Here is a 57,671-nt window from a genome sequence, read left to right as displayed (position 1 = left end):
TAATTTTTCATAACTTCTTCTATTCTTTTTAGATTTTCTTTACTAGGAGCGCAAAGTGGCAAACGATATTCAAGACTAGGAAGTAATCCTGCTATAAACATTGCTGCTTTTATTGGAATTGGGTTGCTCTCACAAAATAAAATCTTATTTATATTATAAAGTTTATCGTTAATAGATTTTGCATTTTTATAGTTTTCTTTTAAAGCTTCGTGAGTTAAATTAGCAATTTCATTTGGTAAAAGATTTGAAGTAACGCTAATTACACCACTACCACCATTGCTTAAAATAGGATAATTTATACTATCTTCTCCACTTACAAGTCTTAGTTTTGGCTCGTTTGCTAATAAATCTACGCACTTATCTATATTTCCACTTGCTTCTTTTACTCCGTAAATATTAGGACAATTTCTAAAAAGTTCAATTATAGTTTGACTAGCTATTTCACAACCTGTTCTTCCTGGAACATTATAAAGCATAATAGGAATATCAATTGATTTAGCAATAGCTTCATAGTGTTTATATAATCCACTTTGCATAGGTTTATTATAATATGGAGTAATGCTTAAAATCCCATCAGCTCCACACTCTTGAGCAAATTTTGCTAAAGATATTGCTTCGTGAGTTGCATTTGAGCCTGCACCTGCTAAAACCTTAGTATTTGTTCCTTTACAAACACTTACTGCGATTTCTATACATCTTTTATGCTCTTCATGAGTTAAAGTTGGGCTTTCTCCCGTGGTTCCAACAGGAACTACTGCATCAATTCCATTTGCTATTTGTCTTTTAACTAGCTTTTCATAACTAAGTTCATCAATTTTATCATTTTTAAATGGTGTTATTAAAGCTGTCATTGCACCTATTATTTCTTTTTTCATACTTTCTCCTTTAAAATTATTTGAGTTAAATTGTCATCTTTTAGATATTTTTTAAAAACTTGGTTTAAAATTTTATAATCTAATTCTTTTGAAGTTAGAGAATTTAAAAATACATTTACATCTCCAAAACATTCAAATTTACCAATTCCACTCGCTAAAGCACTTGGGTTGGATTTTACTTGATTTATGCTTAATTCTAATTGATTATAAATTGTTCTTGTATCAAATTTATTAAATTTTGTTTGATTAATTAATTTTTTTAGTTGCTTTATTGCTGATTTTGTATTTACTAAATCATTACAAACTCCAAAAATTATAAATAAATTTTCATTCTTAGAGCTTTGTGCGTAAAAGTCCAAATCAGCACATAGATTATATTCATTTATCATTTTATTTTTTATAATTGAGTTTTTATCAAGATTTAAAAATATTGAAATAGCCTTTAAATACTCAAAATCTTCGTGATTAAATGCAGGTATTTTATAAGCACAAGCAAAAATATTAGAATTTAGATTAGGAAAACTAAGTTCTATTTCTTTTAGACCTGTTCTATCTGGTTCATATACTTTATTTTGCGTGATTTTTTTTGCTGATTTTTTACTAAAAATCTCTTCGCACATACTAAAAATATCAATATTAGCTAAATCTCCGCTAATTACTATACAAGCATTATTTGGTGCATAGAATTTAGTATAAAATTCTTTTACAATTTTAGGTGTAATATTTGCTATATCATCAGCAAATCCAATCGGCGTCCAATGATAACTAGTCTTTATAAAAGCGTAATTATAAATAGCATTATATAAATACCCAAAAGCATCATTTCCTACTCTTAATCTCTCTTCTTCAAGGACTACATCTCTTTCTTTATAAAATTCATCTTTATTAAACAATAACTCACTCATCATACTAAAATATAATTCTAAAACTCTTTTAATATGAATATTTGCGATATTTACATAGTATTGAGTGTAATCAAAACTAGTGCAAGCATTATTTACTCCACCTAATGCTTTTATTATCTCATCAAATTCTCCAGCTTTATGAGTTTTTGTGCTTTTAAAAGATAGGTGTTCTAGCAAATGTGCTATACCGCTTTTGCCTAATTCTTCATAACTTGAGCCTACTTTATAAAAGATATTTACACTAGCTACACCTGAATTATCATTTAGATTTACAGCATAAATTTTTAAGCCATTTTTTAATACTTTACTTTCTATATTCATTTTATCTCTTTTAACATTCTTCAAATTTTTCTTTTAATTTTTTATAAAATTCATTATTTTCTAAGCTTTTATCGTTTCCAAATCCCACCATTTTAGAATTATCTAAAATCAAAATATTATCAGCAATTGCAATAGAATTTAGTCTATGTGCTATTAGAATAATTATCTTATCTTGCTTAATATTTACTAAGCTTTTTGATATTAAATTCTGACTTTCATTATCTAAAGCACTTGTTGCTTCATCAAAAATTATTATTTCAGGATTTTTATAAAACGCTCTTGCAAGTGCTAGGCGTTGTCTTTGACCGCCACTAAAATTATTACCTTTTTCACTTAGTTTAGTATAAATTCCATCAGGCATAGCACTTATAAAATCATAAGCATTTGCAAGTTTTAAAGCATTAATAACTCTTTCTTCATCAAATTCATTTGCATAAGCAATATTATTTGCAATAGTATCGCTAAATAAATAAATATTTTGTGTAACTATTGCTATTTTTTCTCTTAAGCTATCTAGTGAATAGTTTTTATAATTGTTATTGTTTATTTTAATTTCTCCAGAATTTAGCTCATAAAATCTTAAAATAGTATTTACTAAAGAGCTTTTTCCGCTACCACTTCTTCCTATAATTGCGGTGATTTCGCCTTTTTTAAACTCTATACTAACATTATCTAAAGCTAATTTATTATCGTATTTTAAACTAGCATTTTGTAATTTTAGGCTTTTAATTTCTTGATTTAAATTCTCATCTCCACCTTTAATCTCTGGCTCAAGGTCAAGTAAATAAAAAGTCCTTGTGCTAGCCGCTAAGTTTGTTTGAAGACTTGCATAAAGACTTGTAATTCTTTTAACAGGAGTATATATTAAAAATAAAGCCGTTAAAAATGAGAAAAAATTGCCTATTTGCATAGAGCCATTTATAACTTCCATTCCACCTATTATTATAGTTGCCGATACGCCTAAAGCACCAAAAGTTTCCATAATAGGGCTTGTAAAGGCATTTATTTTAGTTCCACGATAGATTAATTTTGCTACATTTTCATTACTATTTTTGTATTTTTCTAGTTCTAATTTTTCAGCATTTGATGATTTAACTAGCTCAATATTGCCTAAAATCTCATTTAGTCTTGAAGTAAGCTCGGCATAATTTTGTTGTGTTGCTATTCCTATGCTTTTTAATTTTTTTATGAAATATCTAATAGGAAGCATAGCAGCAGGTAAGATAATAAATGCAAAAAAAGCTAATTTTGGGCTTTGAGAAATCACTACATAAAGTAAGCCTAAGGTTGTAATTATTTCTCTTGTAATATCAGGAATGAAATTAGTAAGCACATTTTGAAGACTTCCAATATCATTTAAAGAGCGTGATATTAGCTCTCCACTAGGGTGTTTTTGAAAGAATTTCATATCCATTACTATGATTTTTTTTAGGATTTTTTGTCTTAGTCTTTTTGTAATTTCTATACCTATAAAACCCATATTAATTGTTTGCATATAAAGACCTAAATTCTTTATAAAATATAAAGCAAACACACCTAAAGGTAAGATATATAATAATGTTACATCTTTTTCTACAAAGATTTTATTTAAAATCGGTTCAATAATCTTAGCACTACCAGCAGTTCCAGCTGAAGCTAAAATCATACCTATTATTGCTAGAAAAAATCTTATTTTATAATCTTTAAAATAGTGCTTAAACCTTTTTAATACATAAGATAATTTTAATTGGGATACATTTTGATTTTCTATTTCTTTTAAATTCATAAAATCTCCCAATCAACACCATTAGCGCTATCTTGAATGCTTACGCCTAAATTACTTAATTCGTTTCTAATACTATCGGCTTTTGCGTAATCTTTATTTTTTTTAGCTTCATTTCTTTCATCAATTAATTTTAGAATTTGAATACGGAATTTCTCATCACAATTTTGTAAATATTCATTAGGATTAATCACTCCAACTCCTAATAATTCAACAATAGCTAAAAACTCATTTTTAAGCTCATCATTAGCTTTTATAGTATTTGCATAATTTACCCATTCATCTACAATTGCAAGTGCTTTTGAAGTATTTAAATCATCGCTTAAAGCTTCAATTAGTTTTGATTTTAGCTCACTATTGGGTGCTATTGTTTTTAAATCTAGCTCATTTAAATTAAGCTTTTTTTTCACTCTAAATATTTTATCAAGGCGTTTTTTAGAAGCTTTTAAATCAGTAATTGTGTAATTAAAATCTTGTCTATAATGAGTGCTTAGTAAATAAAATCTAAGTGTTTCTCCGCTAAATTCTTTTAAAGCGTCTTTTACAAAAAAGCTATTATTTAGACTTTTACTCATTTTTTCGTTATTAATATTTACAAAGCCATTATGTAGCCAAAAAGTAGCTAGTTCGTTTTTAGTTGCTAAACGACATTGACAAGCTTCGTTTTCGTGGTGTGGAAATAACAAATCAGCCCCACCACAATGAATGTGTAATTTAGGAAAAATATCTAAAATCATACAAACACATTCAGTATGCCAACCAGGACGACCTGTGCCAAAACTTGCTTTATAATAATTCTCATCAAATTTCCATAATACAAAATCACTTTCATTCTTTTTATCTACTTCATTTTCAAGTCTTGAGATAGTATCATCTTGAGGTTTGTTTGAAATACTTAAATAAAGTTTATCTAAACTTGTATTTAAATATATTCCATCATCTAATCTATAAGCATATTTTAATTCAAGCAATTTTTCAATAAAACTAATCATTTGATTAATATATTCAGTTGCTCTTGGGCTAATATCAGGCTCTAAAACATTTAAAGCTTTCATATCAGCTTCATAACTTTTAATATAAGTTTCGCTAATTTCAGCTAGACTTTTGCCACTTTCATTCATTTTTTTGATTAATTTATCATCAATATCTGTGTAGTTTTTCGCTAATTTTACTTCAAAACCATTTGCTTTAATTACTCTTTTTAATAAATCAAAACTTATGCTTGACCTTGCATGGCCTAAATGTGCGTCATCATAAACGGTTGGACCGCAAACATATATATTTATACATTCATTTTTATATGTAAATTCTTCTTTTTTTCTAGTTTGTGAGTTAAAAAATTGCATTTAAAAATCCTTTTAAATATATTAAAACATAAGCAAATATTACACTAATAAAGATAATTCCTAAGCAAACGCTAGGTCTTAAAATACTAAAAAATCTAGCATAAGAAAACACAAAAAGATAAGCAAGTAATATAAACCAAGCAGAAATATTAGCACTTATACAAAACGCTAAAATACCAAAATCTTTTATCAAACATAAACTTGCAATTATACTTATAAAACAAGACATTATTGAAATCTTAGCAGCAATTGAGTGTAAATAATTTGCATTTATCCAAGCTAAAAATAATTTTGAAATTCCAAGTGGAACTATACATAATATATAAAGTCTTAAGACTTTAGCGCATTCAAGTGTGTTTTCATTTGTAAATGCTCCACGCTCAAATAAGAGTTTAATTATCTCTTCGCTTAAAATATAGCCTGTTAATGCAGCAAGTATTAATAAAAGTAGCATTAATTCAAATATTTTTTGAATACTTAAAATAGCATTTTGAATTTTTCCTTGTTTAATATAAGTAATTAAGCTTGGGAAAAATACTTGAGTAAAAGCAATAGCAATTAAGGCTAATGGGAGTTGATAAAGTCTAGTTGAATAATTAAGATATGAAATACTTGCGTGAGCCAATGAACTAGCTAGAGCAATTTCAACTAATGAGTTTAATTGTGAACTTGATGAGCCAATTAAAGATGAGCTAAAATTTTTAAAAAAGCCTTTAAGAGAAGTTTTTTTATTTTTATGATTTAAATTCTTTACATAAATTATCATAGAATGAAAGATTTTATTATCTTTTAAAGCAATCATTAAAATAATTACTTGAATAAAAGCACTTATTAAAATAAAATAAGTAATCATTTTAAGCAATTGTAATTTTTCTAAATCTTTAAATATTAAAAGAGCAGCTACACAGGCAAAATTAAAAATAGAAGCGCTTATGCTAGTTATAAAAAATCTACCTTTATAATTAAGTAAAGACGCAAAAAACGAAGCACAAAAAATAATCACTAAATACCAAATATTAAGCCCGATTAAAGGTGCTGATATTTTTTTTATCTCATCATCAAAACCATAGGCTATTAGATTAGTAAAGATATTAGAAAACATAAAAACAATTAAGGCTATTAAACTAAGTATAGCTATAAAAATTATAAGTATCTTTACACAAAATTCGCCTTTACGATTAGTCTTGGCTAGATTTGGTAAAAAGCTTTGATTAAATGTGCCTTCGGTAAATAAGGTTCTAAAAACACTCGGAAGCTTTATCATTATAAAAAATATATCAGAATAAATACTAGCCCCTAAAAATCTAGCTAGTAAAAAATCTCTACAAAAGCCACTTATTCTTGATATTAAAATACCAAAAATATTGAAAAAATATTTTTTTATTAGTTCTTGTTTCATTCATTTTACTTTTTTAATTTATTTTTAGGTATATTAACGAAAAAAAATAAAGGCTTTACAATTTGGAAAAATACATAATCAAAACAGATAAACCTTATGATGAATTAACAAATTATGCAAATAGATATAGAAAAGATATAAATAATTTAGATTTTAAGGTTCTTCATTATGAGACAATAATTACTAAAGATGGAATGTCTCAAACCCTTTTAGAACACGAATTAGAAGTATTTAACGATGATAAATTCTTTAATGACGATATGGAAATTAAACAAATATACGAAATAGAAATAATAGACAATATTGTTCCATTAATTGATTTTAAGATAGGAACAAATAAAAATCTTACTAAGGTAGTAGCAAATTTTAGTGCTATAAATTATGATGACAAAATAGAATTTGCTGAATATATAGAAAATATTAGAGATTTAATTAATAAAAAATTTATAAAAGCAGGTTTATTACTAGGCATTAGAGAATTTACTTTTCAAGAGCAGCTTGTAAAAATGCTAAAGGCATTTGAGAGTAAGCAAATTATGGAAGCTAGTATAGTTTTAGCTAAGGGGATTGAGCCAATTAATGCTATTAATTCAGAAACCAAGCTTTATTATAAAGATAAAAAAGTAGATGAAAATGCTAAAATTGATTATTCTCAGCGTGGTTTTATAAATGCTATTAGTAAAGATGAATTAATAATTGAATTTATTAAACCAATAAAAGCTGTTAATGGTAAGGATTTAAAAGGAAATATTATTAACGCTACTAATTCTAATATTATAAGTGAGCCTGATTTTAAGGTTAGTGAAAATATTAGAATGCTTGAAGATGATTTGAGTATAAAGTATTATGCAAATATAAATGGCTATGTAACTTTTGTTTATAGAGATAAGTTGTATGATATAAAAGATAGTGTTAGCGTTCAAGCTGTGGAATTTAAAACAACAGGTTCAATTGATGCAGGTATTAATAAAGATATTACTTTAAATGTTGATGAACAAGATTATTTAAAAGACGCAGTAGGGGCAAATCTTAGTATAGAAGTAAGCACACTTAATGTAAAAGGAAATATCGCTCAAAATTCAGTAGTAAAAGCAAAAATTGCAAATATAGGCGGACAAACTCATTCAAAAAGTAAGATTTATGCGAAAAAAATCAATATAGAAGTGCATAGGGGTTATTGCGAAGGCGAAGATATAGAAGTAAATAGGCTTGAAAATGGCGTTATTGTAGGAAAAAATGTAAGAGTAAAACACGCATTAGGCGGTAAAATCATAGCAAATAAAGTAATGATAGATACACTTACAACTAATACAACTATAGAAGTTAGTGATATTGCAGTTGTTAAAGAGTGTTTAGGAGAAAATAACAAATTCTTAGTAAGTGCTAGTAAATCTCCAATAATTGTTAAAAGTCTTGAAAAAACTTTAGGTCAATTAGCCGAAGTAAATAAAAATTTATTATCTTTACCAAAAATTATAGATAGTAAAAAATCAATCATAGACGCTAATAAAGATAGTATTATGCAAATTAAACAAAGATTAGCAGAGATGAAACAAAGTAATATTATTCCACCTACTGCATTTTTGCAAAAAATTAGAGATTATCAAAATGTTGTGCTTGAATATAATGATTTAATTACTAAATTAAAAGATTTTAAAGATAAGCATAAAGATTTAGAAGATGATTTAAAAAGATTGCAAAATAAAGTCTATGAAGCAAAGGTTATAAATACTAAAAGATGGGCGAATTTAAATGAAATTAAATTCAAATTACTTTATCCTGATATTGAGCTAACTTATAATACTAAAGAATATGAAGATTTATATTGTTTAAAATTAGAAAGAGTTATGATAGGTGATGAAGAAAGTGCAAAAATAGTAAAGCTAAAAAGAACAGAAGTTAAAAATTACGAAGATGAATTTATGGAAGAAAAGGAAGATTATTGATAGTTTATTTAGAAGGTGAAGTTATTAAAAAAACTCCTGCGTTTATAATCTTAAAAACTTATGGAGTAGGGTATGGAATAAATCTTAGCTTATTAAGTGCTGCTAGGATTAATAAAGGAGATAAAGTAGCTTTATTAATTACTCAAATTATTAAAGAAGATTCAAATAAATTATATGGCTTTTTAGATGAAAGTGAGCAAATATTATTTGAAGCCTTAATAAAAGTAAATGGTATAGGTGCTACAAGTGCTATGGCACTTCTATCATCAATGGATGTAGCGAGTTTGCAAAGTGCTATTATTAATGAAAACGCAAAAGCTTTATGCAAAGCTCCAGGAATTGGTGCTAAGAGTGCAAGTAGATTAATATTAGAATTAAAAGATAAAATAATCAAATTAGGAATAAGTGCGGAGAATAATTATTATTACGAAGCTAGTGAAGCTTTACTTGCTTTAGGCTTTAAACAAGAAGCTGTGATTAAAGCTTTAAAAGATATTAATGCAAATAGTGTTAGCGAAGTAATAAAACTAGCTCTTAAAAAATTAAGTTAAGGAAAATAAATGAAATACGCAATGGTTTTTGGTGGGAATTCTTACGAGCATGAAATAAGCATAGTAAGTGCTGTAACTGTGGCAAAATTATTAGATGATGTAATTTTTATTTATGTTAGTTTTGATAATGAGTTTTATTTAATAGATAAAAACAATATGAATGCAAATTATTTTGCAAAAGGTGGTTTTAAAAATCTTAAGCCTTTAGTATTAAAACAAGGTGGCTTTTATCTTAAAAAGCTTTTAGGCGAAGAAAAAGTAGAATTTGATATAGCTATTAATATAGTTCATGGAAAAGATGGCGAAGATGGGAAATTAGCCTCTATGTTTGATTTTTATAATATAAAATACATAGGCCCTAGAACTGCTGCTTGTGTGCTTAGTTTTGATAAACATTTAACTAAACTTTATGCAAATGAAGTAGGGGTTAAAACAATTGCTTATAAATTATTAGAAAGCAAAAATGATGAGGTTGAATTACCTGTTATTTTAAAACCAGCTAGGCTTGGAAGTAGTATAGGTATAAATATAGTAAAAAATAAAGAAGATTTTGCTTATGCGTATGATAGCTCGTATGAATTTGATGACAAGATTTTAGCAGAGCCTTTTATTGAAAATATTCAAGAAGTAAATCTAGCAGGATTTTTTGATGGCGAAAAAATTGTATTTTCAAAGATTGAAGAGCCTAAGAAAAATGGTCATTTAGATTTTGACCAAAAATATCTAAGCTTTAAACAAGAAAAAATAGAAGAAGTAAAACTTAATGATGAGTTAGTAAATAAATTAAAAGACGCTTTTACTAGACTTTATTTGCCGTTGTTTAAAGGTGCTTTAATTAGATGTGATTTTTTTATTAAAGATAATGAGATTTATCTAAATGAGATTAATCCAAATCCAGGTTCTTATGCTAATTATTTATTTGATGATTTTAAATCTTCTTTAGAAAAATTAGCAAAATCTATTGAAAGTGATTTTAAAATTAAAGAAAATTTCACATTTTTAAATAAAATTGTAAGAGCTAAATAATGAGATTTGTTTTGATATTCTTGCTAAGTATTAATCTATTTGCAGGAGAGTATTTTGTATCAAAAGTAATGGATGGAGATACTATTCAAGTAAGAAAAGGCAAGAAAAAAACAAAAGTTAGATTATATGGCATTGACGCACCTGAAACAAGTCAGAATTTTGGTGCATATTGTACTAGGGTTTTGTCTTCTAAAATAATTGGCAAAAAGGTTGATTTGAAAATCAAAGGCAAAGATAAATATAAAAGAACCATAGCAATTGTATATTTAGATGAGGTAGATATAAATCGCTATGTAGTTCAGCAAGGTTGTGCTTGGGCGTATTCTTATTATACAAATATGTATAAAAGCGATGAGTTAAAAGCAAGACAAGAATTAAAAGGCTTATGGATAGATAAAAACGCTCAAAATCCTTATGAATGGAGAAAAAAGCATAAAAATAGAAGAAGTGAAAGTGAAGAGCTTAAAAAGTTATTTCAATGGTTGATAGCATGAAAAAATTGATTGTTTTAATAGCTATTATTTTTAGCTCGTGTGCTAGTAAAGATGGAATTAGGCTTCATTATTATGAAGATTGTAATGAATATTATGACGCAGCTGGGGTTTATCATAAAGAATGTCCAAACAATATTATAGATTTTTAATACTGATTTTTTTTAGTATTAATTTATTTGCGGGTGTGCCTAATTTTGCTTATGAAAAAGAATATATTTTAAAAAAAGATGAATTAGAATGGTTTTTCATAAGTCCTAAGGGTGAAGAAAAATGGCAAAAATATGCCTTTAGATGGACGCATTTTGATAATACGAATTTGATTTTGCTAACTAATTTTAAAGATTATAAAAATTATAGAAAACAATATGTATTATCTCTTAGAAGGGGGCTTGATTTTGTTAAAGAACAAATTTTGCCTAATTACAAAAATCCTAGCATTGATAAAGTTACACTTTTTTTAGAATTTAAGGATTTTAAAGATAATAAAGCTAAAATAAGGGTTTTAGTTATTGATAACGATGGAAGAGTAGATATTGAGTTTAATAAGAATTTAAAAGGGAAGTAGTATGGAAAAGATAGATTTTTATATAAATGAATTTATAAAAGAGTTAAAGCATCCTAGTATTTATGAGTATTTAGCCAAGGTAAATCACGGCAAAAGATTACGCTCAAAACTGATTTTAAAAATAGCTGGAGTTAGTGATGAAGCTTATAAATTATGTGCAGTAATTGAGTGTATTCATCTAGCATCACTTATGCACGATGATGTAATAGATGAAGCACTAACTAGAAGAAATGCTCCAAGTATTAATGCAATTTATGGCGATAAAACTGCTATTATGCTAGGTGATATTTTATATTCAATTGCGTTTTATAATTTATGCTCTTTTAAAAGTGAAATAGCAGCCTGTGTTGGTCGTGCAGTTGCCTTGCTTAGTAGTGGCGAATTGCTTGATGTAGAGCTTGGAGAAAGCTTTAATGAAGATGAGAGCAAATATTATGAAATGATTTATAAAAAAACTGCTTCATTAATAGAAGCAAGTGCATATGCAGCAGCACTTTTAGCTAATTATCCTAACGCTAGTGATTATAAAGAATTTGGTAAAAATCTAGGAATTGCCTTTCAAATAGTTGATGATATTTTAGATATTACTCAAGATGAAGCTACTTTAGGAAAGCCAAATCTAAATGATTATAAAGAAGGCAAAGTTACTCTTCCATACATTATGCTAGATAAAAAATTGCAAGGCGATGATAAAGCAAGGCTAAGGTCTTATTTTTGTAAGACTTTAAGCAAAGATGAATTATCGTGGATAAAAGAGCAATTTTTAAAATACGATTTAATAAATGCAAGTATAAATGAAGCTAAAAATTACGGAGAACTTGCATTAAAATACGCAAGTAGCGATGAATTAAAAGAAATCGTTAAAAAAATGATTTTTAGGGAGTTTTGATGCATTATTTTAGCGTTAGTTTTACTCATAAAAATACAAGTATTGAAGTAAGAGAAAGACTAGCTTTAAGTGATGAATTTAAGAAAAAAGAAATTTATAAATTAATCTTAGCTAATGATTACATAGAAGAATGCGTGATTTTAAGCACCTGTAATAGAATAGAAATAATGTGTTATATTGAAAACCAAGTGGGTGTTTATGAATACATAATAAAGTGCTTATGTTTAATTTGTAAGATTGATGAGCAACTTATCAAAAATTCTCCTGATATTTACGAAGGCAGTGGGTTTATTCATCATCTTTTTAGTGTTTCAAGTTCACTTGATAGCCTTGTAATAGGGGAAACTCAAATCACAGGTCAATTAAAACAAGCCTTGCAAAGTGCTAATTATTCTCCTAATTTAGAAGTAGCGATTAATTATTCTTTTAAATGTGCTGCAATGGTTAGAAATAAAACCGCTATTTCAAAAAACTCTGTATCAGTAAGCTCTGTTGCAGTAGCAAAAGCAAGAGAGATTTGTGATATTAAAACTAAAAAAATCCTTTTAATAGGAAGTGGTTTGATGATAGAATTAGCTGCAAAACACTTGCTAAATCATACAAAAGGAAATATTGCGATAATTTCAAGAACCAAAGCAAATGCTTTAAAACTAGCAAATGAACTAGATTTAATATGCTTAGATTATGAAGATTTAATCTCTATTTTAAATTCTTATGAGCTTATATTTTGTGCTACTAGTTCAAATGAACCTATAATTACTAAAGATATTATAAGTCCGGTTGAGTTTAAAAGGTATTTTTTTGATATTGCTGTGCCAAGAGATATTGAGCTTGAAAATAGCGAATTGATAGAAGTTTTTAGCGTTGATAGTCTAAATGAAATAGTTAAGAAAAATATGCAATTTAAAGATGAAGAAGCAAAAATTGCTTTTAGTGTAGTTGCAAAAATGGTTAATGAGTTTTATAAGGATTTAAATGTAATTCAAGTAACTCCTATAATAAAAGCTATGAGAATTAGAGCAGATGAAATCATAAATCAAGAATTAGCAATAGCAATTAAGAAAGGTTATTTAAAAAATAGTGATAATGAAGAAGCATTGAAATTCGCAAAACAAGTTATGAAGTCTTATTTGCACGAACCTACAATAAGACTTAAAAATATTGATGATGAAGGTTTAGAAACGCAAAGTTTAAATTATTTATTTAATGTGAAGGAAAACGAATGAGATTTTCAAAATTATACGCACCAACGACAAAAGAAGCACCAAGAGATGCTATCTTAAAAAGTCATATTTTACTTAGTAGAGCAGCTTATATAGAGCAACTTGGCTCAGGACTTTATAGTTATTTACCATTAGGGCTTGAAGTATTAGAAAATATTAAAAATATTGTAATTAAGCATATGAAAAATGCAGGAGCAAACTATTTAAATCTTAGTTTTGTATGCCCGTTAAATTATTGGGATGAGAGTGGAAGAAGTGCTAAATTTGGTAAAGAATTGCTAAGGTTTAAGGATAGAAAAGAAAATGATTTTATCCTAAGTCCGACAGCAGAAGAAGCAATAGTTGCACTTGTGCGTGGAAAAATTACAAGCTATAAACAATTGCCTATTAATTTATTTCAAATTCAAACTAAATTCCGTGATGAAGCAAGACCTAGATTTGGACTTTTTAGAGCTCGTGAGTTTATTATGAAAGACGCTTATAGTTTTCATGATTCGCTTGAGTCTTTAGAAGCTGAGTTTTTAAATATGCAAGAAGCGTATTGTAAAATTTTTGATGAATTAGGGTTAAATTATGCGATTGTAGAAGCAGATAGCGGAGCAATTGGTGGAAGTGGTTCAAGAGAATTTATGGTAATTAGTCCTAGTGGAGAAGATGATTTGGCTATTTGTGAATGTGGATATTGTGCTAATATAGAAACAGCAAAAAGAGCTAAAAGAAAATTTATTAAAGAAATAGAAGCTGATTTTGCAAAATTTCACACTCCAAATGTAAAAACCATAGAAGATTTAGCTAAATTCTTTAAATGCAAAGAGCATAATTTCATAAAAGCAGTAGCAAAAAAAGCAATATATGTAGATAAAGAAGAAATCATAGTATATTTTATAAGAGGTTGCGATGAGCTAAATGAAACTAAGGCTTTAAATGCAGCTAATGCACTTGATTTAGTAGATGCAAGTGAAGAAGAATTAATAAAAGCTAATTTAGTTCCAGGATTTATTGGGCTTAAGGATTGTCCTGTTAGATTTTTCATAGATAGCGAGTTAGAAAATGAAAGCGATTTAATTTGTGGGGCAAACGAAAAAGACTATCATTATGTAGGATTTAAGGTAACTAGCTTTTTACAAGAGCGTTTTTATGATTTAAGCTTGGTTAAAGAAAATGATGAATGCCATAAGTGCAATAAAGCTTTAAAAATTACAAAAGGCATTGAAGTAGGGCATATATTTAAATTAGGCGATAAGTATTCAAGTGCTATGAATGCAACTTATCTTGATAATAATGGCAAGGCAAAACCTTTTATAATGGGTTGTTATGGTATAGGAATTAGTAGGCTTTTAGCAGTAATTGCTGAATGCAATAATGATGATTATGGGCTTATTTTTGATAAAAATATTTCAGCATTTACATTACAAATCATAATATCAGATATTAAAAATGAAGAGCAAGTTAAGTTTGCAAATGATATATATGAGTATTGTTTGGCTAATGGCATTAAGGTTTTATTAGATGATAGAAATGAGCGTTTTGGTGTAAAAATGAGTGATTATGAGTTAATAGGCACACCTTATGCTATTGTAGTGGGTAAAAAACTTGATGATAATTTGGTAGAATTTAGAGCTCGTAAAACACTTGAAAAACTAGAATTAAACTCAAACGAAGTTAAAGATAAATTATCAAATCTTTTAAAATAATTTTATTCATTTAAAACTATAAATAATATTTATAAATTATTTATAGTTTTTATAATCTAAATCTACCTTTAGAACTTATTGCTTTATATATATTTTCAATATAACCACAACTATCTATAAAAAACTCTTCACTAACTTCGTTAAAATCATTATTTTCATCAAAGTAATAATACTTCACAAACAATCTTTCAGATTCAAAAACAAATGAAGTTTCATCATAAAAATATTTATCATTTTTTATTACTAGCTCATTATTAAATTTATTTATTTTTGAAGTTTTTAATAAGTCTTTGCTAAATTCTTTTACTTCTTTTATTTCATCTATATTTTTATAATTTTGAACTTTTTCTAATTTTTCTACATTTGCATGACGATTAAAATAATCTTTTATAGCGAGTTTTTGTCGTTCTAGGTATTCAATTTTACACTTATAGCCAAATTTATTATAATCTATTTTATAAGTTTTATCAGTATTAAAATCATAATAGTTCAAATTATTCTCACTTAGGTCTGCTTCAATTCTATATAATTTTGTTTTAAGCTCATTAAATTCTTCTAATGGGTCGGTGTTATTACTTATAAAATTATAAGTTAATGCAAAATAACATAAAGCAAGTATTAAACATAATAAACTTATAACAAATATTAATTTAACTATTCTAAAAAACATTTAAAATCCTAACAATTATTAATTACTTTCATACTAACTCTTTTACTACATACGCTCAATATAACCACAATCATCTATTAAAAACTCATAATTTTCTTCAAGCAAATTATTATTAAAACTAAAGTAATAATATTTTACAAATAATTTTCCATCTTTAAAAATAAAAGAATTTTTATCATAAAAATGCTCAAAACCATCAATTGTTAGCTCGTAATTAAATTCATAGATTTGTGAAGTTTTTAATAAATCTTTGCTAAATTTTTTTATTTCTTTTATTTCATCTATACTTTTATAATTATTGATTTTTTCTAATTGCGTATGTGGATATCTTTCAAAAAAATTTTGAATAGCGTATTCTTGTTTTTGTAACTCATCAATAATGCAACCATATCCAAGTTCATTGTAATTTACCTTATATGTTCTTTTATCACCAAAATCATAATATGGTTTATATCCTTGCTTTAATAAAATTTCTTCAACTTTTTTTAATTCTTTTGTTACCTTAACAAAATCACTATAATCATAAGGTTTTGTAACATAATATTCTATTATTGTAAAAGCGCCGATGAATAAAATAGATAATATAAATAGTATGCAAAGCAATGCAAATATACAATACAATAATTTTCTTATAAACTCTATCAGCTTAGAATACATTTATCGCTCCAAATATAAAACAACTTTTATGGTTTAGTATATCAAATAAGTTTATTTAAATTCTTTTAAACAATAAGGTTAATTGATGGTGTAAAATATTTTGGAATTTAAATTAGGATTTTAATAAATTTAAAAATGTTTTATTGCAAAAATAGTTGGAATTAAAAGTTATCATTTTTTGCTTTTATATTTTATATAACGATAAAATAAAATAGTAGATATAAAAGCTATAGCAAGACTTAATATGCTATTTTTTATAGGAAGTGATGCGATATTGTCTATATTAAATTTCTTTAGTATTTTTAATTAAAACATATTTATCAATAATTAATATATGAAATACATGCATAAAATAACCATACAAAAATATTAAGATAAAAAAACATATAAGTTCGTTAGCTATAACACAATAAAACACATACATTAAAATAATACTAAAAATAAGAGCAAAAATATTGCAAATAAAAATCAAAATTCCTAAAATATCTCTTGTTTGATGTTTGTAAATAGCTTTACAATAATCGCATTTCATTATATACCCTAAATCTTCATCAAAAACATGTGTTTTAGGTAAAGGAATTTTATTTTTACAAACTTCACATTTTTTATAAAAAAACATTTAAATGCCTTAACTTGCTAATTAATTTTTTATAATATAAAGTTTTAGTAAAAAATCCATAAAATTTAAAAATAATTATTAATTTAATTTCAAATTCCTAATCCAAATTCTTAAAGAATTTGGATTTAGTTTATAAATATACTTGAATATTGTTGTTTTTATCATCTGTATATGTAATAAATCCAGATGAATTAGGCGAGTAAGCATTCGTATCTTGTATTAGTCTTTCTGTATTTTTTAAATAAGATGATAAATCAGGTTTAATCACTTTATTTACCAAATCCTCATAGCTTGGTAATTCTTTTGCGGCTGTATTTATAAACTCATCATAGCATAAAGTTTTATCACTAAAAACAAATTTTTCAATCTTATTAAATCCTATCCCAAAATTACCTAATATAGTAACACTATCTTTATTATTGTTATATTTGATGATTAGATTATCTACATCTTTTTTAAGCACAACTTCACTAAAGCTAATATCATTAAATTTAATAGTATCATATCCTAAGGCATCTTTTATATAATCATTTCCATCATTTCTATTAAAGATATATGTATCATTTCCAGCACCGCCGTCTAAATAATCATCTCCTTTACCACCAATTAAAGTATCATTACCAAATAAGCCATATATTTTATCGCTATATTCACTTCCAATTAAAGTATCATTACCCCAAGTAGGAGTTAATACCATTTGTCTTAAATCATTAGCACTTAAAGTCTTATCTTGTAATACTAAAGCAGATATATCATAATCTTTTTTGAAAAAATCTACAACTTTTATAGATGAACTTTCATCAACCACTTTTCTAAACCAACCAGCACTTTTTAGCTTGTTTATTATTAAATCATCATTATTTCTAGTAATTTTTACAAATGATGAGCTAACATCTAGGATTATTTCATCATAAGCATTATCATTTCTAAGATTAATTATTGTATCTTTCCCCCAAACTCCTTTATAAATATACTTATCATTCCCCATACCGCCTTGCAAGATATCATCTCCTGCTCCGCCTATAATGATATCATCACCATCTCCTGCATAAATATCATCATTACCATTGCCACCATTTATGATATCATCTCCTGCTCCACTTCTTATGATATCATCTCCATCTCCACCATCAATAATATCATCTCCATTATGTGTGATTATGGTATCGTTGCCATCTAGCATAGTTATTACATAATCTTTATTTGTAAAAAACATTGTAAAGTTATCATCACCATTTGTAGGTGTATAAACTCTATTAATTATCTCATCCTTATTTATGCTTGTATTATTAGCGAATTTGATTTCATCAATAGTATTTCTTAAATCTTCATATGCAAAAAAGTCTTTAACTCTAATGCTATTATTATCATCTTTAATCAGCATTAAATCATCATAATTTCTTACATATTTTAAATTATTGGCATTTATACTTGCATCGTTAAATTTAATACAATCTATATCATTTAGATTTGATTTGTAGTTTATGATAGTATCGTGCCCGAAATCTTTATCAAAAACATAAGTATCATTGCCATTACCACCCACTAAAGTATCATCGCCAATTCCACCGATTAAGGTATCATCGCCATCAAGTCCATATAAAGTATCTTTACCATTTAATAAATTTGTCCCTACTAATGTATCATTACCACTTGTTCCTGTTTGAGTTGATAGTGCATTGATAGTATCTTCATCTAAAAGTTTTAAATAATCACTTAAAGTATAATTATTCATTGTTTTTATAAAATCACCTAGCAATATTACACAATCATTTAAAGAATTTATATCTTTAAAGCTTGTTATAAACTCAGCTAAATCAACGAAAGCTTTTTTAGGATTTGTTTCATTAATAGCCTTAAATTTTTCTATACTTTTAGAAAAATCTAATTTAAGCTCATACGAGCCATTGTTTTCGTAGCTAGTAATGTTTATTTCATTATAGTATTCTTTTAATCTTGTTTGAAATAACAATCCCTTATAAACATAAGTTCTTAAACTATCATAAGTATTATTAAAGCTATTTCTAAGCTCGTTAAACTCATTTAAACTAGCTATATAAAAATCTTGATTATTAATACCTAAAAATGAATTAATAATTGATATTTTTTGCTTAAGCTCATTAAACTCATTTTTTAAACTTTCGCTAATAGTAAAATTAGCATATTCTCTAGCTTGTGATGGTGTAAGCCATAAATCCCTTATACTATCAGTATTGTTAGGATTATTGCTATCAAATTCTTTAGTTTTAGATAGGTTAAAGTCTTTGTTTAAAGCTTTATTAGTATTAGCCCAAGCATAAATTAGACTATCAAGCTTGTGCAATTGCTCTTCTTTGCTGTTTGTAGATGAATAATCTTTAAGCAATGCTTTTAATTTAGTATTTAAACAAGCAGCGTCCCTTAAATCTCTTAATACTCCATAGCCTTTAAGATTTGCTAGATTTAATTCTTCTTCTGAATATATTATCTTGTCTTTAAATACTCTTTCTATACTACTAACGCTAAAATTAATATCAGCTAATAAGCTTTCTTTATCATCCTTGATAAAGGTAGCTGTTTGAGTGATGGTGTTATCATTATCAAGCTTTTGATTTGTATCTTTATAGTTTAGATTTATACTAGTTATGTTTAAATCTTTTAAAGACTTTAGCTCGTTTATTTGCGTTATGCCATCTTCGGATAACCATACTTTAAGATTGTTAAACTCTTTATCGTTTATATCAATTACTCCGTCTTTATTACTATCTAAAAGCTTTAAGGCTTCAAAGCCGTTTAGAGCAAATGTGGTTTGAGTAGGATTTAAGGTTTGATTATTGTTAGCATCTAAAGCTTTAAAATCACTACTTGGAATTTCAGTAAAGTTTCCAAATAATTCATTGCCATTATCTATTAGATTATTATTGTTTTTATCTAATACTAATAATCCATCAACTTTATCAATCCAAGATGATTTATAAGCTATGTTGTCACTATTGTGGTCAAAAAATGCCTTAGAATTATTAAGAGTGATTGTATCTATTCTGCCGTTGTTGTTTAAATCAAGCACTAGTGGGTCTATGGTTTTAGTATTTGTTTGAGATTTTGTATAATCATGTGTGTTATTGTAAGCTTGATTTAATTTTTCAATAATTTTTTTATTTAACTCATCATTTTCAGTTATTAAACTATCAAGAAGTTCAGCAACTAGTGGTTTTAATATATTTTTAGAGGTAATACCTACTGCTGTTCCGACTAATTTAACTCCAGCATAATATGTTGCACCAGTAATTACAGCAATAAACAATGCTACAGGATTTTTTCCTCCAAAATTGAAAATATGCTTACCAATATTCATGCCAACTTTGATTGCACCGCTTTCAAATTTATCCACAACAATATTTTCAACTATCTGACCACTAACTTCTATAACAAATTCTTTAAATTCATCATTCTTTTTCACTTCTTCTACTAGCATTTCAAATTGTTGCTTTTCTTCATTGGCATTGCATATTGTTCCGATAATTTTTGTTCTCTTAGAAAAACTATCATAATAATCAAAAAATTTTTTTTGACTACAAACATAGGTTATAAAATCTTCTAATATCTTATAATCTTCATTTAGCATTTACAACTCCTTTTTTATTTTTATTAATTTCATCAATCTCTGCTTGTATTTTTTTTCTTAATTCTTTTTCATTAGGGCAGGAATTTTCTAAAACTCCTAATATTTCTAAACTTGTTCCAGATAAAGAACTAGAATAATTTTTTGTAGTTTTTACATAATCAATAATTTTTTGAAAATTATCGTATATTTCAAATATATCTTTTTTATAACATAAATCTTGTGGGATTATTGCTGGTTCAATCATTTTTCCATTTTCATCACCTTGTAAATTTAAATATATGTCTTTAGCATGAAGCATAATCACTGTATTTATATATATATAATAAAAATATTCCTTTGACTTTTGCGAATCAAAGTATCTTTTATAAGCCATGTCTAAATGCTTATATATTTCATCATGTTTATTTGATTCTTCTTTTAAATAATATATAAATCTATCAATATCTAAATCTGTATATATTGAAACAAGCCTTAACATGGTTGCAAAGCGATTTTGGTTTAGTTCAATATTATCAAAATAATTTTTTCCATATGGTAAGCGTTCGATCATTGAATAAATCTCATTAAAAAATTCATCTTTATAAGTATTTGTAACATACTTAGCATACGATAAATCATCACTTTTAAAAAACATATTTCTATTTAAAATCATCCACCATAAAATGTCTTCTATGCTATCTTTTGGTAAAAGCTCTTTACCTTCTTTAAATTTATCATTCATTTGATTTATAAGAAATATCATTATAAAATTATCATAATTCAAATATTTATGTAATGATTCAATAATAATTCTATATTCCATTGCATTTGCAAATTTAGCAGAAGCTTCTGGATTTTTGCTATATTGTATGTCAAAAGTTTCTTTTTGAACTTCGCTTATAATTGCATAAAAACTTCCGATAATAAGAAAAAATATAGTAAAGATAAAAGTTATTATTTTTTTAAAAATGATTTTTAAATATTTTGTTTGATTTACTTGCATATTTAGCCTTAATAAAAAATAAGATTAATTATATCAAATAAATAATAAAAATTCATAAAATTTAAAAATAATTATTAAAATTATGTTACTTTTCGTAATAAATAATATTAAAAAATATTTTTTGATTTAATTTTAAATTCATAATTCAAATTCTTTTAAAACTATAAATAATATTTATTAAATTATTTATAGTTTTAGTGTTTATAGATTTTGTTGTTTGTATAAATGTGCGTAGTATCCATTAAGTTCCATTAGTTTTGTATGATTTCCACACTCAACCAAATTACCCTTATCAAGGACTAATATCTCATCACAATCTTTAACCGTGCTTAATCTATGTGCTATTATTATAAAGGTTTTGTTTTGTTTGATTAGTGATAGATTTGATGTGATGATTTTCTCGCTTTCATAATCAAGTGCCGAAGTAGCCTCATCAAATATCAAAACCCTTGGATTATGTAGCAAGGCTCTTGCTATTGCTATTCTTTGTCTTTGACCGCCGCTTAACGCAGAGCCTCTTTCTCCTACTAAAGTATCATAACCTGCACTAAGTTCGCTTATGAAATCGTGTGCTCCTGCTATTTTGCATACATTTATTATTTCTTGCATTGATGCACTTGGCTTTGATAGGCTTATGTTTTCTTTGATACTACCGCTAAATAAATAATTTTCTTGTAAAACTACGCCTAAATTACTCCTTAAAACATAAGGATTTAAATGTCTTAAATCTATTCCATCTATATAAATAGAGCCTTCGTTTGGGATATAAAGTCTTTCTATGAGTTTTGTTATGGTGCTTTTACCACTGCCACTGCGTCCTACTATTCCTATGCTTTTATTTGCTTGTAGGTTAAAGCTTAGATTGTTTAAGACATAGTTAGAATTTGGGCTATATTTAAAGCTTACATTATCAAATTTTATATTACCTGATACTTGATTTAGCGATATAGGTTTATTTGTAGTTTGCTCTTGCGGTGTATTTAAAATATCTCCTAATCTATCTACGCTTAAAATAGCTTGTTGTAATTCATTCCACAAGCTTACGAGTCGCATAATAGGAGCGCTAAATTGATTGGCAAACATCTGAAAGGCTATTAATTGTCCTACACTTAAACTCCCATCAATTACTAATCCTACTCCAAAATACAAAATCGCTAATGTCATAAGCTTTTGTAAAGAATTAGCAAAAGTACTTGCGATATTGCTTAGATTACTTAAATTAAAAGATGATTTTAAATATTTTGCTAAATAATCTTCCCAGTATTTTTTCATACTACCTTCAATGGCTAGGGATTTTATGGTTTGCATTCCTGTTATGCTTTCTACTAGATATGAATTAGATGCTGCTCCCATTTGGAATTTATCTTCAAGCCTTGCTCTTAAAATAGGCGTTATAAAAAAATAAATCAAAGCAATACAAATCACAAAAGCTAATGAAACAAATGTTAGTTTCACGCTATATAAAAGCATCATCAAAATAAAAACTATACTAAATAACAAATCTAAAATCACGCTTACTGATTTGTTGGCTATAAAATCTCTTATATTATCAAGCTCTCTTATTCTAGCTGCTATGTTGCCTACTTTTCTATTCTCAAAATACACCATAGGTAACAATAATAAATGTGTAAATAACTCACTGCCTAATTTTGCGTCAATTTTTGTGGTAGTATGAGTAAAGATATAATTTCTACTAAGGCTTAATAAACTTTCAAAAACAATAACGCTAAAAAATGCAAAAGCAATTACATTAAGTGTGCTTATACTATGGTGCAACAAGACTTTATCAAGGACTACTTGGGTAAATAAAGGTGTAACTAAGCCAAATAATTGCATAACAAAACTTGCTAATAAAATTTGTAATACAATACCCTTATAACTTAGCATTCTTTTATAAAACCAAGAGAAGCCAAACTTTACACTATCGTTTAATAATTTGTGTGCTAGGATTAAGATTTTATCACTTGATAAATTATGTAATTCTTCATAGCTAATTTGCCTTGCTTCTTTTCCACCATCAAAAATAAGAGCTTGTTGATTATTAAAATCAAGTTTTAAAACTACAAAATATGTTAAATCTTTTTTCAAAAATATAAAAGGTGCTTTATATAAATGAAGGTTTTTTAAATTAAGCTTTTTGATTTTTACTTTAAAATCATTATCTTTAGCGATTTTTGCTAGTTCGTAAATACTTGGCTCGCTATCTTTTAAAGCGTATTTGTTACAAATCGCATTAATATCTATTGATATATTTGCAAATTGCGCACAAAGTGATAAGCAACCTAAGGCTGTATGCATATTAATATCCTTTTTTACAATTATTAAATTGATTATTTATTAAATTAATTTTAATAGCGTTTGCATTTGCATTTATTATATATTCATTTAAATCTTGGAGTTTTTTATAGTTTTCTATACTTGCATTTATGACTTCAAATTTTGATTTTTCACCAGTTTTGTGTAGTTTTTGTATATAAAGCTCATTTGTATTTGCTTCTTTGCTTATTATCTTTAAGGTTTTTATTATTTCATCTTTGTTTTGTATAAAAAATATAAGCTCGTTTATTTGTTTTTCATATTCTAGCTTTGCTTGTATTAGCTCTTGATTTAATTTGTTTATTTCTAATTGTTTTAACTCTTTAGATGAACTTGTTTTAAATCCATCAAATATAATATAGTTAATCCCAATTCCTACTAAGTACCCGTGTTTTTTAGAACTATCGGCAAGGTCTTGATAATTATTTTTGGTTTTATCATAAAAATCATATCTTGAATAAAGGCTTATTGTAGGGCGTTGATTTAGGGATTTTAGTTCATACATTGAGCTTTTTATTTTAGAATTTAATTCTAAAAATTTATTTGTTTTTTCAAATTCTAAAAAGTCTAAAGCAATTTCATCAATTTTACTAAAATCATCTATTTTATCAATATTAAGATTTGATAAATACGATATATATGATAAATAATTTCTTAATTCAAATTCTAGTTTTAAAATCTGTGTTTTTGCATCGCTAAAGTCCAAAAAATAAGAATTTACATTGATTAAATCTAATTCTCCAACTTTATTTAATCTCTTTGATAATTTATATAAACTTTCATAAGCAAGGCTTAAATTTTTATATGTTTTTAATTTATTTTCACTTAATAGTGCGAGTTTGTAGTATTCTAATAAATCTAGTGATAATTGCAATTCCTTATAGCACTTATTGTAATTACTTGTAGCGATATTCTCTTTGGCTGATTTGATTTTATAATAATCATTTCCAAATTTGAATAAATCATATTTTAATATAAGTGATATTGTGCTTTGATGATTGTTATAATCGCTAAAAAGCTCTCTTTTATAATCATTACTTTTTGTATTTGAATACTTAAAATCTGCATTAAATGATAATTCTGGATACAAATATGATTTATAAAAATCATAATTATAATTAGCACTTTTAATATCTATTTTTGCGATATTTATGATAGGAGAATTTTTAAGTGCATAGTCTAGTATGGTGTAAAAATCTTTAGCTATTGATGTGCTAAGCATTATAAGAAAAACAAAAATAATTCTCATCTAATACTAAGCCCTTCATCAAGATATCTAATAATAGGATATATGAAAAACTCTATTACTCTTCTTTTGCCAACCTTTACTTCAGCTATTACTTGCATTCCTGGTTCTATTTCTTTTGTTTCACCATCTACTATCAAATGATTTTTTAAAGGTTTTACTTTAATTTCAAAAATATCTCCTAATTTTTCATCTTTTATAGCATCGTTTCCAATATGTTCTAAAATTCCATCTAGTTTGCCGTATTTTTGAAAATTAAATGTGGTTATTTTGATAGCTACATTTTGCCCTTTTTTAAGATATCCTATATCTTGATTTAATACATTTGCTTTTATTATAAGTGGCTTATCAATTGGGATTATTGATATTAATTGCTCATTGCTTGATACAGAACTTCCTTCAGTATTTACAAATAATTTTCCTACATATCCATCAACTGGTGATGAAATAACTTGCCTTAGGCTTTGAAATTCTATCGCGTTTATATCTGCCTTTAATAATGCTATTTCATTTTTAATTTTTAAGAGTTCATCATAATTTTTAGCAATAAAATTTGCTTTAAAACTCTCAAGTTCTTTTGTGAGTTCGTTTAATTTATTTTCTAATTCTAAAGATTTGTTTTTATTTACAAGTATTTGTAATTGTAAATCTTGCTTTGTTTTTAATAAATTTTCATAATCTTTATAAGCGATTATATCTTTTACCTTGCTAAGTCTATTTAATTTTGAGCTTGTGTATTTATGCTCTATTTCTAATCTTTTTAATTCTTCTTTATTGGCTTGTAATGAATTAATAGTTTGTTTGATTTTAAATTCATAAGTGTTTATGCTATTTTTAAAGCTATTTAATTGGTTTTGATATAGGCTTAATTCTGCATTACTAACATCTTTTAATTCGCTCTCGTTACTTAGTGCATTTAATCTTTTTAAACTATCTTCTAAAGCTTTTAAATTCTCTTTTTTACTTTCTAAATTGACTTTAGATACACTTGGGTCAACTAGTATTAAAGGCTCATTTGCTTTTATTTTATCACCTTCTTTTACAAGAATTTTATAAATTACTCCGTTTTCTAAAGGTTTGATTATTTTAATTTCTCCATCAGGCACTACTTTACCACTAGCACTTACTACTATATCAACCTTAGCTAGTATTAGCCAAGCAATACTAAAAACTATTACAAATAAAACTATATATAAAATACTTTTACCTAATGGATTTTGCGGTCTATCTTCTAACTCTACTAAAAGTGGTTTAAATTCGTGTGTATCATCATCAAATTTTTTAAAAATTTTAAACATATTTTACCTAATTAATATATTTTTTAAATACTTAAATAATAATTACCCTAAATTAATTTAGGGTAATTTGCTTAATTCCAAGCACTCATATAGATTTGATTTAATCTATCATCGTTTATATGATTAATATTATGAATATCTATGCCGTTATTTTTAGCAAATGCACTAGTTTGCTCTATTAGTTTATCTATTGTTTTTGTATTGATGAATTTATTATCATCAAGTTCTATTGTGTTTATTTGATTGTGATAGCCAAATTTCCAAGCAAAGTGATGTGCTACTCTTATGCTATTTGTATCATCATCTTTAAATTTTATTAGCAGGTCTTTACCATCTTTTATCAAAAATATTTCATCAGCTTTTAAATTTTGTAATTTTAAAGCATCTTGCCCACCATCATCATAGATTAAATCATTTCCATCACCTTTTCTATAAACATATATATCATTACCAAATCCACCATATAACTTATCATCTCCTTTACCACCGATTAAAGTATCATTGCCTAATTTGGTTGATATAACATCGTTTTTATTACTACCTATTATTACATCATCTTTATAAGATGTGCTTATATTACTTGCATTATCTTGATAGGCTACTGCAAATGTTGATGTAGCAAAATTAGAAAAGCTAAAATCTTTTTCTTTTAAGAATATTATCGCTTCTTTGTTTGCTTGCATACTTACGCTTCTTTTGACAGCTAGTTCATCTAATGTAACATCACTAAAGCTTATGCTACTAATTTTACTTTCATTATTGGTATTATAAAAATCTTTTATTGTTACGCTATTATCTTTATTAAGTGTAATTTTTAAATCATTTAAATCTTTTTTAAATCTTACATCTTTATAGCTTACATCTTTAAAAATAATTGTATTTTTATCAATATTATTTAAATTACTTTCTATTATGGTATCGTTACCAAAATTAAGCCCAGTAAAAGTATAAGTATCGCTTCCAGCTTTACCTACTAGCGTATCATCTCCATCAAATCCATTAAGGCTATTATCCTTATCATTGCCTTCTATTGTATCATTGCTTGAGGTTCCGTAATTCATAGCATCAAATATTTTATCAGCAACCAAGCTATCATCATCTAATTTAAAATAATCTCCATTTGTAGCTAAGGCTAACTCTTTAAATTCATTAAAGGCTTCTTCATCGTTTCCAGTATATATAGCATATACCTTTATACCTTCCTTTTTAAGAATATCAATCGCTCTTTCTTTTTGTTGATTTGGTTTTAATAACCCAAAAGCATCATCTTTTAAATGGCTATCCTTTGCTATAGCATCACCAAATAAGAATAATCTCTTATCAGCACCATAGCTCCAATTAGCAGAAGCTGCTCTTATAATTCCAGAAAAGGTAAGCTCTGGATAATCCCCACCACCACTTGCATATAAAGAATTTATAGCACTTATAATACTTGCTTTATCATTAGTTAAATTTGTAAAAGTTTCAGTATATGGGTCATTGTATCCAAATACACCAATTCTAGTATTTAAATCATTTTTAAATGCTAGATTAACTAGCTCTTTTATTTGACTTTTAACCGAATTAATAGCACCACCCATAGAGCCAGTTGTATCGCTTAAAAATGCCATTTCTACTTTTGATTTATCTCCTAAAGTTATACCAAGTGATTGTTTGTCTTTAGAATAGTTTTTGATAGTAAAGCTCTCATTAGTTTTTATATTAGTAATTATTAAATCACTACCTTTTAATTCATATTGAATGTTTTCATCATCTTTAGAAATATATACATTTGGATTTTTGCTAGATTGTTTACTCTCTCCTAAAAGTAGGTTATTAAAAAATACTCTTCCATTATCATCGCTATCTATTATCTCATCTTTATCTCCTACATAGTAGGTATCAAAACCATTGCCACCATAGATTATATCTTTACCTTTACTACCATAGATTGTGTCATTACCACCGCTATTATCATCATTAACATAATCTGCATAAATTGTATTTATTTTACTTCTATTTATTTGCCTTAAATCAATAGTATCACTGCCATCTCCACCATATACAAAATAATTACCATTATTTCTTTCTTGTTTGGCTATTATATTATCATTTCCATTACTTCCAAAGATACTATTTATACCAATTACTTCATCTCTTATATTATTAAAACCAATTTTATGCCAATTATCCACATTGTTGTATAGTTGATTATATAAAATATTATCTACATAATTAGAATTATCACCAGGTATTAATGCACCATTGAATGCATTAGAATTCAGACCAATTACCTCTAATGCTTTCCAAGTAAAGTCTATACAAGCATTTTTAAAGAGATCATATTTCTCATTATTAAATCCATATTTCTTAGGTGAATTACCATAATCAATTAAAGTATTATATTGTTCTTTGTTGATATTGATTGTAGCCGTATAATATGTGCTTTGATATGCAATATCATCATTATCAAGTAGTTCTCCAGTTTTATTTAATATATTACTACTACCACCCTCATTGCTATCTAATCTTCCAAATCCAAAAGATCTACTATAACTACCATTAGAGATAGAATACCACATATGCCCTGCTATTGATATTGTTTTTTTACCATTTTTATCTATATAGTAAGTCCCTGGTTTCGCTATCTTGACTGTTAAAGTGTATTTACTCATAATTTCTCCTTATTAAACTTTTCTTCTATAAGCTGTGATTGCGATTTTTGCAAAATCACCCTTTATATTATCATCATCTATTAGATTTGTAATGACTGCTTTATATGTTTTATTTTCAGGTATAAAGTAAAATCCAAGATATCTTACCGCCATAAAAACTTTTTCATTTTTTATACTCATAGTTCTACGACTGCCTACATTTGTATTTGCATTTGGTGTAGCGACTTTATCAAATACTAATATTTCATCACCATCCTTAGTAAGTTCATATATTTTAATATCAAGTGCAAGCGGATAATAAGGATTATTTCGTATATTATATTCTATTTTTTTATCATATAAATCAACTGCATAGTAATCCTTGCCAACTGTGCCGTATTCAAAACGCAAAGGATAAAAAGCATAAAATCCTAAATACTCTCCTATATCTTTTCTTTGTGGCTTAAAGATTATTTCAAATTTAGTGCCTTTTTTGCTTAAGTCAAATAAAGTATATATAGGAGTTTTTGGTATTTTATCTTTATGAAATATATCAAATAATCCAGCAATTAATAACGAAACTAGCATAAATGATAATCCAAGTTTTTTAAACATTTAAACTCCTTTATTTTTTCATATCATAGCATTATTTAAGAATATTTTTTGGTTTGTAAATGTGTTTAAAGGTTGAAATATAATTTTTAAATTCTTAGAATTTAAAAATTTTTATTGCTTTATTTTGCTATATATTTTTAATTTAGAAAAATTACTCATCTTTTATCTCCTTATTATTAATAAAATTGTCTATAAATATATCATTGCATTCTTCACTACCACGCACACTTATATGTTTATTGCATAATTCTACACCAGCTGCTCTCTGAAATGGAGAAGTTTTGTCAAAGATTATAGCATATAAAGAAAAAGGTGTGCCGGTTTTATAAGCAAGAATACTCTGAGCTATTTTTTTATTATTAATCCTATCTTTTATATAAGCAAAGTATTCAAATTTAGTCCAAAGTTTATCTTTTATATTAGGATAATCACATATATAGTTATGATCAGAATTTGTGCATTTTACATATTCATATCTTGATAATTCATTTTTATCTATCTCTACTCTTGCTATGCATTTACCTTTGTAGAATTCTTCAATTTTGACACTCTTTTTTCTATAAGCTTCCATCATATCTATAATTAGATATCTTATTCTATCTTCTGGCATATTATGTTTTTGTATTAAATATTTTATTAAATCTTTTATTTCAGTAGGAATTTTTTCATGAAACATATTTTTTCTTAAATAATCTTCCCAAAAAACATTACTATTACCTGCTAAATATTTTTTATAATATTTATTATATAGTTCTAAAAATTCTTCATACTCTATAAAACCTTTAGTTCCATCGCTTCTATCATATTCCAATGTAAACAATAGCTTATACTCTAAATCTTTTGAAACCACACAATTTTTATCATCTTCATTGCTTGAATAAAATCTAAAATATTTTCCATTGTTTATAGGATGGTCGCTTATTTCCTTATAGTCAATATATTTTATTTTATTATCTAAAAGTGATAGCATATAAAAATCTGGTAATATAGAGCCAATCCATCCTCCTATATAATATTCGCTTATTTTATATCTCTCTTTATCCATAAGATTAACCTTATATTCACCAATATATAGCGAATTTCCTTTAAAAGTCTCAAGGTATGTATTTGTAGCATATTTATTAGCATTGTAATAAAAAACAATATTTGTTATAAATATATCACCAAAAAATGCAAAAAACCAAATAACAAACCACATTAGTTTTCTTTTAAAACCTTTTGGTTTAATTAAAACAATAAAAAATGTAATAAGCACAATAATATGCAATAAAATAAATTCCATTTTCAACACCTAATTATTTTTCATATCATAGCATTTACTTAAATAAAAATATCAAAAAACTTTATTAATTTTTATTAATTGTTACTTTTTGTAATATTTTTAAATTCTTATTTCAAATTCTCATAATTTTTACAAGAATTTAAAATAAGAATTATAAGTTTTATAATTTGTAATTTTATTTTTATTAAGAGTTTTTTGTCCCCATAAGTATAATGATAATATTTGTAAAATCACCATTTAAATCTAATCTAAAATTTGCCATTCTTTCTCCTTTTTATATAAATGAAATTAAAAATTACCGCAATTGTCAAACACTATTCCGTAAGTAAAATCATCTTTATAGTTTTTAAACTTTTTTATCAATTTATCTAAATTTTTTTCTTGTTCTTGTAGTGTATATAAATGTATTTTTTTATAAAATATTGTGTTTTCTTTAAAATAAAAACTATCATCTAAATATACATAATATTGTTTTATTGAATTATTTGCCAAAATAACAGGTTTAATAAACCCTGCTTTGTTGTTTTTAGCGTCTATCGTTAGATATTTAGAATAATCAACTTCTTGAAGTTCATCTAAAGAAAAATATTCTTTTTCTAAGGCTCGTTGCTTTAAAAACTCTTTATAATTATCTAAATTAAAATCTTTATGAATGTAATAATTTATTTTATCTTCATTATCTTCATTAAGAGAAAAAGATAAGTGTTTATATGTTTCATCCCATCTTTTTGTTTTTAAGAAATTTATCACTACTCTTTTATAAAGCTCATCTTTAGGTAATATCCTATCTTCTTTTAAGCAATAGCCTTGCTGGTATTTTTTATAATCACTTAGAGTTACTATTCTTTCATGAGTTTTACTTGAATAATCAGGTATGGTTCTAAAAAAATAATTATATAAAGCAAATATTATTATCATAGGTATTATACTATATTTAAAAGCTATTTTATTGTTAAATCTTTTTCTTAATTTAAAGAAAAATATTATAAAAAATATAATTATAAAAACTTTAAGATATATTAGTGGATAAAGTATAAGTCCTTTATAAAATAAAATTATTATTTGACCTGTAAAACCAAAAAACAAACTATTAATCGCTAAAAAGCAAAAAAGAATTGAATAAATTACATTTACATCTGAGCCAATGCTAAAAATTACACCTGCTAAAACTGAGCCAATAGCAATCATTATTTCAATTATTATAAAAATCTTAAAAAGTATTTTTAAGAATTCTAATGTTTTTTTCATACTAAAACCTTAAATATTTTTCATAGGAAGATTACAAAACTATTTTTCCATACTTATCTTTTAAATACTTATCTCCAACATCATACATTGCAGTCCAGATATTTTTAAAATTATCCATACAATTCAAATATTCTTCTTTTGTCATCATCAACTCCTTAACTATCAATTTTTTCATAAATATAACCATATTTATCAAAATAAATTTTAAGCTCTTTTATATTGATATTATGATTATCTTTAAAATACTTTTCAAGCTCGTGATATTTTTCAATGCTTAATATATTTATAATCTTTTCATCTTGCAATAAAATTACCGAATCCATTACCTTATAGTATTTTAGTTTAAGCGTAAATATGTAATAAAATAATTTAAGAATAAAATTTATAAAGTATTGTAAGATAGTAGCAGGTAGTAAAAAAATCCATAAAATTTGAATTACTTCATGGGGTTTTTGTGATTTGTGATGAACTACCGAAAAGCTTTTATATATCTTAAAAGGCTTATTTAAATCAATACTTTCTAACACTTCGCCATTATTTAGATAATTAATGGTATTTTTAGTAATTATGATTTCTCTTTTACACTTTATAAAAGGTCTTATGTAAGGTAGTGCTAAAAATGGCATAATTATAAAAACATTTCTATGAAGTGAAGAGCTAGGATTATCTGTTAGAAAATACGCAATATAACTTATTATCATACAAACAAAAGCAGGTAAAAAATCAAAAAATGTATTAATATCCTTGATAATTACCGGCTCTTTATCGTAATCTCTTTGCATATCATCTAACCTTTTTTTAATAAATTTATATGGTGCTATATAGCACAATCAATGCCTTAAATTAAAACCACAACTAAAAATAGTAACATTCCAAATTTTAAGCATTCAAATTCCTTTATTTTTCATATCATAGCATTTACTTAAATAAAAATATCAAAAAACTTTATTAATTTACAATTTAATCACTATTTAGATAGTTAATTTACGATAAAAAAGATAGAAAGTATAAAAATTACATAATATAAATATTAAGCAAAGTGCTAAAAGTGATTAAAATCTATTTTAAATTCTTAGAATTTAAAATAGAATAGGGTAGGTTATTTAACAGCGTTTTCCAAGCTTAATGCTGCATTTAATAAGTTTTGCTCATCAAATCTTTTTGCTACTAATTGAACGCTCACATTTAAATTATCTTCAGTTTTAGCAACAGGCACGCTAATACCTGCAAGTTTTGCAAGATTAACTGAAATAGTGAAAATATCTTCTAAATAGCTTTCAACAGAACTAGTCTTCGCATCAAATGATTTTGGAAGACTTGGTGCAACAGGCATTAGTATTAAATCATTATCGCTTAAAATTTCATTGTATTTTCTAGTGATAACTTCTCTTACTAATTGAGCTTTTTTATAATATGCGTCAATATAACCACTTGAAAGCACGAATGTTCCTAATAAAATTCTTTTTTGAACTTCAAGCCCAAAACCTTCGCTTCTAGTATTTACATATAACTCGTTTAAATCTTTAAATTCCTTAGCTCTATTGCCATATCTAATCCCGTCGTAACGGCTTAAATTAGCACTTGCTTCAGCACAAGCTATTATATAATAAGCAGCTACATCGTATTTACTATCAGCAAGGCTAACTTCACTTATGGTATGACCACAAGCTTTTAATTTATCTATAGCTTTATAAGTTTGTGTTTTTATTTCATCAGAGCATGAATCTATATAATTTTTAATAATTGCAATTTTGTATTTTTTATTAGCGTCTAATTTATCAAATGTAGGCACAAATTGAATATCAGCACTAGTGCTATCAAACTCACAATGACCTGCAATCGCATCGTATAAAATACTAGCGTCTTTTACATTTTGAGTTAATACTCCTATTTGGTCTAAACTACTTGAATAACTAGCAAGTCCATATCTGCTAACTCTTCCATAACTTGGCTTAAAACCTACACAACCACAAAATGCAGCAGGCTGGCGAACACTTCCACCTGTATCGCTTCCTAATGCAGCAAGAGCTATTTTTGCACCTACCGCAGCAGCACTACCACCACTACTTCCACCTGGGACTAAAGCATTATTTAAAGGATTTAGGGTTTTTCCATAAAAGCTTGTTTTTGTAGTATTACCCATAGCAAACTCATCCATATTACATCTTCCAAATGGTGCGAATTTGTGTTTTTTCATATTGCTAATCACACTTGCATCATAAGGTGCATAATATCCTTGCATTATTTTTGAACCATTTGTAATGCTCCAGCCCTTAACTTGAATATTATCTTTAATAGCTACAGGCACTCCTAGATAATCAACATCATCTAAAGGAGTATTGATTAATTGCTCTACATAAGCTCCTAAATGTTTGTTTTCTAATGCTAATTTATTTAGTTCTTTTTTTAATTCTATTAATTCATTATCACTTAATTTTAATGCTTGTTCTAAAGTTATCATTTCTTTCCTTTATTTACTAAAATTACTCCAATAGCACTAATTATAGCTAATACTATAATAGTGCCGACTATTAGCTCTAAGCTAACAGGTTCGCTCATTTTAACACCCTTTCGCATCTAGGACATAAGCTTTCTTCGTTTAGACTTAAGTATTTCCAACATCTAGGGCATTTGCATAGATTTGATTTTATGATTTTGTATGTTTTATTATCAATTTCAAAACTTGCCAAAGCTTCGTTATTATTTAAAGCTTCAATTTTACTTAATGAATAAAAATCAGCTGCTTCTTCATAATTTAATATCACTTCATCATTAGTAGCTAGATTCAGCTCTAATGTGCTTTTGATTATTTTATCTTTTTTTAATATATCAATTTGCTCGTAGAATTTAACACGAGTTTTTAATAAATATTCATAATCGTTTTTGCTCGGTTTGATTTTACTAGCAAAATCAAAATCTTCTAAATCAAAAATACTCTTAATATCGCCTAATATAAATTTGTTTGCGTGTTCGCAAGCTTCATTTGTAGTATGAGTTAATACAGGTGCTAGTAAAACTAATAATTTTTTAAGTATTAAAGCCATTGCAGTAATTGACGCTGTTCTTTTGCTATCTTCTTTAGCATCACAATACAAGCTATCCTTACAAATATCAAGATAAACACCGCTTAAATCAGCACTTAAAAATGTGCAAAGTGCATTCATACCTTTAGCGAAATCATATTCTAAGAATGATTTTTTGTAAAGTTCAAACACATTATTAGCTTTATTTAAAATCATTTTGTCTAAATCACTGAAATTATAATTATAAGCTTTTAAATCGCTAGTATTTGCTAATAAAAATCTTATTGTATTTCTTATTTTTCTATATTGTTCGCTAGTTTGTTTTAATATGCTTTCGCCTAATTTAACATCAGTTGAATAATCACATAATGTTATATAAAGTCTAAAGATTTCTAAGCCATAATTTTTTGCAATTTGTTCTGGTGCTATTACATTGCCTAGACTTTTACTCATTTTTCTACCTTTTTCATCAACGGTAAATCCGTGAGTTAAAACTGCTTTATAAGGTGCTTGTTTGTTTAAAATAACGCTTAATAATAATGAGCTTTGAAACCACCCACGATGTTGGTCGCTTCCTTCTAAATACATATCAGCTTGAGTTGTTTTGATATCGTAATTTCCACTAGCTAAAACAGCGTTAAATGTAGAGCCGCTATCAAACCAAACATCTAAAATATCAGTAACTTTTTCTAATTCATCTGCTTTATATTTTGAATTAGCCGGTAATAAATCTTTAATATCTTTTTGCCACCATACTCTTACGCCTTCTTTTTCAAATATGCTTGCAAGGTGTTCGTAAAGTTCAAAATCCATAATCAAATTCCCTGATTTATCATTAAAGAATGCTAAAGGCACACCCCAAGAGCGTTGTCTTGAAATACACCAATCAGGTCTATTACTAATCATAGTTCCTATTCTATTTCTTCCTGCTTTTGGATAAAAACTTACTTCATCAAGTGATTTTTGAGCTAATTCTCTTAAAGTCATACCATTGTAAAATTCTTTATCCATAGCTATGAAAAATTGTTTAGTAGCTCTATAAATTATTGGTTTATGAGTTCTCCAGCAAAATGGATATGAGTGTATAAATTTAGAGCATTTTAAAAGACTTTTGCCCAATAATTCAATAATTACTTCATTTGCTTTAAATACATGCATTCCTAATAATTCAGGTTTATTTGGCACTAATCTTTTGATATTTTCATCATAACAACCATCATCTCCTACAGGCATTTCTACTTCAATGTTATATCTTAAACAAGCATAATAATCATCTTCTCCGTGTCCTGGTGCAGTATGAACTAAACCACTACCGCCATCCATTAAAACATGCTCTCCTGTTATGAATTGAGATAGATTATTGTTTAAAGGATTTAATGCGTTTGTATTTTCTAAAAAATCTCCTTTAAATTCAAGCACAGGTTTAATATTAAATTCTGCTAAATCTTCTAATCTTTTTTTAGCTACGATAAGACCATTTTCTCCTAAAACATATAGCTCATCTTTATTTAATGCGATTGCTTTATTTGCTGGTAAAGTCCAAGGAGTAGTAGTCCAAATAACAGCTCTTGCGTTGTTTAAAACACTATCATTTGCTCCTAAAGATTTAAGTTTTGCTTTTGCATCATCGTTTAGTTTGAATGCTACGAAAATTGAATAATCTTCTTTATCTTCATATTCAACTTCTGCTTCAGCTAAAGCACTTTTAGCAGCCCAACTCCAATAAACTGGCTTACTTCTTTGAATTAATAAACCATTTTTAGCTACTTCTAAAAGAGTTTTGTAAATATTTGCTTCAAATTTAAAATCCATAGTCAAATAAGGCTTGTCAAAATCTCCAATTATTCCTAAGTCTTTAAATTCTTTCATTTGAATACCTATGAATTCTTTTGCGTGTTCGGTGCAAGCGTCGTGAATTTCTTTTATACTTGGATTTTTATCTTTTAATTTGATTTCAACTTGTTGTTCAATAGGCAAACCATGGCAATCCCAACCAGGAGTATATGAAATTGAATTATTAGCTAGAAAATATCTAGTTTTATTAATCATATCTTTTAAGATTTTATTTAAAGCATGACCTATGTGTAAATGCCCGTTAGCGTAAGGTGGGCCATCGTGTAGGATAAATTTAGGTGCTTTTTTATCTCTTAATTGTGCGTATGCAAATGATGAAAATTTTTCAAAACTTTTTTTCTCGTTTTCATAAAGATTTGCTCTCATCTCAAAAGTAGTATTGGGTAATAATAATGTATCTTTATAATCCATAAATGTGCCTTTAATATTTTTTGATTGTTAAAATGCACTTATTTTGCTATACTTTTTTAAATAAAAGGATAAGAAATGAAACATTTATTAATATATTTTACAAAAGATTTGAGTTTTAATAGTAGTTTTTGTGAATTTGTAGATAGAAGTTTGGCTAAGAAGAATTTGTTTGCTAATACTATCATTAAGCTTAATGATGATGATTCTAAATTAAATACTCTTTTAGAAATAGATGTTAAAAAATATGAATTAGTAACGATAATTGCTGATGAGCATTCTTTTTCTATGATTAATAAAATCCTAGCTACACTAAAAGAATGTGAATTGAGCTTAATTGATGATGAGTTTATAGTAGAAAATCCTAAAGATTATAAGAAAAATTCAGTTTTAATAGATTTAAATGGGGTTATGATTAATATATTAAAAGCTAGTATGTTTTATCTACCTGAAATTTTGCATAATACAAAACTTAGTTATGATTTTTTAATAAGTGATTTGGATTTAGAAAGTGCTGAAATATTATTAAATACTAGCGTAAAGCCTTATGGAGTAAGTCTTAATATTTATTCACTACTTGATAATTTATTATATGTCAAAGTAAATACTAATGAATATTCAGATGAAATAGGGCTTTTAAATTCCGTTAAATCATTATTCCCTAAAAAAGTGATTTTTGCTGATAATTTATACGAGCATATAATTAAAAAATTAAAAGAAAATAACAAAAAATTAAGCTTTGCAGAAAGCTGCACTGGTGGATTATTAGCTAGTAATTTTACTAAAATTAATGGCTCAAGTAGTGTTTATGAAGGTAGTGTTATAACATATTCAAACAAAAGCAAAAAAGCTTGGCTAAATGTAGAGGATATTCATTTAGAAAATCAAGCAGTTTATTCTCAAAATTGCGCTTTAGCAATGGCTACGGGGGTATTAAAATTAACTAAGGCAAATTACGCTATAACTTGCACGGGGGTTTTAGGAGATAGCGATGATTTAGGTGTTAAAAGCGGTGTAGCTTTTATATGTGCTATTAGTGATACAGGCTTGATTTTGCACGAGAGATTAGAATTACTTGGAGATAGGATTTATAAGCAAAATCAATGTGCTTTAGCCTGTGCTTTATTGCTTTGCAAACTTGAAAGAGAAGTGTTTTTTGAATGATTTATGTAGTTGGTTTAAAAAACGAAACAAATATAAAGAGTATTTTTGTAAATGAAATAATTTTTAATGATTTTAGCATTAATGATGATTTTGATGCTTGTATTTTTACTAGCAAAAATGCCGTTAAATCTTGTGTATTAAATAATATTAATCTAAAAAATAAAAAGATTTTTAGTATAGGTTTAGCAACTACGAAATACCTAAATAGTTTAGGCTTAGATGTGTTTTATACAGGCAAATCAGCTCATGCAAGTGAATTTAAAAACGAGATATTGCCACTGCTAAATAATTTAAAATGTGTTTATTTTAGGGCTTTAAATATTATAAGTGATTTAGATGAGTTTTTAGATTCAAATAATATTAGCCTAAGGTCTGTAATAGCATATAGTAACGCTAGATTAAATACGCCTTTAGATAATGATTTAAACCCTTTTATAAAGTCAATAAATAATGAAGATATATTGATATTTTTAGCACCATCAGGAGTGCGTGATTATAAGTATTTTTTCAAAACTTTTCCAAAAAATATAATAGCAATAGGAAAAAGCACTGAAAATGAATTAAAAAAATATAATGTAAAAAATATTTTTGTTTCAGACTATCCTACTTTGCAAGATTGCTTAAACCTAGCTAATACTTTAAATAAAGTTTAGGAATTTCAATTTGAAATTCCTTTTTTAATCAATCTTTAAAATACTTAAAAATGCTTCTTGTGGTAAAGATACTTTACCTATTGCTTTCATACGCTTTTTACCTTCTTTTTGCTTTTCAAGTAGCTTTCTTTTTCTAGTAATATCCCCGCCGTAGCATTTAGCAGTAACATTTTTACCCATTGATTTTACATTTTCACGAGCTATGATTTTATTGCCTATACTTGCTTGAATTGCTACTTCAAATAATTGTCTAGGCACAATATCTTTCATAGCTTTTACTAAATCTCTACCTTTGCTTAAAGCCTTTTGATTTGGCACGATAATGCTTAACGCATCAACCGCTTCTCCAGCCACTTTTATATCAAGCTTTACTAAATCTCCCACTCTATAATCACAAAATTCATAATCAAAACTAGCATATCCACGAGTAAGTGATTTTAATTTATCATAAAAGTCCATAATAATCTCATTCATAGGTATATCGTATTCAAGCAATACTCTATTTTCTGTTATATAATCCATTTTTGTTTGTATTGCACGGCGATTATTTAAAAGAGTAATTAAATTCCCTAAAAACTCGCTAGGAGTTATTATGGTAGCTTTTACATAAGGCTCTTTTATGTGGTCTATTTTATTTACAGGTGGTAAGTCGCTTGGGTTTTGGATATTTAATACGCTTCCATCAGTTAAATTAACTTCGTAAGTAACGCTAGGAGCGGTTGCTATTAGGTCTAGATTAAACTCACGCTCTAAGCGTTCTTTTATAACTTCCATATGTAATAAACCTAAAAAGCCAACCCTAAAGCCAAAACCTAAAGCAAGTGAAGTTTCTGGCTCGTATGAGATTGAGCTATCGTTTAGTTTTAATTTATCTAAAGCATCTCTTAAATCTTCAAATTTATCAGTTTCAATCGGATAAATCCCTGCAAATACAAAGGCTTTTGCTTTAGCAAAACCTTCAATTGGCTCTGTTGCTTTATCTTTTGCTAGGGTTATTGTATCTCCTACGCTAATTTGTGCTATGTCTTTTAGTCCTAATACAACGATACCAACTTCTCCTGCTTTAATTGTATTTGTTGGCATTGGATTTAGTGGGTGTGGATAGCGTAAATCTAATACATTATGCTTTACGCCTTCGTGCATTAAATATATTTCATCGTTTTTATTAATCTCTCCGTCCCTTACTCTAACTAAAGCTAAAGCCCCTAAATAGCTATCAAACCAGCTATCATAAATTAGTGCTTTTAGCTTATTTTGATTACTTTTTGGTGCAGGAATTCTCTCACAAATTGCTTGTAATAATTCAGCAATTCCTATCCCAGCTTTTGCACTAACTTCTATTGCATTAGAACAATCAATTCCTATTATATGCTCAATTTCAGCCTTTACTTTTGCAGGATTTGCTGCGGGTAGGTCAATTTTATTAATTACAGGAATTATTTCTAAATCATGCTCAATTGCCATATAAACATTTGCAATTGTTTGTGCTTGAACGCCTTGTGAAGCATCAACTACTAATAATGCCCCTTCGCAACTTGCTAAACTTCTACTAACTTCATACGAAAAATCCACATGACCTGGGGTGTCAATAAGATTTAAAATATAATTTTCTTTATTATAAGTATAATTTAATCTAACTGATTGAGCTTTTATAGTAATTCCACGCTCTTTTTCTATATCCATAGTATCCATTACTTGCTTACTCATTTTGCGTTGCTCTATAGCATTGCAAGTTGTGATTAAACAATCTGCTAAAGTGCTTTTACCATGGTCTATATGTGCTATTATTGAAAAATTTCTTATATTTTGCATTAAAGTTCCATTATTTTGATGTGATTTTTAATATTAACAAAAAATAATAAATTACAGATTGTAAAAAGGGCATAAAGCCCTTTTTTAGCAAAATTTCTTGTAATTTGTAGCTAGACCTGCAAGGCTAGTTTCTTTATATCTTGTATCCATATCCTTGCCTGTTTCATACATAGTTTTAATAACCTCATCAAGCCCAACGCTAGGAGCACTCTCTCTATCCATAGCCATTTTAGCTGCACTTACAGCCTTTATCGCTCCGAATACATTACGCTCAATGCAAGGAATTTGAACAAGTCCTGCAACAGGATCGCAAGTTAGCCCTAAATGATGCTCCATTGCAATTTCAGCAGCAGAGCAACAATCAATCGGACTTGCCCCCATACTAAAGGCAAATGAAGCAGCTGCCATTGAAGAAGCTGAGCCAATTTCTGCTTGACAACCTGCTTCAGCTCCACTAATACTTGCGTTTTTCTTAAACAATGAACCTATCGCCATTGATACTAATAAAAAGTCTCTAATGTCCTTTTCGCTCATACTTTTTACATGTTCTTTTAAGTATAAAAGCACAGCAGGAACTACCGCACAAGCTCCATTGGTTGGAGCAGTTACTACACGATTACCCGCTGCGTTTTCTTCTGAAACACTCATAGCATAAAGGCTAAAATAATCTATAAAATCCAAATCACCCTTACGATTTAAATTCTTATCATCTAAAAGCATTAATTTTTTGGCTAATGCAGGAGCTCTTCTTTTAAGCTTGATTGGTCCTGGTAGAATTAGTTCATTTGAATTAGCACCTGCTTTAAAACTATCTTGCATTGCTTCATAAATCTCTTTGCAATAATTATTTATATATTCTTCGCTATTAAAATTAAGCTCATAAAGCATTGCAATTTCGGCTATGTTTTTATTATATTTATTACATAACCACAAAAGCTCCGTCGCACTATCAAAAGAATAATCATAATTTTTTTCTTGATTAGTTTGATTAGTTTTACTAATCTCATCTTCACTTTTAATAAAGCCACCACCAACTGAATAATAAGTCTTAGATTTAACACAAGTATTATTTGAAAATGCTTCAATCGTTAAAGCATTTTCGTGATAGCTTTTAAATTCTTTAGAAAAAATAATATCGCTATTTTCATCAAAATCTATTTCAAATTCATTTCCTAATAAAAGCTTTCTTTCGTTTAATCTTAATAATACAACTTGTTTTTGTTCTGGGCTTATTGTTTTTACATTTAAGCCACTAAGACCTAAAACCACAGCAATATCGCTTAAATGTCCTTTACCTGTAAGTGATAAAGAGCCAAATAAAGTAACTTTTATCCTAGTAATTTCTTTTAAATTTAAACCTTTTAAAAACTCATTTCCCGCAACAAAAGGTCCAACTGTGTGCGAACTTGATGGACCAATGCCGATTTTAAAAATACTTAAGTTACTCATAAGTTCATCTTATAAATTACACTTGTAATTGTGATAATTCCCATAATAGCTACGAAATAACAAGCCGCACCATTTTTATAAACTCTTAGCTCTGGGATTTTATATATAGCATATACAGGCATTAAAAATAATATTACAGCAATAATAGGACCGCCTAAATCTTCTATAAATCCTAAAATACTAGGGTTATAGTAAGCTACTATTATCATAGTTACATACATAAATATAGTTGTAAAGGCATTATTTTTACTAACAGCTTTTCCGCTTACTTTTTTAATAAGTCCATTTAAGCCTTCTCTAGCACCAAAATAGTGTCCAAAAAAGCTAGTTAAAATTGCCAAAAATGCAACAGCAGGAGCACCATAGCTTATGATATTTCCATCAAATTTATTAGCAAAATAGCTAAGGATTGGAATATTTGCATCTCTTGCAATAGCAAACTCATTTTTATCAAGACATAAAATACAAGAAAATACAAAAAACATAACAAATACTAATAAAAGCGTAGCGTTATTAAATAATATTTGCTTTCTTTTTGCGTCCGAGTTTTCTTTATACTCATTATATGTATTTAGGCTAAAAGTTGAAATCGCAGGAGAGTGATTAAAGCTAAATACTAATACAGGTAAAGTAAGCCATATTGTGCTAATAAATTCCTTTGCACTTGGAACTTCACCTAAAACTTCTAATTTCCAATGTGGAATTAAATAAAGTGAAAATAAAAATAGTATTAAGCATAATGGATAAACAAGCCATTCACAAACTTTAGTAACTAAAGTTTCATTAGTAAACATTACAGCCATCATAATTGTAATTAAAACAATAGCCAAGATTAAGCGATTTGGCTCGGCTAAGCCTAATTGATTTACCATAAATGAGCTTATAGTATTTGTAATACCAACCCCATAAGCAAGACAAATAGGATAAATTGCAAAAAAGTATAAAAATGTAATCACAATTCCTACTTCTTTACCAAAATATTTATTCACAGCATCAGTAATATCTCCACCTTTAGTAGAGCCTACAAAATATGATAAGAATAAATGTGATAAATAAGTCATTGGGAAAATTAATACACACATTAAAACAATAGGCCAAAAGCCACCAGTTCCTGCACGAATAGGTAAGAATAAAATTCCAGCACCAACAGCAGTGCCAAACAATGAAAACATCCAACGATTGTCAAATTCGCTCCATTTTTTCATTATTACTCCTTAAAATAATTTAAAGCCGCTATTTTAATTATATTTATATAACTTATTATAAATTTAAATCAAACTTTTAAAATAAATGTTACAAAATGTAACAAAATATTAAAATTTATAAAAAATAATATGATTTTGATATTTATTATCTTTTATTTATTATAATTACTTCGTTTTTTTAAATTTAAAGGAGATATTATGAATTTATTACATCCAAAGAGCTTAAAAGACATTATTAAAAAGCCAGATAATCAAAAAAATCCTTTTGAAAGATTAATTATTGCTTGCGAAGATAAAAGCAGCAAACATAAGTAATTAACCAAAAACGCTTGAATTTATATATAATGATTTTTTGAAATTTTTTATTAAGGAGAGCGTTTGCAAAGTTTATTAGAAGAAATACATTTATTTTTAGATTTAATAAATGGTTATTTATATACTTATTTTTTAGTTTTTGCACTAATTATTGTAGGTATAATTTATTCTATCAATACTCGTTTTGCTCAGTTTAGATTGATGGGTAATGTTTTAGCATTATTAAAAGAAAAGCAAGACAACAAAGACCATGTTAGTAGTTTTGAAGCTTTAATGATTTCAACTGCTTCAAGGGTTGGTATTGGAAATATCGCTGGAATTAGCACTGCAGTTGTAGTTGGTGGTGCAGGTGCATTGTTTTGGATGTGGGTAATGGCATTTATAGGCGGTGCAAGTGCATTTGCTGAAAGCACATTGGCTCAAATATATAAAAGCAAAGATGAAAATGGTTTTCGTGGAGGACCTGCATATTTTATTGAAAAAGGATTGGGAAATAAATTTTTTGGTAAATTATTTTCAGTTATTTTAATTATTACTTATGCTTATGGATTTAATGGACTTCAAAGCCATACTATGACTTCAGCATTTGAGATATATTTTCCTGATAACTTTAGTAGTGCAAGTATAGTTATAGGTATTATTTTAAGTGTTGTTGCTTTTGCATTATTCTTTTCAAATTCAAAATCGCTTGGAAAAGTAAGCTCAATTATTGTTCCTATAATGGCTTTTGTTTATATTTTATTAAGCATTATTGCTATGGCTATGCACTATGATTTAATACCATCTGTGTTTAAAATGATTTTTAATAGTGCTTTTGATTTTCAAGCTATTTTTGGTGGATTTGCAGGTAGTGTTATAGTAATAGGAATTAAGCGTGGATTATTTTCAAACGAAGCTGGTATGGGTTCTGCTCCAAACGCAGCTGCAGCAGCAAATACAAGCCATCCTGTAAAACAAGGAATTATTCAAAGTTTTTCAGTGTTTATTGATTTAATTATATGTTCATGCTCTGGATTTTTAGTATTGTTCTCACAAAGTTACATTAATCAATTATCAACTGGCGAAACTAAATTAAATGCTTTACCTATGGTGCAACAATCAATGATGGAATATTATGGTACTTGGGGACTTCATTTTATAACTTTTGCAGTTATTTTATTTGCTGTAACTTCTTTAATTGGTAATTTTTACTATGCAGATGCAAATGTTAAAAACCTTACAAAAAATAATTTAAATGAATTAGTTTTTAAAATAAGTGCTGTTGCTATGGTATTTATTGGTTCTCAATTAGATTTAAAAGTAGCTTGGGATTTAGCAGATATTACAATGGCTGCAATGGCTTCTATAAATATCATTGCTATTTTATTATTAAGTCCTATTTTAATAAGATGCTTAAAAGATTATGATGAGCAAAAGAAAAGAGGTTTAGATCCTGTATTTAGTGCTAAAAAATTAGGTATTAAAAACGCTGAATGTTGGGATTAAGCAAGATTTGAATTAGGTTAAATCCTAATTCAAATTCTTTACCATTTATATCCAAATCCTATTCTTAAATCAAAATAATTAGGCACTTTACTTGAAACCTTGCAAATATCTTTATCACAATTACTAGACTTTAATCCACTTGCTAAGGCTATATCAAATATATTAAAGAAATTAGCTCCCGTTGTAAGTATAGTCCCATAATCTTTTTTAATATCGTAAGCTAAGCCACCCCTTAGATTAAAATAATCATTAAATTCGTATTTAACACCACCACCTAACATTTGAGATTTATTGTATTTATTTGATAAAGTTGTGTTTGTAACTAAATCAGTATCAAAAGCAAAAGTAAAATCACTATATTTATATGCCAATCCAAATCTTACTTGCGGATTTAATCTCATACTGCTTGAATGGAATTTGATTTTAGGATTATTTAAATTTTTAATAACCAATCCAGTAGAAAAATCATCAATACTATATAATGCTCCTATATCTATTCCAAAAGTATTTGTTGATTTTGCATTATGCAAATCATTTTTAATATTTATATCTTTAGAATTAACCCCATTCATATCTATTTTAATGCCTTTTTCTACTTGATATGCTTGAATATTCATATATTTTAAACTAGCACCTAAACTAAGCTCTCCATAAGGCATTATAAAACCATTTGCGTAGCTAATCGGCACTTCTGTTATCATTAGCATTGTTGTATTTAAAGGATTTTTTACACTATCTTGCATTGCTGAATGATTTAAATATTCTTCTTCGCTTACATTGGTTACGAATAATTGTGAATTGCTTTTAAATAATTTTAAATAAATATATCTATCATCATCTTTTATTTTTATTATTAAACTACTTTTTTCTTTATTTAATGAAGCATAAGTATTAAGTGAAATCGTATTAAATAAGCTTACAGAAAAAGCACTTAAATCCCCTAAATTATTGTTATATTCTAAACCACTTAATATATTTAAATTAACTTCATTATCATAAACTGCATTATAAATTAATTCAATATCATTTAAGGTATTTTCATCAAGAAAGGTATCTAATTTAGTATCTCCAATATCTAACAATAAATCATCTAAATTAACATTACCATCTTTTGAATTCTTTATTACATCTAAGACATTTTTTGTATCAGTATCACTTATTATATTTGTTAATAATTTTGTATCAACGCCATTGTTATTTAATTCTTCATTTGTATTATTTGTTGAAGTTATTAGCTCGGTTTTTATTGTTGTAGATAATTCATCATTATCTTGCATTTTATTTTTTAAATCACTAATTATATTGTCTAGTTCATCTTTAGTTAAATTATCATCTAATTCATCTTTAAAAGTTTTTGCTAATAAGGCTAAATCTTCATTATCGCTATTTGTGTTTCTTGATATAAAATCATCTATAACACTACCAAAATTACCAAATTTTAAATTATTGGCTCTTGAATTGTTGTTTGGATTAAAAATATGCTTTATTTTGCTTATATTTGCTTCAATTTTTTTATTTATAGATTTATCAAGATTAGATAATTCTAAAAGATTTTTTTGATTATAATTTGCTCCAAAACTAAAATTAACCCCATTTTTAGAATAAATCAAACTAGCAGGATTATAATAAGCTGCAAAATCATTATCTTTAAGTGCAACTCCAGCATATCCCATACTCAAAGGTATATTGCCTAAACTACCAAATTCTAACGCCAAAGCACTAAAGCTAAAAGCACTAGTTAATATTATCTTTTTCATAATTTTCCTTTTTAAAATATTTAAAAATTATATAGTTACTTTATTATTGTTACTTAATGTATCAAAAAAAATAATTTTTAGATTATTTTATTTAATTAATTGGCTTAAAAAATATAATTTTTTATAAAATCTTTCAAAAGGAGATTGGTAAAATGACAAGCAAATTATTTGTAGAATTACTTTATAGCGTCGGCTTTATAAGTTTGTTTTTATTATTAGGTGTTTTTCTTAGAGCTAAGATTAAGTTTTTTGGTCAAACTTTTATACCTGCTTCAGTAATTGGTGGTTTTATTGTTTTAATACTTGGAAACAATGGATTTAATATATTAAAACTGCCTGATGAGTGGATGAATATTTATAAATTATTACCTGGAATATTAATTGTTCCAGTTGTAGCTTCTGTTCCACTTGGTTTAAGATTTGAAGGAAGTTTAAAATCAAGTAAAAATATTTTGCCTTTAGCATTTATTATAATAGCTATATCTATGTTTCAGTTTGCAGCTGGACTTAGCACTCAATATGTATTTACTGATAATTTTTATTCTACTTTTGGATTAGAACTTGGTATTGGCTATGTTGGTGGGCATGGAACGGCTGCAGTATTGGGAAATTTACTTCATAATTTAAATCTTGAATATTGGGAACAAGCTCAAGGTGTTGCTATTACTATGGCTACTTTTGGGCTTGTTGGCGGAATTTTATTTGGAATGGTGCTAATAAATTATGCAAGCAGAAAAAATGAAACAAAAATATTAAAAACTCCACAAGATATTCCTGTAAGTTTTAAAGTTGGTTATCATAATGATATAAACAAACAAAATAGCTTAGGTAGAGAAACCACTATGAGTTCATCAATAGATGCTTTGGCTTTTCATTTGGCTATTATTTTAGGGGTATGTGCTATTTCTTATTTTGTATTAAATACTATTAAAGAATACAAAATACCTGTATTAAGCGAAATATCAATTTGGGCTTATGCTATTATAATAATGTTTATTGTTTGGGGATTGATAATTAAACTAAAATTAAGTTTTTTAATAGATGAAAAAGTTAAATCAAAAATATCAGGCTCACTTACTGAATTTGCGGTAGTTTGTGCTATTGCTAGTTTGCCTATTAAAGCTGTATTTGAATACCTTATGCCAATACTATATATGGTTATTGTAGGTTTTGTTTTAACTACTATATTTTTATATTTTATGTGTAAGTGGCTTTTAGATGGATATTGGTTTGAGATGATGATTGCCACTTATGGCTCTTGTTGTGGTGTATTTTTAACAGGTATTTTATTGCTTAGAATATGTGATCCAGAATTTAAAAGCCCAGCAATAAGCAATTATTCTTTATCTTATACCATTTCAAGCGTTACTTATTTTGCATTGTTAAATTTCATAGTTACTACAATAGTTTTTAGCGGCCTTTTTAGTGGAATGCTGCTTTCTATGGGAATTGGCTTATTAGCTACAATATTGGCAATACTATTTGCAAAAATTAAAATTAAAGGAGTGTAAAAATGAAAAATTATATAAAAAGTATTAAAAACGATGTTATAAATTACAGAAGAACAATTCATCAAAACCCAGAATTATCTTATGAAGAAAAAGAAACTTCAAATTATATAGCAAATGAATTGGATAAATTAGGAATAACTTATAAAAGACAAAGCGATAATTACGGAATTATTGCGTATTTTAATGTAGATAATGCAAGTAAAACTATTGCTTTTAGAGCTGATATGGATGCTTTACCTTTAAATGAAGAAACTAATGTTAATTATTCTTCTAAAAAATCAAAATGTATGCACGCTTGTGGGCATGATGCACACACGGCTATTTTATTAGGTTTTGCAAAAGTATTACAAGAATTTAAATCAGAATTAAAAAATAACATTATTTTAGTATTTCAACCAGCAGAAGAAGCTTCTCCTAATGGTGGAGCAAAAGCTATTATTAATAGTGGTGTTTTAGATGGTATAGATGAGATATATGGTCTTCATGTTTGGCCTGAAGCAAATGTTGGAGAAGTTATGGTAAAAAAAGGTGCTATGATGGCAAATTCTGATCATTTTTATGTAAGCATAAATGGAAAATCATCTCACGCAGCAGAACCACATAAAGGAATAGATGCTTTAAGTACAGCTTGTAATTGGGTGAGCAATATACAAACATTTATATCAAGGGGACTTGACCCATTTGACAATGCTGTATTAACTATAGGGACTTTTAATTCTGGAGTTAGATACAATGTGGTATCTGAATTAACTAAAATAGAAGGGACTTGTAGAACTTTTAGCTCTAAAACTAGAGATTATTTAGAAAATAGTTTAAAAAATAGTCTTGAAGCCTTAGATAAAGCTTACGGCACTAATAGTGTTTTAGATTATCAAAGGGGCTATCCAGCATTAATTAACAATGATGAAGCAGTTGATAAAGTAGTAAAAGCAATTATTAAAAGTGATTTAAAGGTGGTATATAAAGATAATGCTTCTACAGGAGCAGAAGATTTTGCTTTTTATTTGCAAAAATATAAAGGTGCATTTTTCTTTTTAGGGACTAAGTATTCAGGTTGTTTTCCTTTGCATCATCCAAAATTTAATATAGATGAAGATATATTATTAAATGGAATTTTGGTTTTTACTAATTTAGCTTTTAATAATGCAAATGATGATTAAAAATTAACCTTAAAATATTTTAAGTTTAAATTATTTTTAAATCAAAGCTTAAGAATAAATATTAATTTTTTAAAGCTAGATGATTATTTAAAAAATTAAGATTTTCTTTAGCTTTTTTGGAATATATTAATTTCAACTTAATTTTAGGAGTTAATATGAAAGGTAAGGTTCCGTTGTGGAAATTTATCGCACCAGTTGTTGCTGGTTTGCTTGTGTTTTTGCTTTCGTATTTATTTGCTGATTATTCTCAGCTTAGTATGAATGCTTGGATTTATGTTAGCATTTTTGCTGCTTTAGTTGTGGGGCTTATCTTAGAGCCTATGCCACCTGCTTTTTTAGGTATTATTGCTATAGCTTTAGCAGTATTATTTAAAGTTGGTCCTGCAAAATCAGGAGAAGTTGGTGCAAAAATTACTTCAGAAGCTGCGATTAATTGGGGTTTAACTGGATTTTCAAATTCTGTTGTGTGGCTTATTTTTGCTTCATTTATGATAGGAATTGGCTATCAAAATAGTGGTCTTGGTAAAAGAATTGCTTTAATTTTAGTAAATAAATTAGGCAAATCTACTTTAGGTTTAGGCTATGCAATTGCTATTGCTGATTTAATTTTAGCTCCATTTATTCCGAGTAATGCTGCAAGAAGTGGTGGAACTATTTATCCAATAGCTACAAGTATTCCTGCTATGTATGATAGCTCTCCTGATAAAGAACCAAGAAAAATAGGTGCTTACATAGCGTGGGTAAGTCTTGCTACTACTTGTATTTCAAGTTCAATATTTTTAACAGGTCAAGCACCAAACCCACTAGCTTTAGAGATATTATCAAAATCAGGCATTGCTGTAGTTGATTGGATGGGTTGGTTTTTATGCTTTTTACCTATTGGTATTATTTTGTTTTTAATCACTCCTTTATTAACTTATTATATCTATCCACCAGAAGTTAAAGGCTCTAGTAAAATTAGTGCTTGGGCTAAAGAAGAATTGGTAAAACTTGGTTCAATTAAATTAAAAGAATTATTAATGTTAAGCATTTCAATTCTTGCTCTAATTTTATGGATAGGTTCAAAGACTTTTGGAGTTAGTGCTACTACAACTGCTTTAATTGTAATTATTCTAATGATAGTTACTAATATTATTACTTGGAATGATTTTTTAGCTAATAAACCAGCGTGGAATGTTCTTACTTGGTTTGCTACTTTAGTAACAATGGCAGGTGGATTAAAAAATGTTAGATTTTTAGAATTCTTATCAAAATATACTGATAGTTTATTAAGTGGTATTAGTCCTACTTTAGCAGTATTTATATTATTACTTGTATTTTGTTTATTAAGATATTTCTTTGCTTCTGGGACTGCATATGTTACTGCAGTTGTTGGAGTGTTTGCAATTATTGCAAGTAAAATTGCTGGTTATGATGCGTCTTTTATTATGATGTTTTTACTAGCTCCAATGGGTATGATAAGTGTTTTAACGCCTTATGGGACAGGACATAGCCCAATTTGGTTTGCGAGTGGTTATATTAAAGGTGCAGAATTTTGGAAATTAGGTGCTATTTTTGGAGCTATTTATTTACTAATTTACACACTTATTGCGTATCCGTGGTTTAAATTCATTATTCCACATATTTTTTCGTAGGTCGTTTGTTAAACATTAGTAAAATGAGAAAAATTTAAGAAAAGGAGTTAAAGTGTCTAGTAAAATTGAAAATTTTTTAGGCAAAAGAGTTGATGGCACTAAATCACGCTTACCTGCTAAGCTTGATTTTTATCAAAGTGCTACTGGTTTAATTCTAGGGCTTTTTATGTGGGGACATATGCTTTTTGTTTCTACCGTTTTAATCAGTCCTGAATTTTTTGAAGCTACGGCTAAGTTTTTTGAGGGTTCGGCTATTTTTGATACACCAAAACCTGCTTTAGTATCTTGTATGGTGCTTATTATTTTTATTATTTTCTTTATTCACGCTGCTCTTGGTATGAGAAAATTACCAATTACTTATCGCCAATGGCAAATCGCAAGAGAGCATTCAAAACTAATAAAACACGAAGATACAACGCTTTGGGTTATTCAAGCCTGTACAGGTTTTGTTATGTTTTTCTTCGCTTCAATGCACCTTGCAATGATGTTTTTTAATCCTGAAACTATTAGATTTTTAGGTGCAGTTGAAAGAATTGTAAATCATAATATGTGGGCGTTTTATTTAATTTTATTATTCGCTGTTGAGCTTCATGGTGGTATTGGTCTTTATAGACTTTGCGTTAAATGGGGTTGGTTTGATGGAAATGATGTGCATACTGCAAGAGCTAGAAGAAAAACTCTTAAAAAATTAAAATGGGTTATTAGTATTTTCTTTATAGTTTTAGGACTTGCTAATTTAGCAGTATTTATAAAAGCTGGTATTAGCTTATAACAAACAGAAAGGCTTAAAATGAAAGTAGAATTTAGTGATGCTTTAATAGTTGGTGGTGGTTTAGCAGGACTTAGAAGTGCTGTTGAAGTTGCTAAAAGTGGTCAATCAGTTACGCTTTTAAGTATTTGTCCTGTTAAGCGTTCTCACTCAGCTGCGGTTCAAGGTGGTATGCAAGCAAGTCTTGCTAATGGTAATAAAGGCGAAGGAGATAATGAAGATTTACACTTTGCTGACACCGTAAAAGGAAGCGATTGGGGATGCGATCAAGAAGTAGCAAGAATGTTTGCTCAAACTGCACCTAAGGCTGTTCGTGAGTTAGCTAGTTGGGGTGTGCCTTGGACTAGGATTACAAAAGGTCCTAGAAATGTTGTTATAAACGCACAAAAAGTAACAATAGAAGAAAAAGAAGAAGCACACGGACTTATAAATGCAAGAGATTTTGGTGGGACTAAAAAATGGAGAACTTGCTATATTGCTGATGCTACAGGACATTGTATGATTTTTGGGGTTGCAAACGAAGCAATCAAACATAATGTAAAAATCATAGATAGAATGGAAGCTCTTAGAATTATTCACAAAGATGGAATTTGTTTAGGTGTAATTGCAAGAAGCTTAATTGATGGTAGTTTAACTGCATTTGTATCAAAAGGCACAATGATAGCAACAGGTGGATATGGTAGAGTTTATAAACAAACTACAAACGCAGTTATTTGTGAAGGAACAGGTGCAGCAATGGCACTTGAGACAGGATTATGCTCTTTATCAAATATGGAAGCGGTTCAATTTCACCCAACTCCAATTGTTCCAAGTGGGATACTTTTAACTGAAGGTTGCCGTGGTGATGGTGGTATTTTAAGAGATGTTGATGGATATCGCTTTATGCCTGATTATGAGCCTGAGAAAAAAGAATTAGCAAGTCGTGATGTTGTAAGTCGCCGTATGATGGAGCATATTAGAAAAGGAAAGGGTGTTAAAAGTCCTTATGGAGAGCATTTATGGCTTGATATTTCAATTTTAGGTCGTGCTCATGTTGAAAAAAACTTAAGAGATGTTCAAGATATTTGTAAGACATTTAATGGAATTGACCCTGCTGATGAAGGTCCAAAAGGTTGGGCGCCGGTTCTTCCTATGCAACACTATTCAATGGGTGGAATTAGAACTAAGCCAAATGGAGAAACTCCAAAGATGAAAGGTCTTTTTGCAGCAGGTGAAGCAGCTTGCTGGGATATGCACGGATTTAATAGACTTGGTGGAAATAGCTGTGCTGAAACCGTTGTTGCAGGTATGATTGTAGGAGATTATTTTTCTGAGTATTGTAAAAATAATACAATAGTAGCTGATATGCAAGTGGTTCAAAAATTCTTAAATGATGAAGCAAATTATTTAAAAGAAATAGCAAATCGTGAAGGTAAATATAATATTTTTGAAATCAAAAACGAAATGAAAGATATTATGTGGGAGCATGTTGCTATTTTTAGAACAGGCGAAGGATTAGAATACGCAGTAAAACGCCTTGAAGAATTATTAATAGAGAGCAAAAAAGTAGCTATTAAAGATAAAGAATTAAATTGCTCAAATCCAGAGCTAGAAGAAGCTTATAGAGTTCCAAGAATGTTAAAAGTTGCTTTATGTGTTGCTCGTGGTGCGCTTCTTAGAACTGAAAGCCGTGGGGCTCATTATAGAGAAGATTATCCAAAAAGAGATGATTTAAATTGGATGAAAAGAACTATGACTTATTGGGATGAAGGCTCAACTTTACCTAGAGTTGAATATGAAGACCTTGATATTATGAAAATGGAAATGCCACCAGCATTCCGTGGTTATGGTGCAAAAGGAAATATAATTGAAAATCCTTTAAGTGAAGTTCGTCAAAAACAAGTAGATGAAATTACAGAAAAATTACAAGCAGAAGGTAAAAGTAGAGCAGAAATCCAAGACGCACTTATGCCTTATGAATTACAAGCTAGATTTAAAGCAGCTAATCAAAGAATAGGGGTTGATTATGAGTAGGAAACTAACAATAAGGGTATTTAAATATAATCCACATAGTAAAATTAGCAAGCCACATTTTGCTACTTATACATTAGATGAAACTAGTGGTATGACTATTTTTATAGTTTTAAATCAAATTAGAGAAAAATTTGATGCAAGTTTGAGTTTTGATTTCGTTTGTCGTGCAGGAATTTGTGGCTCATGTGCAATGATGATTAATGGAAAACCAAAATTAGGTTGCAAAACTCTTACTAAAGATTATCCTGATGGAGTAATTGAGCTTATGCCTTTACCTGCGTTTAAACATATTAAAGATTTAAGCGTTAATACAGGTGAATGGATGGAAGGTATGTGTAAAAGGGTAGAAAGTTGGATACATACTGACAAAGTTACTGATATTTCTAAGATTGAAGAAAGAGTTGAGCCAGCAGTTGCTGAAGAAACATTTGAGCTTGATAGATGTATTGAATGTGGTATTTGTATAGCTTCTTGTGCGACTAAAGTTATGAGACCTAATTTCATAGGTGCTGCAGGACTTATGAGAGCTGCAAGATACGAGCAAGACCCACACGATAATAGAACTTTAGATGATTTTTATGAATTAGTTGGTGATGATGATGGAATTTTTGCTTGTATGAGCTTACTTGCTTGTGAAGATAATTGCCCTAAACAATTACCACTACAAACAAAAATCGCTTATCTAAGACGCAAATTAGCTACAAATAAAGGCTAAAAATATTAAGAATTTGAAATAAGATTTATTTCAAATTCTTTTTTCACTACTCATAAAATACTTAATAATTTTGCAAATAAAACTATCAAAAAACATATTATCAAAGCTAAAATATGAGCTTGTTTTACCAAAAAATGTTCTTTATTGTTTTTAAATCTCGCTATATAAATACTAATAAAAGTTATAAAAAGCATTAAAATTACTAGAGCTATTTTGATAAAAAACATAATTTTATTTATATTTGCAAAATTAGTATATTCATTATATGCTAGATAAATTCCGCTAAGAATTAATATAACAAAGCTAAGTGCATATAAAATACCTGAACTTTTAAAATAAGCCTTTTTTAGCTCATTAGCCTGTTTTAACCCATAGCATAAAATCGCATCAACAAATACATAACCTATAAAAATAATTGCTGAAAATAAGTGTAAAAAAATCACAATAAAATCAACCATTTAAACTCCTTTTTTTAGAAAAATATTATATTATTTTGCATATATAAATCTTAATTAAGGATAAGTTATGAAAGCAGTTGTAATTGGATTAGGATTAATTGGTGGCTCATTGGCTTTAAATTTGATGAAAAACAAATTTATTAGCGGAGTTTATGGAATTGACTTAAATAAAGAACACGAAAAAGAAGCTTTAAAGCTTAATTTAGTTCATGAAATTATAACTTTTGATGAGATTAAAACTTGTGATTTGATTTTCTTATGTGTTCCTGTTGGGGCTATTATTGAAATTATTAAACAATTAAAAGATATTCCAAAAACTACTACAATTATAGAATTTGGTAGCACAAAAGAAAGTATTCAAAACGCAATAAGCGATGATTTAAAAGAGCAATTCATACTAGCTCATCCAATGGCAGGAACAGAGCATAATGGTCCTAGTGCTGCTAAGATTGATTTATTTAAAAACGCTGTTTGTGTATTGTGTAATACCGAAAATACGAGCGTATTTCATCAACATAGAACCATAGAATTATTAAGCAATATTGGAATGAGAATTACTTTTATGAATGCAAGTTCGCACGATCATCATAGTGCCATCATATCTCATCTACCGCATGTAATTAGCTTTTCTTTAGCAAATTATGTGTTAGATTGCGAAGATAAGAAAAACATTTTACACCTAGCAGGTGGTTCTTTTGCTGATATGAGTAGGATTGCAAAGAGTAGCCCTGCAATGTGGGAAAGTATTTTTAAAGAAAATAAAACAAATGTTTTAAATGCTCTTGATGGCTTTATAAATGAACTAAATGAGTTTAAGCAAATGATAAATAACGATGAATATCAAAAGCTAAACGAATGGCTTAAGAATGCTAATAAATTAAAAGAGATTTTATAATTTCATTGATTTCAATTAATATTTTTTTAATTGAAATCATAATTTTTCTTATTATTCCTTAAACGCTTAAACCATTGCTACATAGATATTTAAAAATTTTTTTACTATTAAATATTATTCAATTCTTTAATTGTAACATTAACGCAATTTTTTAAAAAGGAGTATTATGAAATTAACAAACAAAATTCCAGCATTAATTGCTATCCCACTTGTAGTTTGCTTTATTGTATTGTGTATAGTGAATTATTCTAGTTCAAAAACTGATTCATTATCATTTACAGACAAAGCTAAAGAAAACGGCTTAAATGCCACTATGCTTTATGTAGATTCTTATTTTAATTCAAGAATAAATTTTATAGAGCAATTCTCACCAATTTTAGCAAATTCAATTAGTGAAGATAATCAAGATGAGAATATCTTTAAAATTCTTAAAAATTATTTAGGAATTTCAAATTTCTCTGCTTTATTTATTGGTATGGCTGATAGTGGCAAGTTTTATTATATTAGCTCTAATAACGAGCCTTATATAGTAAAAGACCAAGATGCAAGAAGTAGGGGTTGGTATAAAGATGCTATTAGTGCCAATAGGGCTTTATTAGGTAAAGAAGTTTATCCTGATGAGAGATTAAAAGAAAAAGTTATGACAATTTCAGCACCTATTATTAAAAATGGCAAAATCATTGGAGTAATTGGTGGAGATATGGCATTTAAAGATTTAAAAAATCAAATTTTAACTTTACATTTTTCTAAGACTAACACAATATTTGCTTATGATGATAAATTAGAATTTGTAATGCACCCGAATGAAGAATTTGAATTAAAACAAGATGATGTTATAAAAATGATTGAAAATAATCTAAAAGATGGCATTTCAGTTCGCTATACTTTCAATGGTGATGAAAAAACAGCTGTATGTGTGGTATCAAAAACAATTGGCTGGAAATTCTGTAGCACAAATTTAACTAGCGATATAGACGATACTTTAAATTCTTTATTAAAACAAAATATAACATTATTTTTAGCTTCTTTGGTGATTATTTTATTATGCTTATTCTTCTTAATCAAATTCTCACTTCGCCCACTTGAAATCATTCAAAAAGGTCTAAGAGAAGTATTCGCACTAATAAATCACGAAAGAAAAACAGCAAGTAAGATTGATTTAAATTCTAAAGATGAGTTCGGAGATATGGCTAAAGCTATTAATGAAAACATTGAAAGAACAATT

Annotated in this window: 45 protein-coding genes (1 of these 45 running past the window's edge); 20 read left to right on the top strand and 25 right to left on the bottom strand. The window is 27.4% G+C overall.

Annotated elements, in window-relative coordinates; genetic code table 11:
- The 5 genes in view from dapA to murJ are tightly spaced (at most 10 nt apart) and all read right to left on the bottom strand, a layout consistent with a single transcriptional unit that may run on beyond the window.
- On the bottom strand, nucleotides 1-875 hold the 5' portion of the coding sequence (dapA, locus tag AVBRAN12642_RS05690; RefSeq protein WP_214117734.1) for a 4-hydroxy-tetrahydrodipicolinate synthase. It extends 19 nt beyond the left edge of the window; the window shows 875 of its 894 coding nt (coding positions 1-875); its start codon is at nucleotides 873-875; the stop codon falls past the left edge of the window.
- Nucleotides 872-2,101, bottom strand: a complete 1,230-nt coding sequence (locus AVBRAN12642_RS05685) for a M16 family metallopeptidase (RefSeq protein ID WP_336608093.1) — start codon at nucleotides 2,099-2,101, stop codon at nucleotides 872-874. The genes dapA and AVBRAN12642_RS05685 overlap by 4 nt, the downstream gene beginning before the upstream one ends.
- Nucleotides 2,102-2,111: 10 nt before the next feature.
- The gene (locus tag AVBRAN12642_RS05680) at nucleotides 2,112-3,866 is read right to left on the bottom strand and encodes an ABC transporter ATP-binding protein (RefSeq protein WP_214119930.1); all 1,755 of its coding nucleotides are present in this window, start codon (nucleotides 3,864-3,866) and stop codon (nucleotides 2,112-2,114) included.
- Entirely contained in the window at nucleotides 3,863-5,209 is a 1,347-nt protein-coding gene (cysS, locus tag AVBRAN12642_RS05675) for a cysteine--tRNA ligase (RefSeq protein WP_336608092.1), read from the bottom strand. The genes AVBRAN12642_RS05680 and cysS overlap by 4 nt, the downstream gene beginning before the upstream one ends.
- The gene (gene murJ / locus AVBRAN12642_RS05670; RefSeq protein ID WP_336608091.1) at nucleotides 5,196-6,608 is read right to left on the bottom strand and encodes a murein biosynthesis integral membrane protein MurJ; all 1,413 of its coding nucleotides are present in this window, start codon (nucleotides 6,606-6,608) and stop codon (nucleotides 5,196-5,198) included. Before murJ ends, cysS begins: the two co-directional genes overlap by 14 nt.
- A gap of 62 nt (nucleotides 6,609-6,670) precedes the next feature.
- On the opposite strand from murJ, the gene AVBRAN12642_RS05665 reads away from it, so the two are divergent.
- Genes AVBRAN12642_RS05665 through AVBRAN12642_RS05625 form a run of 9 tightly spaced genes read left to right on the top strand, consistent with a single transcriptional unit; the run spans nucleotide 6,671 to nucleotide 14,996 of the window.
- Nucleotides 6,671-8,554 (top strand): flagellar assembly protein A, encoded by a 1,884-nt coding sequence (locus tag AVBRAN12642_RS05665; protein WP_214117729.1) that lies wholly within the window; start codon nucleotides 6,671-6,673, stop codon nucleotides 8,552-8,554.
- Nucleotides 8,551-9,105, top strand: coding sequence for a Holliday junction branch migration protein RuvA (gene ruvA, locus AVBRAN12642_RS05660; RefSeq protein ID WP_214117728.1), 555 nt, complete (start codon nucleotides 8,551-8,553; stop codon nucleotides 9,103-9,105). Before AVBRAN12642_RS05665 ends, ruvA begins: the two co-directional genes overlap by 4 nt.
- Before the next feature lie 9 nt (nucleotides 9,106-9,114).
- Nucleotides 9,115-10,131 carry a D-alanine--D-alanine ligase gene (locus AVBRAN12642_RS05655; protein WP_214117727.1) on the top strand — a complete coding sequence of 339 codons (1,017 nt, stop codon included), beginning with the start codon at nucleotides 9,115-9,117 and terminating at the stop codon, nucleotides 10,129-10,131.
- Nucleotides 10,131-10,625: a thermonuclease family protein gene (locus AVBRAN12642_RS05650; protein WP_214117726.1), complete on the top strand. Its 495-nt coding sequence runs from the start codon at nucleotides 10,131-10,133 to the stop codon at nucleotides 10,623-10,625. The genes AVBRAN12642_RS05655 and AVBRAN12642_RS05650 overlap by 1 nt, the downstream gene beginning before the upstream one ends.
- Entirely contained in the window at nucleotides 10,622-10,774 is a 153-nt protein-coding gene (locus AVBRAN12642_RS05645) for a hypothetical protein (protein ID WP_214119933.1), read from the top strand. The genes AVBRAN12642_RS05650 and AVBRAN12642_RS05645 overlap by 4 nt, the downstream gene beginning before the upstream one ends.
- The gene (locus AVBRAN12642_RS05640) at nucleotides 10,747-11,190 is read left to right on the top strand and encodes a hypothetical protein (RefSeq protein WP_214119934.1); all 444 of its coding nucleotides are present in this window, start codon (nucleotides 10,747-10,749) and stop codon (nucleotides 11,188-11,190) included. Before AVBRAN12642_RS05645 ends, AVBRAN12642_RS05640 begins: the two co-directional genes overlap by 28 nt.
- A 1-nt stretch (nucleotide 11,191) precedes the next feature.
- Nucleotides 11,192-12,079 carry a polyprenyl synthetase family protein gene (locus tag AVBRAN12642_RS05635; protein WP_214119935.1) on the top strand — a complete coding sequence of 296 codons (888 nt, stop codon included), beginning with the start codon at nucleotides 11,192-11,194 and terminating at the stop codon, nucleotides 12,077-12,079.
- Nucleotides 12,079-13,305, top strand: coding sequence for a glutamyl-tRNA reductase (gene hemA / locus AVBRAN12642_RS05630; RefSeq protein ID WP_214117722.1), 1,227 nt, complete (start codon nucleotides 12,079-12,081; stop codon nucleotides 13,303-13,305). Before AVBRAN12642_RS05635 ends, hemA begins: the two co-directional genes overlap by 1 nt.
- Nucleotides 13,302-14,996, top strand: coding sequence for a proline--tRNA ligase (locus AVBRAN12642_RS05625; protein ID WP_214117721.1), 1,695 nt, complete (start codon nucleotides 13,302-13,304; stop codon nucleotides 14,994-14,996). The genes hemA and AVBRAN12642_RS05625 overlap by 4 nt, the downstream gene beginning before the upstream one ends.
- 49 nt (nucleotides 14,997-15,045) lie before the next feature.
- On the opposite strand, the gene AVBRAN12642_RS05620 is transcribed toward AVBRAN12642_RS05625, so the two are convergent.
- The 15 genes from AVBRAN12642_RS05620 to ileS form a co-directional block, all read right to left on the bottom strand.
- Complete coding sequence (locus tag AVBRAN12642_RS05620) at nucleotides 15,046-15,666, bottom strand: hypothetical protein (RefSeq protein WP_336608090.1); 621 nt, start codon at nucleotides 15,664-15,666, stop codon at nucleotides 15,046-15,048.
- A 45-nt stretch (nucleotides 15,667-15,711) separates the two neighbouring features.
- A complete protein-coding gene (locus AVBRAN12642_RS05615; protein ID WP_336608089.1) occupies nucleotides 15,712-16,323 on the bottom strand; it encodes a hypothetical protein in 612 nt (203 codons plus the stop codon).
- Between the two features lie 283 nt (nucleotides 16,324-16,606).
- Nucleotides 16,607-16,942 carry a hypothetical protein gene (locus AVBRAN12642_RS05610; protein ID WP_336608088.1) on the bottom strand — a complete coding sequence of 112 codons (336 nt, stop codon included), beginning with the start codon at nucleotides 16,940-16,942 and terminating at the stop codon, nucleotides 16,607-16,609.
- Nucleotides 16,943-17,072: 130 nt separating this feature from the next.
- Entirely contained in the window at nucleotides 17,073-20,546 is a 3,474-nt protein-coding gene (locus tag AVBRAN12642_RS05605; protein ID WP_336608087.1) for a calcium-binding protein, read from the bottom strand.
- Nucleotides 20,536-21,528, bottom strand: a complete 993-nt coding sequence (locus AVBRAN12642_RS05600; RefSeq protein ID WP_336608086.1) for a hypothetical protein — start codon at nucleotides 21,526-21,528, stop codon at nucleotides 20,536-20,538. The genes AVBRAN12642_RS05605 and AVBRAN12642_RS05600 overlap by 11 nt, the downstream gene beginning before the upstream one ends.
- Before the next feature lie 201 nt (nucleotides 21,529-21,729).
- Complete coding sequence (locus tag AVBRAN12642_RS05595) at nucleotides 21,730-23,826, bottom strand: peptidase domain-containing ABC transporter (RefSeq protein WP_214117715.1); 2,097 nt, start codon at nucleotides 23,824-23,826, stop codon at nucleotides 21,730-21,732.
- A gap of 1 nt (nucleotide 23,827) precedes the next feature.
- Entirely contained in the window at nucleotides 23,828-25,093 is a 1,266-nt protein-coding gene (locus AVBRAN12642_RS05590; RefSeq protein ID WP_239803651.1) for a TolC family protein, read from the bottom strand.
- A complete protein-coding gene (locus AVBRAN12642_RS05585; RefSeq protein WP_336608085.1) occupies nucleotides 25,090-26,388 on the bottom strand; it encodes an HlyD family type I secretion periplasmic adaptor subunit in 1,299 nt (432 codons plus the stop codon). The genes AVBRAN12642_RS05590 and AVBRAN12642_RS05585 overlap by 4 nt, the downstream gene beginning before the upstream one ends.
- Nucleotides 26,389-26,459: 71 nt before the next feature.
- A complete protein-coding gene (locus tag AVBRAN12642_RS05580; protein ID WP_336608084.1) occupies nucleotides 26,460-29,042 on the bottom strand; it encodes a VWA domain-containing protein in 2,583 nt (860 codons plus the stop codon).
- Between the two features lie 12 nt (nucleotides 29,043-29,054).
- Nucleotides 29,055-29,636, bottom strand: coding sequence for a hypothetical protein (locus AVBRAN12642_RS05575; protein ID WP_336608083.1), 582 nt, complete (start codon nucleotides 29,634-29,636; stop codon nucleotides 29,055-29,057).
- Between the two features lie 151 nt (nucleotides 29,637-29,787).
- A complete protein-coding gene (locus tag AVBRAN12642_RS05570) occupies nucleotides 29,788-30,918 on the bottom strand; it encodes a hypothetical protein (RefSeq protein ID WP_336608082.1) in 1,131 nt (376 codons plus the stop codon).
- Nucleotides 30,919-31,206: 288 nt separating this feature from the next.
- The gene (locus AVBRAN12642_RS05565; protein ID WP_336607243.1) at nucleotides 31,207-32,166 is read right to left on the bottom strand and encodes a hypothetical protein; all 960 of its coding nucleotides are present in this window, start codon (nucleotides 32,164-32,166) and stop codon (nucleotides 31,207-31,209) included.
- Between the two features lie 155 nt (nucleotides 32,167-32,321).
- Nucleotides 32,322-32,948, bottom strand: coding sequence for a hypothetical protein (locus AVBRAN12642_RS05560; protein WP_214150346.1), 627 nt, complete (start codon nucleotides 32,946-32,948; stop codon nucleotides 32,322-32,324).
- Nucleotides 32,949-33,265: 317 nt separating this feature from the next.
- A complete protein-coding gene (gatA, locus tag AVBRAN12642_RS05555; RefSeq protein WP_214117706.1) occupies nucleotides 33,266-34,627 on the bottom strand; it encodes an Asp-tRNA(Asn)/Glu-tRNA(Gln) amidotransferase subunit GatA in 1,362 nt (453 codons plus the stop codon).
- 94 nt (nucleotides 34,628-34,721) lie between these two features.
- Nucleotides 34,722-37,454: an isoleucine--tRNA ligase gene (gene ileS, locus AVBRAN12642_RS05550; protein WP_336607244.1), complete on the bottom strand. Its 2,733-nt coding sequence runs from the start codon at nucleotides 37,452-37,454 to the stop codon at nucleotides 34,722-34,724.
- 75 nt (nucleotides 37,455-37,529) lie between these two features.
- Between ileS and AVBRAN12642_RS05545 the strand changes: the two genes are divergently transcribed.
- Both AVBRAN12642_RS05545 and AVBRAN12642_RS05540 read left to right on the top strand, forming a co-directional pair.
- Nucleotides 37,530-38,615, top strand: coding sequence for a CinA family protein (locus AVBRAN12642_RS05545; RefSeq protein ID WP_214117704.1), 1,086 nt, complete (start codon nucleotides 37,530-37,532; stop codon nucleotides 38,613-38,615).
- Entirely contained in the window at nucleotides 38,612-39,268 is a 657-nt protein-coding gene (locus tag AVBRAN12642_RS05540) for a uroporphyrinogen-III synthase (RefSeq protein ID WP_336607245.1), read from the top strand. The genes AVBRAN12642_RS05545 and AVBRAN12642_RS05540 overlap by 4 nt, the downstream gene beginning before the upstream one ends.
- A gap of 24 nt (nucleotides 39,269-39,292) precedes the next feature.
- On the opposite strand, the gene lepA is transcribed toward AVBRAN12642_RS05540, so the two are convergent.
- The 3 genes from lepA to AVBRAN12642_RS05525 all read right to left on the bottom strand — a co-directional run bounded on the left by lepA (nucleotide 39,293) and on the right by AVBRAN12642_RS05525 (nucleotide 43,734).
- Complete coding sequence (lepA, locus tag AVBRAN12642_RS05535; RefSeq protein ID WP_214117702.1) at nucleotides 39,293-41,080, bottom strand: translation elongation factor 4; 1,788 nt, start codon at nucleotides 41,078-41,080, stop codon at nucleotides 39,293-39,295.
- 84 nt (nucleotides 41,081-41,164) lie between these two features.
- Nucleotides 41,165-42,529, bottom strand: a complete 1,365-nt coding sequence (locus AVBRAN12642_RS05530) for an L-serine ammonia-lyase (RefSeq protein ID WP_214117701.1) — start codon at nucleotides 42,527-42,529, stop codon at nucleotides 41,165-41,167.
- Nucleotides 42,526-43,734 carry an aromatic amino acid transport family protein gene (locus tag AVBRAN12642_RS05525; protein WP_214117700.1) on the bottom strand — a complete coding sequence of 403 codons (1,209 nt, stop codon included), beginning with the start codon at nucleotides 43,732-43,734 and terminating at the stop codon, nucleotides 42,526-42,528. Before AVBRAN12642_RS05525 ends, AVBRAN12642_RS05530 begins: the two co-directional genes overlap by 4 nt.
- Before the next feature lie 399 nt (nucleotides 43,735-44,133).
- Between AVBRAN12642_RS05525 and AVBRAN12642_RS05520 the strand changes: the two genes are divergently transcribed.
- Nucleotides 44,134-45,534 (top strand): alanine/glycine:cation symporter family protein, encoded by a 1,401-nt coding sequence (locus tag AVBRAN12642_RS05520; protein ID WP_336608096.1) that lies wholly within the window; start codon nucleotides 44,134-44,136, stop codon nucleotides 45,532-45,534.
- Nucleotides 45,535-45,572: 38 nt separating this feature from the next.
- Here AVBRAN12642_RS05520 and traF read toward each other — a convergent pair whose 3' ends face one another.
- Complete coding sequence (gene traF / locus AVBRAN12642_RS05515) at nucleotides 45,573-47,291, bottom strand: conjugal transfer protein TraF (RefSeq protein WP_336608081.1); 1,719 nt, start codon at nucleotides 47,289-47,291, stop codon at nucleotides 45,573-45,575.
- Nucleotides 47,292-47,443: 152 nt separating this feature from the next.
- On the opposite strand from traF, the gene AVBRAN12642_RS05510 reads away from it, so the two are divergent.
- From AVBRAN12642_RS05510 to AVBRAN12642_RS05485, 6 genes are all read left to right on the top strand, one after another.
- Entirely contained in the window at nucleotides 47,444-48,802 is a 1,359-nt protein-coding gene (locus AVBRAN12642_RS05510; protein ID WP_336608080.1) for a sodium/glutamate symporter, read from the top strand.
- 2 nt (nucleotides 48,803-48,804) lie between these two features.
- Nucleotides 48,805-49,962, top strand: a complete 1,158-nt coding sequence (locus AVBRAN12642_RS05505) for a M20 metallopeptidase family protein (RefSeq protein WP_336608079.1) — start codon at nucleotides 48,805-48,807, stop codon at nucleotides 49,960-49,962.
- A gap of 155 nt (nucleotides 49,963-50,117) precedes the next feature.
- Entirely contained in the window at nucleotides 50,118-51,596 is a 1,479-nt protein-coding gene (locus AVBRAN12642_RS05500; RefSeq protein WP_336607678.1) for a DASS family sodium-coupled anion symporter, read from the top strand.
- Nucleotides 51,597-51,648: 52 nt separating this feature from the next.
- Nucleotides 51,649-52,368 carry a fumarate reductase cytochrome b subunit gene (locus tag AVBRAN12642_RS05495; RefSeq protein ID WP_214117696.1) on the top strand — a complete coding sequence of 240 codons (720 nt, stop codon included), beginning with the start codon at nucleotides 51,649-51,651 and terminating at the stop codon, nucleotides 52,366-52,368.
- Nucleotides 52,369-52,386: 18 nt separating this feature from the next.
- Nucleotides 52,387-54,378: a fumarate reductase flavoprotein subunit gene (locus AVBRAN12642_RS05490; protein ID WP_336607677.1), complete on the top strand. Its 1,992-nt coding sequence runs from the start codon at nucleotides 52,387-52,389 to the stop codon at nucleotides 54,376-54,378.
- On the top strand, nucleotides 54,371-55,093 hold the full coding sequence (locus AVBRAN12642_RS05485; RefSeq protein WP_214117694.1) for a fumarate reductase iron-sulfur subunit: 723 nt from the start codon (nucleotides 54,371-54,373) through the stop codon (nucleotides 55,091-55,093). Before AVBRAN12642_RS05490 ends, AVBRAN12642_RS05485 begins: the two co-directional genes overlap by 8 nt.
- A 50-nt stretch (nucleotides 55,094-55,143) precedes the next feature.
- On the opposite strand, the gene AVBRAN12642_RS05480 is transcribed toward AVBRAN12642_RS05485, so the two are convergent.
- On the bottom strand, nucleotides 55,144-55,551 hold the full coding sequence (locus AVBRAN12642_RS05480; RefSeq protein ID WP_214120100.1) for a hypothetical protein: 408 nt from the start codon (nucleotides 55,549-55,551) through the stop codon (nucleotides 55,144-55,146).
- Between the two features lie 67 nt (nucleotides 55,552-55,618).
- On the opposite strand from AVBRAN12642_RS05480, the gene AVBRAN12642_RS05475 reads away from it, so the two are divergent.
- Both AVBRAN12642_RS05475 and AVBRAN12642_RS05470 read left to right on the top strand, forming a co-directional pair.
- Entirely contained in the window at nucleotides 55,619-56,446 is an 828-nt protein-coding gene (locus AVBRAN12642_RS05475; RefSeq protein ID WP_214120101.1) for a prephenate dehydrogenase, read from the top strand.
- A gap of 166 nt (nucleotides 56,447-56,612) precedes the next feature.
- On the top strand, nucleotides 56,613-57,671 hold a 1,059-nt coding region (locus AVBRAN12642_RS05470), incomplete at its 3' end, for a cache domain-containing protein (protein ID WP_336608078.1).

Source organism: Campylobacter sp. RM12642, from assembly GCF_020137635.1.
Taxonomy (GTDB): domain Bacteria; phylum Campylobacterota; class Campylobacteria; order Campylobacterales; family Campylobacteraceae; genus Campylobacter_E.
This window is presented reverse-complemented; position numbering and strand designations above follow the sequence as displayed.

Excerpts from the sequence above, each read along its gene's own strand:
- AVBRAN12642_RS05480 (WP_214120100.1), bottom strand. The coding sequence starts at position 55,551 with ATGGTTGATTTTATTGTGATTTTTTTACACTTATTTTCAGCAATTATT.
- AVBRAN12642_RS05600 (WP_336608086.1), bottom strand. The coding sequence starts at position 21,528 with ATGCAAGTAAATCAAACAAAATATTTAAAAATCATTTTTAAAAAAATA.
- cysS (WP_336608092.1), bottom strand. The coding sequence starts at position 5,209 with ATGCAATTTTTTAACTCACAAACTAGAAAAAAAGAAGAATTTACATAT.
- AVBRAN12642_RS05685 (WP_336608093.1), bottom strand. The coding sequence starts at position 2,101 with ATGAATATAGAAAGTAAAGTATTAAAAAATGGCTTAAAAATTTATGCT.
- AVBRAN12642_RS05585 (WP_336608085.1), bottom strand. The coding sequence starts at position 26,388 with ATGTTTAAAATTTTTAAAAAATTTGATGATGATACACACGAATTTAAA.
- lepA (WP_214117702.1), bottom strand. The coding sequence starts at position 41,080 with ATGCAAAATATAAGAAATTTTTCAATAATAGCACATATAGACCATGGT.
- AVBRAN12642_RS05635 (WP_214119935.1), top strand. The coding sequence starts at position 11,192 with ATGGAAAAGATAGATTTTTATATAAATGAATTTATAAAAGAGTTAAAG.
- AVBRAN12642_RS05595 (WP_214117715.1), bottom strand. The coding sequence starts at position 23,826 with ATGCATACAGCCTTAGGTTGCTTATCACTTTGTGCGCAATTTGCAAAT.
- AVBRAN12642_RS05530 (WP_214117701.1), bottom strand. The coding sequence starts at position 42,529 with ATGAGTAACTTAAGTATTTTTAAAATCGGCATTGGTCCATCAAGTTCG.
- AVBRAN12642_RS05575 (WP_336608083.1), bottom strand. The coding sequence starts at position 29,636 with ATGTTTAAAAAACTTGGATTATCATTTATGCTAGTTTCGTTATTAATT.
- AVBRAN12642_RS05505 (WP_336608079.1), top strand. The coding sequence starts at position 48,805 with ATGAAAAATTATATAAAAAGTATTAAAAACGATGTTATAAATTACAGA.
- AVBRAN12642_RS05570 (WP_336608082.1), bottom strand. The coding sequence starts at position 30,918 with ATGGAATTTATTTTATTGCATATTATTGTGCTTATTACATTTTTTATT.
- AVBRAN12642_RS05545 (WP_214117704.1), top strand. The coding sequence starts at position 37,530 with ATGAAACATTTATTAATATATTTTACAAAAGATTTGAGTTTTAATAGT.
- AVBRAN12642_RS05580 (WP_336608084.1), bottom strand. The coding sequence starts at position 29,042 with ATGAGTAAATACACTTTAACAGTCAAGATAGCGAAACCAGGGACTTAC.
- AVBRAN12642_RS05605 (WP_336608087.1), bottom strand. The coding sequence starts at position 20,546 with ATGCTAAATGAAGATTATAAGATATTAGAAGATTTTATAACCTATGTT.
- AVBRAN12642_RS05645 (WP_214119933.1), top strand. The coding sequence starts at position 10,622 with ATGAAAAAATTGATTGTTTTAATAGCTATTATTTTTAGCTCGTGTGCT.
- murJ (WP_336608091.1), bottom strand. The coding sequence starts at position 6,608 with ATGAAACAAGAACTAATAAAAAAATATTTTTTCAATATTTTTGGTATT.
- AVBRAN12642_RS05485 (WP_214117694.1), top strand. The coding sequence starts at position 54,371 with ATGAGTAGGAAACTAACAATAAGGGTATTTAAATATAATCCACATAGT.
- AVBRAN12642_RS05490 (WP_336607677.1), top strand. The coding sequence starts at position 52,387 with ATGAAAGTAGAATTTAGTGATGCTTTAATAGTTGGTGGTGGTTTAGCA.
- AVBRAN12642_RS05500 (WP_336607678.1), top strand. The coding sequence starts at position 50,118 with ATGAAAGGTAAGGTTCCGTTGTGGAAATTTATCGCACCAGTTGTTGCT.
- ileS (WP_336607244.1), bottom strand. The coding sequence starts at position 37,454 with ATGGATTATAAAGATACATTATTATTACCCAATACTACTTTTGAGATG.
- AVBRAN12642_RS05620 (WP_336608090.1), bottom strand. The coding sequence starts at position 15,666 with ATGTTTTTTAGAATAGTTAAATTAATATTTGTTATAAGTTTATTATGT.
- AVBRAN12642_RS05525 (WP_214117700.1), bottom strand. The coding sequence starts at position 43,734 with ATGAAAAAATGGAGCGAATTTGACAATCGTTGGATGTTTTCATTGTTT.
- AVBRAN12642_RS05565 (WP_336607243.1), bottom strand. The coding sequence starts at position 32,166 with ATGAAAAAAACATTAGAATTCTTAAAAATACTTTTTAAGATTTTTATA.
- AVBRAN12642_RS05650 (WP_214117726.1), top strand. The coding sequence starts at position 10,131 with ATGAGATTTGTTTTGATATTCTTGCTAAGTATTAATCTATTTGCAGGA.
- AVBRAN12642_RS05475 (WP_214120101.1), top strand. The coding sequence starts at position 55,619 with ATGAAAGCAGTTGTAATTGGATTAGGATTAATTGGTGGCTCATTGGCT.
- AVBRAN12642_RS05590 (WP_239803651.1), bottom strand. The coding sequence starts at position 25,093 with ATGAGAATTATTTTTGTTTTTCTTATAATGCTTAGCACATCAATAGCT.
- AVBRAN12642_RS05510 (WP_336608080.1), top strand. The coding sequence starts at position 47,444 with ATGACAAGCAAATTATTTGTAGAATTACTTTATAGCGTCGGCTTTATA.
- AVBRAN12642_RS05680 (WP_214119930.1), bottom strand. The coding sequence starts at position 3,866 with ATGAATTTAAAAGAAATAGAAAATCAAAATGTATCCCAATTAAAATTA.
- AVBRAN12642_RS05540 (WP_336607245.1), top strand. The coding sequence starts at position 38,612 with ATGATTTATGTAGTTGGTTTAAAAAACGAAACAAATATAAAGAGTATT.
- AVBRAN12642_RS05640 (WP_214119934.1), top strand. The coding sequence starts at position 10,747 with ATGTCCAAACAATATTATAGATTTTTAATACTGATTTTTTTTAGTATT.
- AVBRAN12642_RS05625 (WP_214117721.1), top strand. The coding sequence starts at position 13,302 with ATGAGATTTTCAAAATTATACGCACCAACGACAAAAGAAGCACCAAGA.
- AVBRAN12642_RS05615 (WP_336608089.1), bottom strand. The coding sequence starts at position 16,323 with ATGTATTCTAAGCTGATAGAGTTTATAAGAAAATTATTGTATTGTATA.
- AVBRAN12642_RS05560 (WP_214150346.1), bottom strand. The coding sequence starts at position 32,948 with ATGCAAAGAGATTACGATAAAGAGCCGGTAATTATCAAGGATATTAAT.
- traF (WP_336608081.1), bottom strand. The coding sequence starts at position 47,291 with ATGAAAAAGATAATATTAACTAGTGCTTTTAGCTTTAGTGCTTTGGCG.
- AVBRAN12642_RS05610 (WP_336608088.1), bottom strand. The coding sequence starts at position 16,942 with ATGTTTTTTTATAAAAAATGTGAAGTTTGTAAAAATAAAATTCCTTTA.
- AVBRAN12642_RS05655 (WP_214117727.1), top strand. The coding sequence starts at position 9,115 with ATGAAATACGCAATGGTTTTTGGTGGGAATTCTTACGAGCATGAAATA.
- hemA (WP_214117722.1), top strand. The coding sequence starts at position 12,079 with ATGCATTATTTTAGCGTTAGTTTTACTCATAAAAATACAAGTATTGAA.
- gatA (WP_214117706.1), bottom strand. The coding sequence starts at position 34,627 with ATGATAACTTTAGAACAAGCATTAAAATTAAGTGATAATGAATTAATA.